Source organism: Haloprofundus sp. MHR1 (genome assembly GCF_005155585.1).
GTDB classification, from domain to species: domain Archaea; phylum Halobacteriota; class Halobacteria; order Halobacteriales; family Haloferacaceae; genus Haloprofundus; species Haloprofundus halophilus.
The window spans coordinates 837,165-893,644 of sequence record NZ_CP039833.1 but is presented as its reverse complement, the minus strand read 5'-3'; the positions used below and the strand labels follow the sequence as shown (position 1 = coordinate 893,644).

Here is a 56,480-nt window from a genome sequence, read left to right as displayed (position 1 = left end):
TATCCTACGTCTCCCAGCGTATTGAGCCTTCTTTCCGAGTCGGCTCCGAAAATTCCGCGTCCCGGTCGTGCTCCGCGATTCCCGTTCGCAACCACGCGCCGCTGTGTCACGAATGAACGGGATTTAAGCGCCAGTCGAACCCTCACACGTACGCATGAAGCTTCACGAGTATCAGGCGAAGGATATCTTCGCCGACGCCGGGATTCCGATTCCGGAGTCGCAGCTCGCGACGAGCGTCGACGAGGCAGTGTCGGCGGCCGAGGAGATCGGCTACCCCGTCGCTATCAAAGCGCAGGTTCACGTCGGCGGCCGCGGGAAGGCCGGCGGCATCAAACTCGCCTCCGACGCCGAGGAGGCCCGGGAGTACGCCGACGACATCCTCGGGATGGACCTGAAAGGCTACACCGTCGAACAGGTGCTCGTCGAGGCCGGCGTCGACTTCACGAACGAACTGTACGTCGGTGTGACGATGGACCGCGGCGAGGGCAAACCCGTCGCCATGGTCTCCACGGAGGGCGGCGTCAACATCGAGGAAGTCGCCGAGGAGAACCCCGACGCCATCGCTCGTGAGCACATCGACCCGGCGTTCGGCCTGCACCCGTACCAGGCGCGGAAGGCCGTCTACGACGCCGGCGTCGACCAGTCGGTCGCGCGCGGCGTCTCCTCGATTCTCACGACGCTGTACGACCTCTACGAGGAGCGCGACGCCTCCGACATCGAGATCAACCCCGTGATGATCACGTCGGACGGCGACGTCGTCGCGGCCGACGCCGTGATGAACATCGACGACGACGCGCTGTTTCGGCAACCGGAACTCGCCGAGATGGAAGAGGAGACGTACGAGGACGACCTCGAACGGAAAGCCGGCGAGTACGGCTTCGACTACGTCCGCCTCGACGGCAACGTCGGCATCATCGGCAACGGCGCGGGGCTCGTCATGACGACGCTCGACCTCGTCGACTACTACGGCGGCGAGCCCGCGAACTTCCTCGACATCGGCGGCGGCGCGAAAGCCGAGCGCGTGACGAACGCGCTCGACATGGTGTTCTCCGACGAGAACGTCGACGCGGTCGTCTTCAACATCTTCGGCGGCATCACCCGCGGCGACGAGGTAGCCAAAGGCATCAACGAGGCGCTCGAATCGTTCGACGAGATTCCGAAGAAGGTCGTCGTCCGCCTCGCCGGCACCAACGCCGAGGAGGGCATGGAGATTCTGAACACCGACCTCGTGGAGGTCGAAGAGACGCTGGAGGAGGCGGTCCAGCGGGCGGTCGAAAACGCACAGGAGGCGAGCCAATGAGCATTCTCGTAGACGACGACACGCGCGTAGTGGTACAGGGCATCACCGGCGGTGAGGGCAAGTTCCACACCGGCCAGATGGAGGCGTACGGGACGAACGTCGTCGCCGGCGCGGTCCCCGGCAAAGGCGGCCAGGAGGTCGACGGCATCCCGGTGTACGACACCGTCGACGAGGCCGTCCGCGAGGAAGACGCCGACGCCTCGGTCATCTTCGTCCCGCCGGCGTTCGCCGCCGACGCCATCTTCGAGGCGCTCGACACCGACCTCGACCTCGCCGTCGCCATCACCGAGGGCATCCCGACCCAGGACATGGCGAAGGTGAACAAGCGCCTCTCGGAGGTCGACACCCGTCTGCTCGGCCCGAACTGCCCCGGCATCATCACGCCCGGCGAGGCGAAACTCGGCATCCTCCCCGGCAACATCTTCGCCGACGGCAACGTGGGTCTCGTCTCCCGCTCGGGGACGCTGACGTACCAGGTCGTCGACAACCTCACCGCCCGCGGCATCGGTCAGACGACCGCCATCGGCATCGGCGGCGACCCCATCATCGGCACCGACTTCGTCGACGCCCTCTCGCTGTTCGAGGAGGACGACGAGACCGAGGCCGTCGTCATGTGCGGCGAGATCGGCGGCGAAGACGAGGAGGAAGCCGCCGCGTTCATCGACGAGCACATGGACACGCCCGTCGCCGGCTTCATCGCCGGCCGGACCGCGCCGCCGGGCAAGCGCATGGGTCACGCCGGCGCTATCGTCTCCGGTAGCGGTACCGGCACCGCCGAGAGCAAGATCGACGCGCTCAACGACGCGAGCGTTCCCGTCGGCGACACGCCCGAGGAAGTCGCCGACAACATCGAGTCGTTCCTCTAATCGGGTCGGACCCGCCGGCGACCGTTCGCACTCTCTTTTCTCGCTACGACTCCGCCTCGATAGTGTTGCGGACGAGCCTGACCGTCCCGCGGCGGAGCCGCTCGGACGCCGCTTGTCCCGAGATACCGAGCTCGTCGGCGAGTTCGTCGAGACTCGCGCGCCGGGGGACGTCGAAGTAGCCGATCCGCACCGCCGACCGGAGCGCCGTTCGCTGCTTCTCGGAGAGCCCGTACCGTTCGGTCGTCTCCGGGCTCTCGGGCGTGTACAGCCGTTTGAGCGTGAACGACACCCCGCGTTCGCGGACGCGGCGGCGGAACTCGGCGAGCGCCTCCCGGTCGGGAAAACGCATCCGCATGTCGAAGCTGTCGTGCGTGGCGGTTATCTCCAACCGGGAGGCGCCGACGGCCGCCGCCATAGGGTAAAGCACCACGTCCGGGTCGATGCGCACTCGGTACAGTTTCTGGGTCTCGAACGTGTCGAGTACGTCGACCGAGAGCACGGTCTCGTCGTCTTCGAGCGCGGCCTCGAACGCCTCGAAGTCGCCGCCGGTCGCCCAGAACAGAAGGTACAACGGCGCCGAGTCGTCCGCCGAGAGTACCTCCTCGACGCGGATGCGCATCGACGGCGCCGCGTCCAGCGTCGACAGTAACGCGAGGTCCGGACTCGATAGCTCGAATTCGGCGATGTGACTCATACGTCATCTACGCGAGTATCGGATAAATGTCAACCGCCGAAGAATCGGGTCGGTCAGACCTGGTCGTCCGAGACGTCGTCGACGATGCCGGGGAGTGCACCGTCGAGGTGGAGGAGAGGCGTCCGCCGGCCGTCGGCGGTGTGGTATCGTTGGATGGCGTCGTTACGCGGCAATCGTCGCCGCCGCGATGAACGACCAGCGGGTGCCGGCGTCGGTCTCTTTCTTCTTTCGCTCTGCGGTCGGTGCGTCGCGTCGGTGTTTCCAGTGCATATTCGATACGAGGATTTACTCACTTATGAGTTTTTCGAGAATCTGATACGTTCGTCACCAACGACCACGACAGATGGACGGGGTGGTTTACCACGCCGTGGAACGCCGTACCGTGGGTCGTGACAGTCCGGGGCGTTCGGTTTCCAAAACAATTTACCACTGGTTGAGAACGTGTAGGCCGAGTTCCAGGTGCGTGCCGGAAACCGACCGTGACGGCCGGACGGCACCGGAACCAGAGACAACGATGAAGCAATCTACAATCCGACGCACCGCGTTGACCGCCGTCGTGGCGTTCACCGTGCTCGCCGCGACGATGGCCCTCCTCGCACCCGCGACGACGGGGACGGTCGCTGCACAGTCTGACGGAACCGCGAACGACTCCGCGAACGGAACCGCGACGCTCGAATACAACGACCAGACCGTCGAGAACCAGAGCGTCGTCGTCGAGGAGACGAACCTCTCGAACGGCGGTTACGTCGCCATCTTCGACGAGGGCGGCAACCTCGTCGGCCACTCCGACTACCTCGAATCGGGCGAGCAGACGAACGTCACGGTGTCGCTCAACGACTCGTTCACCGGCGACCAGGTGACCATCGCGACCGCGTACACCGACGACGGTGACGAGGCGTTCAACGAGTCCGCAGACGCCCCGTACCGAGAGAACGGCGCGCCCATCAGCAGCACGGCGTACGTGACCAGCGACGGTACGAGCGGTGAAACCACCACGTCGGCGGGCGACGAGACGACTACCGAAGACGGTGAGAGCTCCGAGGAGACGACGACCGAATCCTCCGAAACCGCCGAAGACGACGGTGCCGACGAGGCGACCAAAGACGGCGAAACCAGCACCGATGGACCCGGCTTCGGCGTCGTCGTGGCGCTCGTCGGTTTCCTGGGTGCGGTTGCGGTCGCACTCCGTCGCGTCTAAAGACGACTCGAACGGCGACCACCTATCTCTCTTCCGTTCTACGCGGTGTCGAGTTTCGACAGACAGCCGTGACAGAAGCGAACGCCGCGCGGATTCGGTGTCCCGCACGCTCTGCAGGCGACCGCGCCGGAGCGTCGACTGCGGCGCGCCGTCGGCGTCAGAGCGAACAGGCCGCTGCGCCCGAACTCCTCGTCGGTCTCGTCGAGCAGTCGCTCGACGAGGCGGTCGTCTCGGAGCGTGTGGAGGCCGTGCCAGAGACCGAGAAACAGCGCCGACGGCGCGACGATGACGAACCCGGCGACCAGTACCCGAAACAGCAGTTCCATCCGCCCCGAGGATAGTGAACGCCGGATATTGATGGTTTCGCAGGCTGAGACGACCGTCACGGCGGTAGGACGGTTCGACGACGGAGAACGCGAGACGCGGACGCGTCGGTGACGACAGTTGGTCGTCTGTCGGCCGAGGGTCAGTCGTCTGTCGGTTCGGCTTCGACGCTCGGCACGCTCCGGTCCGACGAGATGTTGACGTCGCGCCACGTCCCCCGGCGGTACCAGAGGATGGCGATGACGCCCCCGACGACGTTCGAGACGGCGAATCCGAGCCAGATACCCGACGACCCGAGACCGAGTCCGAAGTCGGCCGCTCCGAAGAAGGCCACCGGGAGGCGGACGAGGCCGAGCATCGACACCGAGATGACGGCGGCGACGACGGTCTTGCCCGCGCCGCGGAAGCTACCGACGAACGACTGGACGATGCCGATGAATCCGAACGTCGGCGCGACGTAGCGGAGGAACTCCGCGCCGATGCTGATGACCTCCTGGTTGTCGGTGAACACGCCGACGATGGGTCGGGCACCGAACCAGGTGAGCACGCCCAACGCCGAGAGAACGACGAACATCGTCAGCGCGGCGCTGTTGGCGGCCTTCTCGGCGCGGTCGGGCTTGTTCGCCCCGATGTTCTGACCGGTCATCGTCTCGACGCCGCGGGCGACGGCGAGCGCCGGCAGGAAGATGACCGACAACACGCGCGTCCCGACGCCGTAGGCGGCGACGACGTTCGTCGAGAACAGCCCGACGACGATGAGCAGCAGGTTGATGGAGATGGCTCGGCCGGAACCCTCGACGGACGCTGGGAGGCCGATGGCGAGCAGCTTCCGCGCGTAGCCGAAGTTCGGAGCCATGTCGCGGAGGTGGATCTCCACGCCGCGGGTGCCGTTGAACATGATAGCCAACCCGACGGCCAGCGCGAGCGCCCGCGAGAAGATGGTGGCGACGGCGGCGCCGGTGATGCCCGACCCGGTGTACCCCGTCGCGGCGAACAGCGTCGTCTGGAGGCTCTCCGCGCCGAGCATCGCGAACAGCGGGTTGTCGTCGAACCCGAAGATGAGAAACGGGTCGAGGAAGATGTTGAGGACGACGGAGCCGAACATGACGAGCATCGGCGTGACGGTGTCGCCGTAGCCGCGCATCAGCGCGACGAAGACGAAGAAGCCGAACATGAACATGAGGCCGAGCGAGATGACCTGCATGTAGCTCGTCGCCATCGGGAGCACCTCGGGGGAGGCCCCGAAGACGCTCAGCAGTTGCTCGACGAAGACGAAGCCGACCAGTCCGAGGACGAGCGCGGCGAGAAGCGAGAACGTCACCGTCTGCGACGCCGCGTACTCCGCTTTCTCCTCGTCGTTCGCGCCGGTGTGCTGGGCGACGAGGACGCTCCCGGCGACGGAGAAGCCCGTCCCGATGGAGATGAGCAGAAACACCATCGGGAACGCGAAACTGATGGCCGCGAGCGCGGCAGTGTCGTACTGACCGAGCCAGAACGTGTCCGCGAGGTTGTACGCCGTCTGCATCAGGTTCGTGAGGACGATGGGCAAAGAGAGGTAGAACAGCGGTTTCACGATGCCGCCGGAGGTGAGGTCGACGTCCTCGGGGCCTTTGAACACGCTGTCGATGCGGTCGAGCAGGCTCACTCGGCGCGCACCTCGGTTCGTCTCGGCGATTCGTCCGCTAACACGGTCGTCTGTACGTAGTCGTATATCATCTGTCTCATCTCGTCTGCGTCGTGACCGACCGCGACCCGCCGGGTCTGCGCGCCGTCGATGGCGGTGAGGAGGAACTCGGCGGTCCGTTCGGGGTCGACGTCGCCGTCGAACGCGCCCGACTCGACGCCGGAGTCGATGACTCCCTCGAACTCCGCGCGAAGGCGGCTCTCGAAGGCGAGCAGTCGCTCTCGGTACTCCTCTTCGTACGGGGCCTGTGCGGTCAGTTCGAGCATCGCCGTCTGAAACTCGCCGGCGTCGTCGCTTTCGGCGGACGGACAGGCGACGTCGAGGAGTGCGAACAGTTCCGCCGTCGGGTCGTCGGCGTCGATGGCCGCGATTTTCCGGGCGAACCGTTCGTCGAGGAACTCCAGAAACGAGACCAGGAGGTCGTGTTTGCCGTCGAAGTGGTAGTGGAGAGTCGCTTTGCTCTTCGAGCACTCGTCGGCGATGTCGCGCATCGTCAACGCGGCGTACCCCCGCTCGCAGAGCGCGCGGTACGTCGCGCGCATCAGTTCGTCCGTAGTGTCCTCGCTCATCTCGGGTCGACTTCCGACTGACTGGTCGGTCAGGTCTTGGTCGTACTAACCGACCGGTCAGTTAAACTGTTTCGCAACCGGTCGGGAGTGCTGGTGTGGTATCGAGAGTCGTGCGCGCAGCGGTGAAATCGGACCCAGAGGCACGTCCGCGTCCGTTTCGTCGGAGGAATGGAGCAGTTCGAGCTTCGGTCGTTCCGCTCGCTCCGTTCGCTTCACTCCCGAGTTCGAATGCCGTCGTCACGTTCGATTCCGCGAACGCTTTGTCCTGCCCGCGCTGCGCCGTTGCTATCACGCGTCGTCGCGAGGAATCAGAAGATGGGTTGGGGCAGATTTGAACTGCCGACTTCCTCCGTGTGAAGGAGGTATCATAACCAGACTAGATCACCAACCCGGCACTCGGTCGTACCCGCGGATAGGACTTAAGGATTTTCTTGTCCGACCGCGGCGTCTTCCGACCGACATCGCCGCCGCCGACTCGATTCTCCGCATATCCGCGCGTTCCGAGGCGTTTTAGGTAAACCTAAATCGTAACGCTTTTTGCCAATCTTAGGCTAACCTAAAACACGGTGTTGTGACCGTGCCTGTCCGGTCTCGTCAGACACCGCATCTGTCCCAACCCCGGCGTCCGTGGGCATCATCTCGGACTCACCGGGTTCTCTCAGTCTCGCTCCGACGAGCGGTCAGTACGTCGGCGACTCCTCCTTCTCGCCGTCGCGGGCGTTGACCGCCCGTCCGAAGACGAACAGCGCGTCCGACAGCCGGTTGAGATACGTCACCGCGTGGTCGTTCACCGGTTCGTCGGTGGCGAGCGCGACGGCGCGGCGTTCGGCCCGGCGGACCACTGCCCGAGCGTGGTGCAGCGCCGCCCCCGACTCGCTCCCGCCCGGCAGGATGAACGACTGCAGCGGTTCGAGCTCCTCGTCTATCTCGTCGATCCACTGTTCTAGCCGTTCGACGTGTTTCTCGCGCACCTGCGGGTCGCCCTCGTCGGGGTCGGGGTTCGCAAAGTCCGCCTGGATGATGTGCAGATGGTTCTGGACGCGTTCGAGTATCTCGTCGATGTCTTCGTAGCCGGTCGGTCGAAGCGTGCCGACGAGCGCGTTCGCCTCGTCGACGGTGCCGTAGGCCTCGATGCGCGGACTCGTCTTCGAGACGCGCGACATGTCCTTGAGGTCGGTCAGTCCCTCGTCACCGCGGCCGGTGTAGATCTTCATCGCGCCAGCGTCTTCTCGATGTACCGGAGGATGTTCTCGCTCTCGCCCATCGTCACTCCGCGGTCGGTGTCGACGAGAACGGGAACGGCACGCTGGCCGCTCACGCGCTTGACTTCGTCCCGGTCGGAGTGCATCGCCTCCGTCCAGTGCGTCTCGTAATCGACGTCGTTCTCCTGCAGCGCGTCGTGGACCTTCTCGCAGTACGGACAGCCGTCCAGCGCGTAGAGTTCGGTGGCCATGCCCGGTCGTAGGTGCGCGCCCGTCAAAGAGGTTCGCCCGCGGGGACAGTCGGTCGAAAATCGGTGCGGCGAATCGAGTCACGGACGGCAGTCGAGCGAAACTCGGTATCGTAGTATACAGTGTATGGGCGGTCCAGCGACTCGGTACGCGCCGCTCGACGCCGCCGCGTAATCGACAGTATCCGGGGCTCTCTCCGCACCCCCGCCGATGGCGACCGACGCCGAACCAACATCTTCAACACACCACACGCGCGAGATACCGACATGAGCCTCGAAATGGAACACGACTGCCCGAGTTGCGGCGGGAGCCAGGAGTTCTACCGCTCGGCCAGTACGAACGTCCACCTCGGCGAGAAGACGAAGTGGCGCTGCACCGAGTGCAACTACGGATTCGTCCTCATCGACGGCATCGACAGCACGCAGTAACGACCGCCGAGTAGTTCTCTCGCTCAGTCTGACCGCCGACAGCTCGGACTGTACTTCCGGAGTTCGCCGATTTATCTGCCTGCTCTAGAGGCGTCGTCGGAGACTGACCGGCGACGCATACACTATTTATTGCGATATCGAAAAACCGTCTACGGGGAAGTGTGAAGTCCGCCGAACAGTTTCCCGCGTCGTCGGACACGCGTCGACCGAGAAATGCCTTTGATACTCTGTGACGAACTGCCCGCCGTGTACTCACGAATCAATCTCGCGGACGTCGACGCCCACGAGGCGGATGTAGCCGACGCGCACGTGAAACCGGTCGGCTACCACCTCCGTCCCGCGCAGATGCGGCCGAACGTCTGGACGTTCGAGAGAGGCGAATCGACGCCGTCTCACTACCAGGAGCAACAAGAGGAGCTGTACGCGGTTCTCGACGGTCGATTCGAGTTCCGAATCGAAGACGAGACGCTCGAACTCGTTCCCGACGACTACGTCGTCGTCGAACCGCAGGCGAGGCGGCGGTTGACCGCCGTCGAGAGCGGGACGGTGCTCGTCGTCGGCGCGCCGAACGTCAAAGACGACGGCGTCGTGCTCGACGAGGAGTAACTGCGTTACTCGTCGCCGTCGAGCGCCTGCCACGACAGTCGCGGATTGCGCGCGGCGCTCACCTGGTCGATGCGTCGGGCGGTCGTCCGCGACGGCGCGTCGGCCAGCGTCTCCTCGTCGTCGCCGGCGGCGGCGTTGAACGCCGCGGCGAGGTCGTCGAGCGACTTCTTCGTCTCTATCTCGGTCGGTTCCGTCAGCATCGCCTCCGGCACCATCTCGGGCCACTTCGTCGTCGGCGGGTGGACGCCGTAGTCGAGCATCCGCTTCGCCACGTCGGCGGCGTCCTTCTCGCCGGCGGTGGCCGCGAACTCGTGGTGGAACGGGCCGTACGGGATGTCGAACTCCACCTGCGAACCGAGGTAGTTCGCGTTCAGCACGGCCTTGGCGCTCGCGTCGAGCAGCCCCTCGTCGCCGAGGCGCGCGATGTAGGCGTACGCCTTGACGAGCACGAGCCAGTTACCTTGGAAGCCGTGGACTTTCCCGACCGACCGCTCGGGGTCGAACAGCTCGTAGCCGGAGCCGGACGACCGCTCGCGCACCCGCGGCGCGGGGAGGAACTCGGCGAGTTCGTCGACGACGCCGACCGGACCGGCGCCGGGACCGCCGCCGCCGTGCGGCGTCGCGAACGTCTTGTGGACGTTGTAGTGCATGATGTCGAACCCCATGTCGCCCGGCCGAGCGCGGCCGAGCAACGCGTTGAGGTTCGCACCGTCGTAGTAGAGCAACCCGCCCGCGTCGTGGACCGTCTCCGCGATCCGCTCGATGTCGCGCTCGAACAGTCCGACGGTGTTCGGGTTCGTCAGCATCAGCGCCGCGGTGTCGTCGCCGACGGCGGCTTCGAGCGCCTCGACGTCGACGCGGCCGTCCTCGGCGGAGGGGAGTTCGACCACGTCGTAGCCGGCCATCGCCGCGCTGGCGAAGTTCGTGCCGTGGGCGCTGGCGGGGATGATAACCTCGTCTCTGTCCTCGCCGTTGGCCTCGTGGTACGCCTTCGCGACGAGGATGCCCGCGAACTCGCCGGCGGCCCCGGCGGGCGGTTGGAGCGTGACGGCGTCCATGCCGCCGATTCTGGCGAGGTACTCCTGCAAGCCGTGGAGCAGTCCGAGGCTCCCCTGCACGCTCCGCGCCGAGCGGTCGGGATGCACCGCGCCCTTGGGGTCGGCGGCGACCTCCTCGGTGAACTTGGGGTTGTACTTCATCGTACAGGAGCCGAGCGGGTACGGTCCGCTGTCGATGCTCCAGTTCATCTGCGAGAGCCGCGTGTAGTGACGGGCCAACTCGGGTTCCGAGAGCGCCGGGAGCTCGACGGAGTCGCGCGTCAGGTCGTCGGGAAGCGGCGAGTCGTCGCCGCCGACGTCGACCTCGCTCGTCCCTTTCTCCGACAGCAGCGGTTCGTACTGACCGTTCTCGACGTATCTCGCCTGGTCGTGAATCATCAGAGCACCCCCTCGAAGGCCGCGACGAGTTCGTCCGCCTTGTGCGCGTTCGCGTCGGTGATACACACCTGTAGGAGGTGTTCGCCGACGACGTGGACCGCGTATCCCTCGGTTTCGAGGTCCCCGGCGATGGCCGCCGCCGGCTGGTCGCAGCGGACGACGAACTCGCGGAAGTGGTGGCGGTCGTGCACCGGCGCTTTGAGCCCCACGAGCGCGTCGAGGCGCTCTGCGAGGGCGGCCGCGTCGCGGACGCAGTCCTCCGCGAGGTCGACGAGTTCCGAGGGGCCGAGCCACGCGAGGTGGATGGCTGCGCGGAGCGCCACCCACGCCTGATTCGTGCAGATGTTACTCGTGGCACGCTCGCGGCGGATGTGCTGCTCGCGCGTCTGCAGCGTCAGCGTGTACGCGCGCCTGTCGGCAGCGTCTTCGCTCACGCCGACGAGGCGGCCGGGAACCTGCCGGAGATACTCCTCGCGCGTGGCGAACAGACCGAGGCCCATGCCGTACGCGTTCGGAAGGCCGAGCACGCCGGCTTCGCCGACGACGACGTCAGCGCCGACGCTCGCGGGTTCTTCGAGGAGCGCGAGCGCGACGAGGTCCGTGCCGAGGCAGAACAGCGCGTCGTTCTCCGAGGCGAGCTCGCCGATGTCGGCGAGTCGTTCCTCGATGGTGCCGCGGACCGTCGGGTTCTCCGCGTAGACCATCGCCGTCTCGTCGTCGACGAGTTCGGCGAGCGCCTCGACGTCGACGTTGCCGTCGTCCATCGGGTACGTCTCGACGGTCATCTCCGTGCCGGCGAGGTAGTTGTCGAGGACGCCGCGCTTGCCCGAGCGCAGGAACTCGGGGACGAGTACCCGCGTGCCGCTGGCCTGTCGAACTCGGTCCGCGAGACGAGCGGCCTCGGCGAGCGCCGTCGCCGAGTCGTACATCGAGCAGTTCGCCACCGGAAGCCCGGTGAGTTCGACCAACATCGACTGGTACTCGAACAGCGCCTGCAGGAACCCCTGCGTGATCTCGGGCTGGTACTGGGTGTAGCTCGTCAGGAACTCCGCGCGCTGCGAGAGGTTGTCGACGATGGAGGGGACGTAGTGGTCGTAGTGCCCGCGTCCCATGAACTCCGTGAGGTCGTCGTTTCTCCCGAGCAGCGCCGTCAGTTCGCGCCGAAGCGCCTGCTCGCTTCGCGGTTCGATGCCGAACTCGCCGTCGAAGCGAACGCCTTCGGGGATGTCGAACAGCGCCTCCTCGTCGTCGACGCCGACGGCGTCGAGCATCGCGGCGGTCTCGCCCTCCGCGTGCGGTGCGTACGGACTGCCTCGTTCTCGCGTCATTCGGTCTGCTCGCGGTACTCCTCTGCCGTCAGTAGCTCGTCGAACTCTCCGTCGTCCGCCGGTTCGACTTCGAGCATCCACCCCTCCGCGTACGGGTCGTCGTTGACGAGTTCGGGCTGGTCGAACAGCGCCTCGTTGACGCCGACGACGGTGCCCGAGATGGGCGCGTAGAGGTCCGACACCGCCTTGATGCTCTCGACGACGCCGAACTCGTCGCCCTTGGTGAGTTCGCTCCCCTCGTCGGGCAGTTCCACGAACACCACGTCGCCGAGTTCGTCCTGGGCGAAGTCGGTGATACCGATTCGCGCCACGTCGTCGGTGCTGGTCCACTCGTGCGATTCCATGTACCGCAGGTCGTCAGGTACTTCGAACATCTATTTATCCTCCAGAAACGGTGTGTTCACGATCTGTGCGCGCTTTTCGTCGCCGCGAACGACGACCCGGACGCGCGTGTCCGGTTCCGCGTGGTCGGTTCGAACGTAGCCCAGCGCGATAGCTTCTCCGAGCGTCGGACTCATCGTCCCGCTGGTCACGTGACCGATTTTCTCCCCGCTTTCGTCGCGGAGTTCGTAGCCGTGGCGGGCGATGCCGCGTTCGGCGAGTTTCAGGCCGACGAACCGCTCGTCGACGCCGTCTTCTTTCGCCCGTTCGAGCGCGTCGCGCCCGACGAACTCGGTGTCGAGGTCGACGGTGAACGCGATGCCCGCCTCGTAGGGGTTCCGCGGCTCCTCCTCGGGGTCGAAATCCTCTCCGGACAGCAGGAACCCCATCTCGATTCGGAGCGTGTCGCGCGCGCCGAGGCCGCAGGGCTGGCAGTCGAACTCGCTCCAGACGGACTCGGCGGCGTCCCACGGACAGAGCACCTCGAAACCGTCTTCGCCGGTGTAGCCCGTGCGTGCGACGAGACAGTCCGCGCCCGCAATCTCGGCGTACGTCGCCTCGAACCGCGAGCAGTCGAGAACGTCGGAGCCCGCCGCGTCGGCGACGAGGCCGGGCGCGTCCGGCCCCTGGACGGCGAACATCGCCCACTCCTCGGTCTGGTCGTCGACGGCGGCGTCGAGACCCCACTCGTCGCGGTGGCTGGTCCACCGCTCGTACATCTGCTCGTCGTGGCCCGCGTTCGGGATGAACAGATACGTCGGGTCCGCCGAGTCGGAGTTGTCCAACTCGTCGGGCAGCGCGTAGACGACGGTGTCGTCGAGGATGACGCCCGACTCGTCGGTGATGCAGGAGTACTGCGAGTCGCCCGGGTCGAGCGCCGTCACGTCGTTGGTCGTGAGTCGCTGCATCAACTCGGTCGCGTCCGGCCCGGACACCTCGATCTCGCTCATGTGCGAGACGTCGAAGATGCCCGCCGAATCGCGGACCGCGGCGTGTTCGGTGCGGATGGAGTCGAACTCCACCGGCATCTCCCACCCGCCGAACCCGGTGAACTTCGCCCCGCGGTCGGCGTGGACCTCCCGCAGTGGCGGCTTCCGATGGGCCATATCAGTGGCTTGGTTCGGGGTAAGTAATGCTTTGGTATCTCCTCCCGCGTGACTACCGACGATATGCGCGTCTGTGCATCGGGAGTACGAGAGAGACGAGTTCGTCGGCCTCGAACCCGGAATTCACCGGTTCTCTATGCACGAACGTGTGAAACGACGCGAGTTGGACGCGCTCCGAACCGACGTGTCGGACGAAGGTTTATATACCTGCTCGTGGTGGTATTTACTATGATTGTAGCAAAGATTTCTGAGCAGACTCAGACCGAGGTCGCCACTACTACCGAACGCCGCACTGCAACTTTTGCCGAGATGAGTCGCGCGATGAGAATCTTCTGAGTTCCCCCATCCCTGCTGTTTCTCCGTCTCTATTGTTTCTCCGTCTCTTCCGCTTTCACGCCCACTGACGGGTCGTCGAGGCTGTTCGCGTCGCTCGACGACGTTCGGAGTCCCCGTCGTAACAGTCCACGTAAACCAAATGTGGAGATACGAAAACGGCGTGGTCGCGATGTTCACAGTTTCGGAGGATGGCCTATTTTCAGGACAAATTTGCTTTTCATCGGGATACCACAGGGCGCACTAAGAGAAGAAGTGACGGAGACCTCGGTCACTGTTGGATGGTTGTCAGAAAACGAACGACTTCTTCCACATCTCTCGAGCGTTGCCACTCACAAAAGGCTGACCGAGTCTTTCTGCCTGCTTAGTCTGGCGGAATCAGCGCTGAAGCAACCAGTTCGATGCATTCACCCGCAGTCAACACAGGCGCGTTGTCCATCTCCTCACCGACACCGGCCCTCAACAGGAGATCGGTGAGTCGCCAGATATTGTACAACAGACCGGCGAAGACGAAGTAGAACAGTCGAACACGGTAATCTCTCGACGAGGTTTTCGCCAGGAAATCGTGCTTGATCGATTTGTACTTACTCTCGATCCACCACCTGCTACTGTAGCGTCGGCAGAACGACTCTGCGTTTTCCGGTCCCACGGCGACGTTGGTTGCAAAGACCGCTGTACTCTCGCTGTTCGTAGTCGGAACGTACAGGAACTGCATCGCGTGCGACCCCGATTCGACGTGGACTGTTGCTGGCTCAACGGCGACGTTCTGCCCGTCTTTCTCCATCTGCACCAACGCAGCTCGCTCGGTGCTGGTGATTCGCTTGGGGATGAGATAGTTAACATTGAGGTTCGACAGTGTCTGGAACACGTCCATCGAGTCAAACTCGCGGTCGCATAGCACTGTCTCGATAGGAACGAGTTCCTTCGCTCGCCGTACAAGTCGACGAACGACTCGGTGAATTCGGTTTGGCGGGTTGTCGTCCCACGGCGAGCTCTCTCGTACTGGCTCGATAGCTAGTAAGAACGGGGCGTTCTGCCCGACAATCGAGAGCGTCGCGTATTTGAACGCTCGTTCGGGATGGTTCTTGGTCCCGCTGACCATTGGCATCTCCTCGACATCACCATAGTACGGAAGAATCGTAATGTCGATCGCTACGGTCACTGGACGACGAAACAGCGCTTCAGAATGAACCGTAGAGATGAGTCGTTCAGTTGCCTCGTGGAATCCGTCGATCAACTGCTCGCGAGAGAATTTTTTGACCGCTCGGAGATGGGTGTCGCCGTGTGGACCGTATTCGATTCCGCGACGAAATTTGAATCGCGCTGCTCCCTGAGCGGTTCCACAGCCGACCATTCCCATGAACGTCTGTAACTCGAAAAATCGCGTATCGTCGTAAGAAGCATTCCCAGCTCTTCCCGAGTCGAATGAGCTAAAGCAACTTTCACGAGCGAGCCGTGTCGCCCGGAAGATCTCTTCATCAGTGAACTCAATCTTCTCTGTGCCTTCCGCTACAGAATCTTCTGGGTAGCTTTCTTCTGAATCAACCACCTCGTGTTTAGGTCGTATCCCAGCTACTGGTGGGTCATAGTCGTGAACTTCTTTGACGAGTAAATGCGCACCCCTTCTGACAAACTCGCGTGTCGCTCGGTCGAAGCGCTTGCGCCATGTTCGTGAGAGGACCGATTCGTCGGGAATACGCCTGAGTCCGAAGGCTGACGCGAGTTCTTGATACTGTGTGAGTTCACGATAGCTACAGCCGGTGATTTCGCGGTAGAAGAAGAGCTTGAGCATTCCTTCGAATGGGTACGGGGCAGGGTGCCATTCGGGATATCCATCTTTGAGGATGCCAAACCTGTTATCGAGTTTTCTGAATGCATCGGGAAGAGAGTTGCCGTCTCGGAGTTTCTCTCGCAAATCAAGTCCAACAAGGAATGCATCAGTCAGTTGCTCATTAGTGCAGCTATTCATCCTCGTGATTCTACTTTCCGACGAAATTGAACCTGACTGTTGATTATCCAATCCTTTTTGAATTCTCTAAACCTATGTGTAGAATATGAAAATGGTGTGCACAGAAATTATTCTTGAATACATGGACCGCGACAGTACAGGTATTAAGTACACGAATGTACGACGCTAACACCTTCTGGATATCTAGTGACTTTGAGACCAATTAAAGGAAGGTCGTCACAATTTGCAGTAACGTACGAGATAATCTCGTTCTTGTCTCTGTGAACAGTTACCACAATAGCGAAACCGCGTGGAAGGTCTCCAATTGAACTGTTGACCGATTCGTTGGCACCAAGAGTGAAGTTTCCATGTAGCCGTGCTGACTCTGGTACTTCTACCTTTGTATAAGTCCTATTGTCTCCCGGACTGGATGGACCTACTCCTTCTCCAATCGCAAAGGTTCCTTGTCTGCCGTCGCTAAGATGAAGTGTGAGATTTGCAGGCAAGTCCACCACATACACCTTAAAGAAGGTCGTGTCATTTACAAGATTCTCAGCAACAAACTCTACTGGCTCCTCTTGATCTACTGGTGCGTCAATTACTGAGTCGAGACATCCTGCAGTAAGAACCAGCAAAATAATTACACATACTCGGGATTTCACCATGTAAAAAATAAACAGTCAGACTATTTGTATGTTTCCACTTAGATAGGGTTGTCGATATTCGCTGGGAATAGTGGGTCGGGTAACGCCTCCTCAATGCCTTCAGATAGGAGTACATCTCCAGTGTCACGTCCAAAAGCAACTGGATGTGATCCAGCACCGAGACGGAATCCATTCCTGTAACCGAAGGATCCAGCTGCATCAAACGGAGTTAGGCCCACAGTGTTCCCTTCTCGCGCGAAATTTTCAAAGGCGATATGGCCTAGATACTGATCAGTTGTCCACTGGATTCCCTCCTCAAATACACTTTGGTCCTCTTTTCTTCCGCCCATGTACAGTGCGTGTGCGGGATACCGGCTTGCGTCCCACATCCGAGCTAACTTCGTACCATCAGCCATGAAAACGAAGTCAGTGAAGGTGTAGAACGTGGTGATTTGATACTTGTATGATATGTACCATGCTGGTAGAGCCAAGCCCGTTCCGGAAATAATTGCTGCCAACTCTCCCTCGGATTTTGCCCGGTCCAGATAGTAGTCACTTCCTCCATATATTATCGACCCACGGATGCCGTCAACTCCGTCGATAGTTACTCTGTCAATAGCCGTGTGTGGTCCTTTTACAATAGAGGGATGGTAGTCACCAGGCTGGTTAGAGTCATAGTAGTCGAGTTCATTACGGAATGGATTCCCTTCCCCTTCCAGTGTAATAGACGCTTGATTACTTTCGTCAAACACGACCTCCCAAGCGTCGTCGCTATCAGGTATTGTGAGTCCATCTGGGGTGTTGAACCCAATTTCGATGACAGAGTTCATCCGGTATCTGGGGAACGGCCGGTCATACTCATCCAGTGATGGATTTTTGTCGCCGAGAGCTTCATCAAGGCTAGCCGGTCGATCAGTGGAGAAATCTCCGTGGAACCAGTCATCAAAGAGCCACGGGATAGCACTGTCCGTTGGATCAATGTTCTCATTATATCCTGGGATCGTTGTAACCGAATTTACTTGCTCGGTTTGGTCCCATCCAGGCTGAAGTGTCATTGGGCACCTCCTTTCCAAAGGAAGGTATCACCATCAACTGTTTCCTCTATATCTCCGTTTCCAAGTTTCTCAATTCTGTAGGTTACTTCTGCAGCGTTTGAGTACTTGTATCTTCCAGTCTGGACTGTACTAGATTGAGTGTCAATTATCTCGTCGACTCTCATTCCGTGCGCTCGTTCGAGATCTTGGTGTTTACAGACATTTCTCGCATAGGTCACATCATTTTTTACAGCTGTCATGTAGACATTGTCGATATACACTGTACCGTTGTAGGCGAAGCCGTCTGCTGGTGGATGGTCAGTCGGGTACCATACGATTTCAATGCGTTCTGGTGTCGCTAGGGCCGTATCGCTGACACTACTCATGTCCCAAGCAATTTGCATACTACATCCTTGGTCGACAATCATCTCTGGTGATTCTTCGACACCACCTGTATCGCCATGGTGATACCTGAATCGGAAACTTACAGGAGAGTCAGAACCTTCGACTGACATCGGGAGAACGTGAGCGAGCACGTGCGGGTGATTCGAACAATTCACTTGCTGGAGTCGTAGTTCATTTTGTATCGAAGGCTCAGAGTCACCGTTGACAGACACCTCAAGTGTATGACTGTCCCGAGCGACCCCGGCTATGTCTCCATTGACTCGGGATATGGAATTCCCATTGCTCGTTTCCCATCCGTCCATCTCTGACTCGAATCGACCGAGTGCAGTCGTCTCGTCAATTACGACATTGTCATAGTATGCAGACCCACCAGAAGCGATGTATGCGTAATAACCGATGCCGCCATCACGCCACGTCCAATCTTCTGCAGAGATTGTTGTAATGGCAGTATTTGACTCATCGTACACTGTCACTTTGTGCTCTCCTTCACCTCCCCATTTTATTTTGACCTGATACCATACATCCTCAGAGAGTGAGAATCCGGACGTAGAGACCGCGAGGAGATCATTCCCACCACCTGCACTCTCCTTGTAGAGGAAGAGATTGTCATTCGGGAAGTGTAACTTCACGTAATATTTTCCCATATCCCCCTGAACTCCGTAACCAAAGTTCAGTGAGTCGGCACCTCCTGTCGCACGAACGCGGTACGAGAAAATGTCGCCCGGGCAGGGGTAATTTTCGAGACCGCTTTCGCTGTAAAGCTCAGTGTTTGTTCCGTCGATTTCGAGAGCATTCGATCCCTCAAAAACGGGCTGAGAGACAATACTTGCACCAGACTCCCCATAAGAGAAGGTATACTCGCTGAGGTTTCCATCTTCAAAATCATCGATAACTGGAATACTCGGTGGGGTAGGTGTTCCGCCAGTATCTGACTGAGCAACGTAGTCAAAGTACGCTCTTCCTCCAGACGCAATATATGCGTAGAAACCAATTCCTCCGTCGCTCCAAGTCGAATCATTACCACTGAAGGTTGTTATTGTCGAGCCGCTATCGTCAAGAACGGTCACAGTATGATCGCCGTTAGTTGACCAGTCGACTTCGACCTCATACCATGAGTCTTCTGAGAGCGAGAATCCAGTAGTTGCAGACCCTAACAACGTTGATCCCGAATCTTCCTTATAGAGAAAGACATTACTATTCGGGAAATGGATTTTGACAAGATATTGCTTATTGTCGTTGGTGACACCATATCCAAAGTTCACGGTATCGGCTCCTCCGGTAGCGCGCACTCTATAAGAGAATGTATCTCCAGCTTGTGGATAATCATCTAGTCCAGAGACACTATAAAGCTCAGTATCTGTGTTATCAATCTCTAGCGCGTATGAGCCGCTGTACGTCGGTGATGTAACGGTGGTTGCACCAGACTGACCTGATGCGAAAGTATAATTTCCAAGGTCGTTTTCGAAGTCTTCGAAGACGGTAGTTACTGCTTGAACTGATTCAACCCCGAGTGTTCCAACACTAGCTCCACCCAGTGACATCCCGGCTCCAGCGCCCAATCACCCGAAGAAGTGAGCGTCTTCCTAAGTTGATCCTCGATTTATTGTCTACTTTCGTGACTTTATTTTCTTGCACACATTCAGGCTATATTGGATATACATAAGTATTTGTGCAGCATTCAATGTGTGAGAATACTATCTCTTCGTACCGTGTGGTAATCAGTGGAAGTGTTCCCGCTCCGGAGGACTTCTGCGAAAAGAAAATCAGAATCGATAGGGAATACCGTTTCCAGTCATATAGGGTTGAAAGAAAGACACGCATCGAAATCATCCTCCGAGACTGTGCGATGTTGCGGACCGCCGGCTCGAACCTTCTGCAGTTTCCGGGTGCGTAATCAGTCGACGGTGCCGACTTCCGGACGTTCGTCCAGCGCGGCGACGACCCGGTCGAGGTGGTCGGGACCGCTGCCCTCGACGGCCACGGAGAGTTCCGTCTGCGCCGGGTCGACGCCCGAGCGCGGCGGCAGACGCGATATCTCGTCGACGGTCGCACCCGCCCCTTCGACGGCTTCGGCCACGGCACCCAGCGACCCCGGCCAGTCGTCGACGGTCAGCCGAAGCGTCCGGTACCGCCCCAGTTCGGCGAGGCCGGCTTTGGCGTAGTCGGCGAACTGCGTGAGGTCGATGTTCGCGCCGCAGACCGGCACCGCCACCGTCTCGCCGGTCACGTCGAGGTAGTCGCCGACCAGCGCCGCGAGGGCGACGGCTCCGGCCGATTCGGTGACGAGTTTCGAACGCTCGGCGAGGAGCGCCATCGCCGCGGTTACGTCGGCGTCGGTGACGTCGACGACTTCGTCGACGCGTTCGCGGACGTGCCGGAACGTGTACTCTTCCGTCTTGCTGGCCGCGATGCCCTCGGTGATGGTGTCGATGGAGTCACGCTCGTACACCTCGCCCCGTTCGAGGGACTCGCTCATGTGCGCGCAGCCCTCGGTCTGGACACCGACGACCCGTGCGTCGGTGTGCGCTTTCACTGCCGTTGCGATACCCGAGATGAGCCCCCCGCCGCCGATGGCGACGATGACGGTGTCGACGTCGGGCACGTCCTCGACTATTTCGAGCCCGACGGTTCCCTGTCCGGCGATGACCGCGCGGTCGTCGAACGGGTGGACGAACGTCGCGCCCCGCTCCTCGGCGATAGCCATCGCCCGCGCGTACGACTCCTGGTACACGTCGCCGTGGACGACGACCTCCGCGCCGTAGCCCCGTGTCGCCTCTATCTTCGCCATCGGCGTCACCTCGGGCATCACGATGGTCGCGTCCGCGCCGTGGGCCGCCGCCGCCGACGCGACGCCCTGCGCGTGGTTGCCGCCGCTGGCCGCGACGATGCCGCCGTCGAGTTCGGATTCGCTCAACTGAGCGATGCGGTTCGACGCGCCGCGGATCTTGAACGATCCCGTTCGCTGGAGCGATTCGAGTTTGAGGTGGACGCTGTCGGCTCCACAGCGCTCGGCGAACGTACGGGAGCTATCGACGGGCGTGCGCTTGACGACGCCGTCGAGGCGTTCCGCGGCCGCTTCGACGTCGCCTCGCGTCACGAGTTCTTCGGTCATACGGGAGCGTGACGGTCGGGTCGCTTAACGCCGTCGTCGTCGGAAATCGACGCGGAGAACAGCTTGTCAGCGGGTTTTTCCGGCGTCGACGGGGCTATACGCGCTCCGCGAGAGCGGGAGCCGTGAAGATCATCGAGTCGGCAGTCGTCGAGTTGACCCGGACGCTCGTCGAACGCCCCAGTCCGAACCCGCCGGGCGGCGAGGGCCCCGTCGTCGACGCGCTGGTCGAGTATCTCGAAGCCAGTCCCGTCGAGTGGACGCTCGAGCGCGAGGAACTCGAACCGGGGCGACCGAATCTCGTCGCACGCGCAGGAAACCCCGAACACGGCCGATTGCTCCTGACCGGCCACACCGACGTCGTTCCCGCCAACGCCGACGACTGGACGGGCGACCCGTACGAACTCCGGCGCGAGAGCGACGGGCCCGACGGCGACCGTCTCGTCGGTCGCGGCGTCGCGGACATGAAGGGTGCTCTCGCCGCCAAAGTCGTCGCTGCCGAGGCGTTTCTGACCGGCGACGACGCCGACAGCTCCGCCGACCCCGGCGAAGTCGTCCTGGGCTTCGCCATCGACGAGGAACGCGGCGGTCCGGGCACCGAGCGAATCGCGGAGGCAGTCGGCGACGTCGACGCCGCGGTCGTCGGCGAACCGACGGACCTCCACGTCGCCATCGCGCAGTACGGCGCGCTCGACTGGGAGCTGGTCGTGTGCGGCCGCGAGAGCCACTCGGGCCGACCCGACCGCGGCATCAACGCCATCGACGGGATTCGCTGCGCGCTGAACGGCGTCGCCGACCTCGCCGAGGAAGTCGCCGCCGAGGACCACCCGATTCTCGAACCCGGCCCGACCATCACCGTCACGGAAATCGAAGGCGGGTCCGCCCCGCACGTCGTCCCCGGCGAGGCCCGAGCGACCGTCTCGTGGCGGACGCTCCCCGAGGGACCGGACCCCGAGAACTACGACGAACGGATGCGAGCGGCCGTCGAGTCGGGTCTCGTCGACGCGCCGCCCGTCGAGTTCGAACTCCGCCGGACGCTCACCGTCGACGCCGCGGGTATCGACGCCGACCACCCGCTGGTTCGGCAAACGGTCGACGCCGCCGGCGACGCCGGCGTCGAGAGCGACGTCGTCGGGTTCAACGCCGGCAGCGACACCCGTCATCTCATCCCCCGCGGCATCCCCGCCGTGCTGTTCGGTCCGGGAACGATAGAGGACGACGCCCACACCGTCGACGAGTCCGTCGCCGTCTCCGACCTGATCGCGACCGCCCGCGTCTACGAGCGGTTGCTGGAGCGGTATCTGCTAGCGACCGACGACTGAGACGAGTCGTCCGGTCGTCGGCCGTCGCCCGTCGCCCCCTTCCAATCGGTACGAAGCGAACGTCGTCTGAACACCCTGCACACTATGGAACTCTCGAAAATTGTGGGATTTGTCCGCGGCGACCCGCCTGCAGGCCGTCTCGGCCGCCCCCGACCCGCCGCGCAAATACAGGCCCTACGGTTACCACGGTCAGTGTGGGGCTAGTAGATGCTATGCCAGTTGGTGACCTCGCAACCGAAGACGTCGTCACGGTCGACCCGAGCACGACAATCAAGGAGATCGCGCAGCAGTTCTCGTCGGAGGGCGTCGGTTCCGTCGTCGTCGTCGAAGACGGCGAACCGCGCGGTATCGTCACCGACAGGGAGATCGCGCTCGCTGTCGGCGAACACGACGACATCTCGGAGATGACCGCCGAAGACGTCATGGCGGAGAACCCCGAGACCATCAACCAGAACGAGGAAGGGTTCGCCGTGGCGAAGAAACTCGGCGAGGCGAAGGTACGCCGACTCCCCGTCGTCGACGACGACGGCAAACTCGTCGGCATCGTCACGCTCGACGACGTGGTGGCCACCGTCGGCGAGGAGATGACGAGCATCGCCGACGTCATCGAGTCGCAGTCGCCGGGCTACTCGGCGTAGACCACGCCTCCCGACGCCCTCGGCGCTCACGGACTCCTTATATTTCGACGACACTCTGTCGATGCCGAGTATCGTTCGTTCCGTATAGTGTCAACGGTAAGTGTGTTCAACCGACGTACTGGAGGCAACCGTTTTGCTCTCGTACAACATAAACCACCTGACAGGCGCGCGGCGCCTGCGTTACCATGTCACAGGACAAACCACACCAGAACTTAGCTATCATCGGTCACGTCGACCACGGCAAGAGCACGCTCGTCGGGCGTCTGCTGTTCGAGACGGGGTCGGTACCGGAGCACGTCATCGAGCAGCACCGAGAGGAGGCCGCCGAGAAAGGGAAAGGCGGCTTCGAGTTCGCCTACGTGATGGACAACTTGGCCGAAGAGCGAGAGCGCGGCGTCACCATCGACATCGCCCACCAGCGCTTCGACACGGACAAGTACTACTTCACCATCGTCGACACGCCCGGTCACCGCGACTTCGTCAAGAACATGATTACGGGCGCGTCGCAGGCCGACCACGCCGTGTTGGTCGTCGCCGCCGACGACGGCGTCGCGCCGCAGACGCGCGAACACGTGTTCCTCTCGCGGACGCTCGGTATCGAGACGCTCATCGTCGCGGTGAACAAGATGGACACCGTCGACTACGAGGAGGACCGTTACCGCGAGGTCGTCGACGACGTGAAGCAGCTGCTCACCCAGGTCCGCTTCGACACCGACGACGCGCGCTTCATCCCCATCTCGGCGTTCGAGGGCGACAACATCGCCGAGCACTCCGAGAACATGACGTGGTTCGACGGGCCCACGGTACTGGAGGCGCTGAACAACCTGCCCGAGATGTCGCCGCCGACGGACGCGCCGCTGCGCCTCCCCATCCAGGACGTCTACACGATTTCGGGTATCGGGACCGTCCCGGTCGGCCGCGTCGAGACCGGTATCCTCGAGACGGGCGCACAGGTCTCGTTCCAGCCGTCGGACGTCTCGGGTGAAGTGAAGACCATCGAGATGCACCACGAGGAGGTCGACCGCGCCGAACCCGGCGACAACGTCGGCTTCAACGTGCGCGGCGTCGGCAAGGACGACATCCGCCGCGGCGACGTCTGCGGTCCCGCCGACGACCCGCCGAAAGTCGCCGAGACGTTCCAGGCGCAGATCGTCGTGATGCAGCACCCCTCGGTCGTCACCGCGGGCTACACGCCGGTCGTCCACGCCCACACGGCGCAGGTCGCCTGCACCATCGAGTCCATCGACCAGAAACTCGACCCCGCCTCGGGCGAGGTCGCCGAGGAGAACCCGGACTTCATCAAAGCCGGCGACGCCGCCATCGTCACCCTGCGCCCGCAGAAACCGCTCAGCATCGAGCCGTCGAGCGAGATTCCGGAACTCGGCTCGTTCGCCATCCGCGACATGGGTCAGACCATCGCCGCGGGCAAGGTGCTGAAGGTCAACGAGCGGTAACCCGGTCCGCTTTTTATGCCGAACCTCTCCGATACCGTCGCCGTCGTCACCGGTGCGAGCAGGGGCGTCGGCCGCGGTATCGCCCTCTCGCTCGGTGACGCGGGTGCGACCGTCTACGTGACCGGCCGGAGCGTCGTCGACGACACGACCGAGAACCTGCCGGGGACGGTCACCGAGACGGCCGAACTCGTCGCCGACGACACGACCGAGAACCTGCCGGGGACGGTCACCGAGACGGCCGAACTCGTCGCCGACCGGGGCGGCGAGGGTATCGCCGTCCGGTGCGACCACACCGTCGACGCCGACGTGGAGGCGCTGTTCGCGCGAGTCGACGACGAACAGGGCCGCGTCGACCTGCTCGTCAACAACGTCTGGGGCGGCTACGAGGGCTACGACGAGACGTTCGACGACCCGTTCTGGACGCAGTCGATGGACCGCTGGTCCGGGATGTTCGACGCCGGCGTCCGCGCGCACTACGCCGCGAGTCGACTCGCCGCCCGACGGATGGTCGACCGGGGAGAGGGTCTCGTCGTCAACGTCTCCTCGGGTGACGGCGACAAGTATCGGGGCAGCGTGATGTACGACGTCGCCAAGACGGCCGTCGACCGGATGGCGAAGGCGATGGCCCACGAACTCCGCGACCGCGGCGCCGCGGCAGTCTCGCTGTATCCAGGGTTCGTCCGAACCGAGCGCGTCGTCCGCGCGTTCGAGGAGACGGGCGAGGAAGTGCCCGAAGAGACGCACTCTCCGGAGTACGTCGGCCGCGCCGTCACCGCGCTCGCCGCCGACCCCGACGTGATGGGGAAGTCGGGGCAGGTACTCGTCACCGGCGCGCTCGCGCGCGAGTACGGCTTCACCGACACGGACGGCACGCAACCGCCGCCGTTCGAGTTAGACACCGAACCGCTCTGAGGCGAGGCCGGGGGGTAGCGGGGCGTCCGACGAGCCGTCGAGGTAGGACGCGCCGCCGACGTCCAGAAGTCGAACAACACGCGTACGGGACCGAGGCGGTGCGAACTAGCGCGCGTACAAATTTTAGAAATTGTACAAGTTTTGGAGACTGAGCGACGTGTAGCGATGCCCGGACCGGCGGGTCGACGACGGATGCGGCGCGGCGAGAACAGGGACCGGAGTCGATGGCTGACGATTCTATCGCTACCGAGTTACTGGTACTCGGTGATGGTGAGGGTGTAGTCGCCGCTCCCGCTGTAGGAGTCGACGAGCACCGTCAGGTCCGCGGAGTCGTCGGGGTCGTCGATGGTGATGGTCTCTTGACTGTCGGTCGTCCACGAGCGGTAGTCGTAGTCGCCGGTCGTCGGACAGGAGCCGGAGCCCTCGTCGACGTAGAGGTCGAAGTCGGCGTCCGACGGACCGGAGAGTTCGACGACGACCTTCGAGGGACCGTCGTACTCGAAGCCGTAGCTCCAGCACTTCGAGTCCCAGTAGCCGCTGAGCGAGCCGTCGACCGAGGCCGACGTGGAGTCGTCGCCGCCGCCGTCGCCACCGTCGTCGCCGCCGTCGTCGCCGCCACCGCCGCTGCCGGGTTCGGTCGTGACGGCGTTGCCGGCGTCGACGCGGCCGCTGCCCTGTTCGTCGCTGGAGAGGCCGACGTCGACGGCCGTGTTCTTGAGGTGGGTGCGGAGTTCCTCGTTCGTGAGACTGTAGGCGGCGAGCGTCAGCCCGGCGACGCCGGAGACGACGGGCGTCGCCATCGACGTGCCGGAGATGCTGTCGTACTCGGTGCTCGTCGTCCACGTCGAGAGGACGTTCGAACCGGGTGCGGCGAGTTCAATCTCGGGACCGACGTTCGAGTAACTCGCCAGCGACTCGTTCTCGTCGAGCGCGGAGACGGCGAGACACTCGCTGTACGCCGCTGGGTACGAGACCGACGACCCGTAGTCGTTGCCCGCGGCCGCGACGACGAGCGACCCCGCGTCGTAGGCGTACGAGACGGCGTTCTTCATCGTGTCCGTGTAGCCGCCGCCGCCGAGCGAGAGGTTGATGACGTCCGCGCCCTGGTCTGCGGCCCACTGGACGGCGTCGGCGATGTCGGCGGTCGAACCGCTGCCCTCCTCGGAGAGCGCGCGACCCGACAGCAGCGTGGAGTTGCTGATGCCGGAGATGCCCTCGCCGTTGTCCGTCGTCGCCGCCGCGATGCCGGCGACGTGCGTGCCGTGATACTCGTTTTCGAGGTCGTCCGGATAGGGGTCGGAGTCGTCGTCGACGAAGTCGTAGCCCTCGCTCGATCCGAACTGGTCGGCGAGGTCCGGGTGGTCGTACATGACGCCCTGGTCGATGACGGCGATGGTGACGTCGGAACTGCCGAGCGTCGTATCCCACGCCACGTCGGCGTTGACCTGCTGGGGCGCGTACTGGTCGGAGTAGCGCTCGTCCGACGGCGTGTACAGTGCTTCGAGCGTCTCGTTCTTCTCGGCGTACTTGACTTTCTCGCGCTTCGTGACCGCCTCGACGAAGTTCTCGCGGGCGGTTTCGGACGCCTCCGACGGGAACTTCACGGCGACGTAGCCGAGTTGCTTGTTCTCGTGGACGACGCGGGCGTTGCCCGGTACGGCTTTCTCGACTTCCGCCTTCGGACTGTCCGCGGTCTTCGAGACGCCGACGAGAATCTCGTCCTCCTTCGGACCGGGGCTGCGTCCCGGCGTCGCCGCCCCGACGCCGCTCAGGCCGACGAGGCCGAGCGCACCGGTCGTCTTCAGAAATCCACGACGCTTCCACGACGGTGTGTCTTCGTTTGGCATGGCTGCGCCTGACTTTCACACACTCGGTATATAATTATTTTCATACTTTATTAGTAATATCTTATAAAAGGATGGCAAAACATTCTTAGCTCATAGCTTAGAACTAACCTCTTCGACCGAATCACCACGCACTTCGGCCGAATCAGCACGCATATAGTTTCCCGGCAAAGTTCGGGAGTATGGAGTTGCTCGGACGGCTCACGGACGAATCGGGGCGCGACAGAGGCGTCGCGCTGTTCGTCGACGGGCCGAACATTCTGCGCGACGAGTTCGACGTCGACCTCGACGACGTGCGGGAGGCCGCCGAGGGGGCGGGTCGACTCGTGACGATTCGTCTGTACCTCGACGAGCACGCGACGCCGGGACTGATTCAGGCCGCCGAGGCCCGCGGATTCGAGGTAGTCGTCACCAGCGGCGACGTGGACGTGAAGCTCGCCGTCGACGCGACGCGGTTCGCGGTCGAGGAGAGCGCGGGGACGCTGGCTATCGCCTCGCGCGACACGGATTTCAAACCGGTCTTGGAGATGGCCAACGCCAGAGGGATTCGAACGCTGGCTATCGCGCCGGGCGCGCACGGACGCTCGGACGCGCTTCGGAACTCGGCCACCGAAAGCATCACCTTAGGCGAGTAAACGCTGCCGGAAGCGTCGGAACCGACGGGCGAATCCGTCGGTCGACTCGGCCAGATTTTTCTCTCTCTCGCTCCGACGACGCCCATGGACGAACTCGACACGCCGGTGTTGGACAACCACCTCCACCTCGACCCGCGGCACGGCCGGGACATCGAGGCCGTCGAGGAGTTCGCGCGCCTCGGCGGCACGCACCTGCTCGTCGTCAACAAGCCGTCGTGGCATCTCGGCGTCGAAGCCGAGACGGGCGAGGAGTTTCGCGCCGTCTTCGAGGAGACGCTCGGCGCAGTCGCCGAGGCGAACGAGGTACTCGACGGGCGCGCGTGGCCGGTGCTCGGCGTCCACCCCGGCCTCGTCACCCGTCTGACCGACGAGCGCGGTTTCGCGCCCGAAGACGCCCGCGACCTGATGTGCGCCGGGCTCGACGTCGCCGCCGAGTTCGTCGCCGAGGGACGCGCGCTGGCGTTGAAGTCGGGCCGCCCCCACTACGAGGTGTCCGACGAGGTGTGGGACGCCTCCAACGACGTGCTGAAGCACGCGCTCTCGCTCGGCGCGGAGCGCGACTGCGCGGTGCAACTGCACACCGAAGCGAGCGAGGACCTCACCGACATCGCGGAGTGGGCCGAAGCGCGGGGCCTCCCGGCCGAGAACGTCGTCAAACACTACGCGGCCGGGAGACTCCGCGGCCCGACGCCGAGCGTGATGAGCGAGAAGGACCGACTCCGCGTCGCCGTCGAAGCGAACGAACCGTTCCTGATGGAGACGGACTTCGTCGACGACCCGGACCGACCGGGCGCCGTACTGGGGCCGAAGACGGTGCCGCGTCGCGTCCGCTGGCTGCTGGAGGAGGGGTACGAGGACGCGATGCGGAACGCGCACGTCGAGACGCCGAAGCGCGTCTACGGTATCGACACGGAGGCGACGCTCGACGGGTGACGGGCGCGCGACCGAAACCGCGGTGAGACCTCTGTGCACCGAAAACTGTCACTTATTTTGACTTTCTTCGGCGAGGACGTTGCGTCAGACGCCGTTCGGTCGGCGAAATTCGCCCCCGAGTCGCCACCGAGTGAGGCGTTCACACGTTGTGTCCGCTGAGAAGAAAGGCATTTGAGTACTGCAGCGTTCGGGTGAGATATGGTTGACCCCGAGGAAACGTTCTACACAGAGGAACGGTGGCAAAACTGGCTGACCCGCGTCGAAGAAGAGGAGCTGGACCCCGAGAACGAGGACTCCGCCCGACTGCTGTTGAACCTGCAGGACGACGCGGCCATCGCCGTCGCCAAAATCGTCTCCGCGTACGAGGACGACTCGCTCGACGAGGGACGAGCGCTCGACGAGATCGCGAAGATTCGCGACATCGTCCTCTCGGAACCCTCGCTCGAAGACGAGGAGAAACTGATGCTCATCGACGGCGTCCAGACGAGTCTCGTCTGCGTCTTCTACGCCGCCGAGGAGTACGTCAACAGCGGCACCGTCGGCGACGCGCCCGTCGAGGAGTACGTCTACGCCGCCGCCGACGCCGAGGCGGAGGACGACCTCGACGCCGCGCTGGGCTATCTCGTCCAGGCCGGCACGCACATCATCGACGGGTCGGAACTGGACATGTCGGTCGCCGAGGAACTGGAGTACGGTCTCGTTTCCGAGTGGGTCAACGGTCTCGACAGCCTCCAGAGCGCGATGAGCGACCCCGAAGTCGTCGAAGACGACGAGTGACGTGTTCGACGGCCGGACAGTCGCCGGAGCAGTAACTTTTACTGCCCCGACGACTTGTCCCGTCCATGAACTTTCGGGACGACCGACGTGCTGTCACCGTCCAGGTGGGTTTCGTCCTCCTGTTCGGTGTGCTGATACTCTCGCTGTCGATGTATCAGGTCCAGGTCGTCCCGGCGGACAACGAGCGGGTCGAGTTCGACCACAACCAGCGCGTCCAATCGGACCTGCTGGACGCCAGAAACGCGATTCTACGGAGTGCGGGCACCGGAACGACGCACCCGGTCTCGGTCTCTCTCGGGGCGCAGTATCCGAACCGGGTGCTCTTCGTCAACCCGCCGCCGGCGAGCGGACGGCTCTCGACGACAGAGAGCGTCGCCGACGGCATCGTCATCGAGAACGCGAGAGCCGTCGACGCGGAGACGGCCGACTACTGGACGGGCGACGACGTTCGGACGTTCGAGACGCGGTCGCTGGAGTACACGCCCGACTACGCCCAGTACCAGAACCCCCCGACGACGGTGTACGAGAACTCCGTCGTCTACAACCGCTTCGACGACGGCGCGGCGCTGCCGCAGAGCGACCAGACGCTCGTCGACGGACGGCGCATCTCGCTCGTCGCACTCGGCGGTGAGCTGTCGAGAGAGCGAACTGGAGTAGAACCGCTCGACGTGCGGTCGGTGAGCGCATCGGCGCGAACGACGACGGTGACGAGCGACGGGGAGCCGATTCGAATATCGCTGGCGACGGAACTCTCGGAGGAGAAGTGGCAGGAGTTGCTCGAAGGCGAGGAGTACGTCGCGGACGTTACCGTCGAAGGTGGCGTCCTGACGATGACACTCGAAGCCGACGAGACGTACTCGCTCCGAACGGCGAAGGTCGGCGTGGGGTCGAACGTCGGCGAGACGGAGGCGGCGTACGTCACCGACGTGGAGGGCGACGGTTCGACGGTACGAGCCGGAACGACTCGGACGCTCGTCGCGGAGGTGCGCGACGGGTTCGGTAACCCAGTTATCGGCGAAGACGTGACCGCCGAGGTGACCGACGGTGGCGGTAGCGTGACGTTCCCGGAAGGTGCGAAAACCGACGGCGAGGGGCAGGTGCGCGTCGTCTACGAGCCACCGGAGGGCTCGTCGCAGAGCGAGAGCGTCGAAGTCGAGGTCGGGTTCGGCGACGCCGACACCGAGGCGGAGCGCGCGACGTTCGACCTGACGGTATCGGGGACCGCCAGCGGCGGCGACGGTGACGGCGGGAACGGCGGAACGGCCGCGAGCGACGTGCGCTACAACGACGACGCGGAGCCGTTCAGCGGGTCGTCCACCGTTCGATTCAGCGTCTCGAACGACGGTCCCGGGCCGGCGGTCGTCGAGGCGATAACCGTCGACACCGCCGCGGCGGGTAAACTGCGCGAGAGGAACGGCGGACAGGGCGCCGGACAGCACGAGATGCACCTCGAAACCGACGATTCGGGCTACTACGAAGCGGGCGACGGCGGTAACAGCCGGTACACTCTCGGAGACCGAGTGACGCTGATTCGGCGAGCGACTGCGGAGTCGGGTAGCGATATCACGTTCTCGTTGCTCCGTTTCTACGAGAGCGGGTCCGGGAACTCCGGCGACTCCGTGGACATGCAGAACGAGCGACTCACCGTCACGCTCTACTTCGCCGACGGGTCCGCAAAGTCGATGACGTTCACCGTCGGCTCGTTCTGAGTTCGACACCTGACGAACCACCCATCGACAGGCCCATATACCGACGTTCATTATCACTCACACATGACTGCAGTCGGTATCGACGCCGTCGAAATCTGGACGGGAAAGCTCGTCCTCGACCTCCCCGGAACGTTCGCACCGGTGAAAGGGGAGGACCCCGAGAAGTACACGAAGGGAATCGGTCTCGAAGCCTCCTCGTTCCCCGACGTGTACGAGGACATCGTCACGATGGGCGCGAACGCGGCCAAGCGACTGATGGAACGCCGCGGCCTGACGCCCGACGACATCGGCCGCATCGACGTGGCCACCGAGAGCTCCTTCGACAACTCCAAGCCCGTCTCGACGTACATCGCCGGCTGTCTCGAACAGCTGTACGACGAGGACTTCCACCACGCGAACAAGGGCGAGCGGAAGTTCGCCTGCATCGCGGGAACCCAGAGCTTAGACGACGCGTACAACTGGATACAGGCGGGTCGCAACCGCGGTCGGTCGGCGCTCGTCATCGCCACCGACACCGCGCTGTACGAGCGCGGCGACCCCGGCGAGGCGACGCAGGGTGCGGGCGCGGTGGCGATGCTCATCTCCGAGGACCCCGACCTCGTCGAACTCTCGACCGAACAGGGGTACGGCTCCGCCGACGAGACGGACTTCCTCAAGCCGAACCAGCAGTTCCCGAGCGTCGACGGCAAGCGCTCGGTGCAGGTGTACCTCGCCCGCATGCGCGAGGCGCTCGAAGATTACGAGAGCGTCGCGGGCGACACCCACCCCGACGACTTCGAGTACATCCCCTTCCACACGCCGTTCCCCGGGATGGTCCGGAAGGCGGCGCTGCTGGGGTATCGGCACATGACCCGCGGTACCGACGTCGAGGCCGCGATGGCCGACGAGATCGGTCGCCAGCCCCGCGAGGCCGACTTCGGCTCCTGGGAGGAGTACGAGGCGGCTATCCGCGACTACATGGACGCGCTGAAGCAGACCGACAACTACAGCGAGTGGTACGCTCGCGCCATCGAACCGACGCTCGCCATCTCCGAGCAGGTCGGCAACTGGTACACCGGGTCGGTCCACATCGCCCGCATCAGCGCGCTGAAGAACGCCGCCGAGGCGGGTCGGTCGCTCTCGGGCGAACGGCTGCTCGTCGGTTCCTACGGCTCCGGCGCGCAGGCGGAGATACACGCCGAGACAGTCTGCGATAACTGGCTCGACGAGATTCACGCGCTCAACGTCGACGAGCAGCTCGAACGCCGCTACGAACTCAGCTACAGCGAGTACGAGCAGGTCCACGACGTCCACAACCACCAGAAGGAGACGGAAGTCGAGGAGTTCACCGCGCCCGTGGACGAGTTCGTCTTCACCGGGTGGGGCCGGATGAACGAGCGCAAGTACGAGTACGTCGAGTAGCTTCGGCCTCCACTTCAACGGCTTTTGTATTCCTGCCTTCTCCCTTTGAGAGTCGACACCGTACTGTCAAGTGGTGAGAACGGATGTCTGTTCGCAACGATACGGAGGTCGAAACCGGCACGGACGGAGCCAACACGGACGGAACCGATACGGACACCGAAACCGGGGAGGAGGCCATTCGAGCCGACTCGGGTACCGGGAGACTGGAAGAAGAGCGGTCGAACGGCACCGGCTTCGGAAGGCGACTCCTCGGCAAGTGGCGTATCTGGCTCCTCGTCCTCCTCAGCCTCGCCATCTTCGCGTGGTCGCTGTTGCCGAATCCGACACCGCCGGGGTACACCGAAGTGTTCCTCGGCGTGGCGATTCTGGGGGCGGCGTACGCGATTCAGGACGCCCGAAACAAGTCGCTGTTCGGGTGAGCGCACGGCAACCGTGCGACCCGGCGGCCGAACCGCGCAACCACTTTTAACGCAGAGCGAGTACCGTGAGCCGTGACCGCAGACGCCGCCGACACCGACGCCGACGCACAGCGACGCAAACCGATTCGGCTCTCCTCGGGCGAGGAACTCGACGACCTCGTCGCCGAGGACGACCTCGTACTCGTCGACCTCTACACGAAAGGCTGCACGCTCTGTCAGTCCATCGAACCCGTCGTCGGCAACGTCGCCCGCGCGACCGACGTCACCGTGGCGATGCTGAACCCCCGCGACGACCCCGACCTCATCGAGCGATTCGACGTTCGGAGCGTCCCGACGCTCCTGCTGTTCGAGGACGGCGAACTCGTCGGCCGGCTCGCAGAGGGGTTCCAGGGGACGGACGCGATAGTCGGGTTCGTGGAGGAACACAGCAGTCGGGCGATTGCGGCCGAGTGACGGCGATTTCACGCCGTCGACGGAACGACCGACGCTACGCTTTTAATCAGTCAACGTGACATTCTGGCATGGTGCCGACAGCTTCGCTCTGGGAGATGTTCTCTGATCTGTTCGAGCGGGAGTACCGCGACGCCGTCGTCTACGGCGACTTCGAACAGGAGACGGTGCTGCACGAAGGGCGGATTCGCGTGCTGGCGACAGGGTGGGTCGAACTCCCGAGCGGTCGATTGCTCTCGCCGAAGGCGGTACACCACATCGACACCGGCCCGGGAGAGTCGACACTTCGACGATAGAGTCGGTCGGAACGCCGACTACGGCAGCTCGCGCAGGTCGTCGAGCATCTCGTCCAAGTCTCGGTTGGAGACGGCGAGCGAGAAGCCGTCGATGCGCGCCAGCGCCGGGGCGTGTTCCCAGAGGTCGTCTTCCTCGACGCCGTGGAGGACGACGGCGTTCGGCGTCGGGTTGACGACGCGCATCGCCACCAGCGGCGACTCCCCGCGGGTGACGCCGGTGAAGACGAGCGCTCGGTTCGTGCTCTGGCCGTACAGCCGGTAGAACTCGTCGGAGGAGAGCCGCGTTATCGCCTGAATGCTGTCGATGACGGTGTGTCCGCTGACCCTGTCCTCGTCGCCGCGGACGAGTTCGGTCGCGTCCATCGCGTCGTAGAGTCGGTCCAGCGGAACCGTCGTGGAGTACTCCCGGAGGTCGTGGACGATGTCGCTCTCGAACCCCGCCGAGAGCACCCGGGCGTACTGACGAATCCGCCCGCCGCCGCGCTGTTCGTCGATGTCGAGCAGCGAGTCGACCATCCGCCGGATGACGCCGATGCCCGGGCTCTCGCGGCGGCCGCTCTCGTAGTCGGAGATAACCGACGAGGAGACGTCCAACTGCGCCGCGAGCTCGGTCTGAGAGATGTCGAAGTCGGTACGCCACTTCCGGAGCGTCGCTCCGGGTTCGTCGCTGAGCGTCACTTCGCCGGCGATTCGGCGCGCGAGGTCCTCTCTCGGCGTTTCGGTCATCGGCGAAGCCCTCCGCGGACGGACTGCCACATAGGCGGTGTGGGTCGGCGACCGGACAAAAGGGTATCGAAAGGGGGGTTCGACGAATGACGATTTCTCCGACGGACTCGAAACAGCCCCCGAAGCGGCGCAACGTACATACGCTCGCTCTGCTATCTCCGGACGTGCCGTCGACCGTCGTCCACCTCGCTCTCGGCGCGCTCGTCGGGGTTGCGCTTCTCGGCGACGAGTTCGACCGCCGCGCGCTCGCCGTCGTCCTCGTCGCCGCCGCGACTCCCGACCTCGACACGTTCTTCGGGTTCGTCCTCGTGGGCGCGCATCGTTCGCTGCTCCACACGCTGCTGTTGCCGACGCTTCTGGGCGGTGGACTCGTCTACGATACTCGTCTCCGTGGAGGCTCTCGGCTCCGCGACCGGTTCGGCGGCCGCGGCGTTCGCCTCGGATGGGCCGCGCTCGCGGCGCTCGCGTTCGGCGGCATCTTCCCCGACCTGTTCACGAACGGTATCAACGCGTTCTACCCGCTGTACGACGGCTTCTACTCGATAAACGGCCACCTGTACCTCTCGAACCAGCGCGGCGTCGTGCAGACGTTCGTCGAGTTCGCACCCGAGGAGCCGCGGGCGACGACGGAGACGCGCCACTACCGGACGGGCGTCGACCCCTCGCCCGGCGCGGAACCCGAGAACGTCGAGCGCGTCTTCCCCGTCGTCTCCTCGGGCACGCAGTTGATGCTCGTGCTCGTGAGCGCCGTCGTCGTCGGGGCGCGGTTGCGAGAGAACGGCCGGGTCCGGGCGTCCGACGAACCGCCGGCTTCGAACCACTGATACCGTCGGTGGACGACCCCTCGGCATGGAGATTCGACCGTACGCGACCGAGGAGTACAGCGAGCTTTGGAGCTTGAAACGCGCCTTCGAACTCGGACTCGGCGACGGGACCGGCGGCGACGACAAACGCGAGAAGTACGAGGCGAAACTCACCGACGACTACCGCGAGCGCTACCGCGAGTGGGTCGACCGCTGCGTCGCGGAGGACGAGCGGGCGGTCCACGTCGCCGAGAGCGACGGGGGCGAACTGGTCGGCTACGCGTTCGTCCTGCCGGCGTCGCTGTCGATGATCTGGGACGCCGCCGTGCTCAACGAGATCTACGTCGCGCCCGACCACCGCGGGACGGGCGTCGCCGACGAGCTACTGGAGGCAGCGCTCGACGCGGCGCGGGCGCAGGAGCTCCCGCTCGACCGGATAGTGCTCGACGTCGACGGCGAGAACGAGCGGGCGCGGGCGTTCTACGAACGGTTCGGCTTCGCTCACTGGGGCGAGATGGTCGCCCGCGAGCTCTGAACCGTCCCGGCGACGACGCCGCCCAACGTTCCGAAGACGGCGGGGTAGACGACGCCGGCGACGAGTACGGCCGCGACGAAGTCCGGTTCGGCCGTCGCCGTCTGACCGACCGGGACGGCGAAGGCGAACGCACCGGCGACCGAGAGCGCGAAGTAGCCGAGGAGCACCGCCGCGCCCGCTTTCGCTCCGCCCGTCGGGTCGGTGACGCCGGCCGTCCGCGCGACGGCGGCTCCCGCGAGCAGGAGCAGCACCGGCGGGAGGACGTACAGCATCGTGGGGAACGCCTCGACCTCCGCCACGAAGTTTACCGCGCGCGACGCGCCGAACAGTCCGGGTATATCGGTGTCGACGAAGTGAGCGTTGTAGAACACCCAGCCGACGGCTTTCCACGTCGCCGATTCGCCGGTCAACACCTCCAGGAGCTGCTGCGCACCGGAGTTTTGAATCTCCGAACTCGCGACCACGTACGTCATCGCGTAGCCGAACGCGTACGCGATACCCCCGACGAGGGCCCCGCCCGCAGCGGCGAGCGCACCGAACCGGCCGCTGTTCGTCTCTGTCATATCCACTCGGAACTAGCGTGGTGAAAAGTACTTTCTGGCCACGTGACACGTGGACGAGATATGTCGTATGGAAACACACACCGTAGAAAGACACGTTCAAGCCTCCGCCGACAGTAGGGAGCGACGATGATTCTTCGAGACGTGCTGTTGTTCGACCGAGGAGAGACCCGTGAAGGGTCGATTCGCGTCGACGCAGATACGGGGCAGATACTCGCCGTCGGCGACGTGGAAGCCGACGCCGACGCGGACGAATCGGTCGTCTCGCTGCCCGGTCGTACGGTGCTGCCGGGGCTCGTCGACGCGCACGTTCACTTCTCGCTCTCCGGAGAGGTGAGCGTCGAGGAAGTCGTCGGCATGAGCGACGCGGAGCTCGCGCTGGTCGAGGCGCGAAACGCCCGCCGAACACTCGAATCGGGCGTGACGGGCGTCCGAGCGATGGGCGCGCGCGACATCGACCCCGTCCTGAAGCGCGCCGTCGACAGCGGCGACGTGCCGGGGCCGCGGATGGTCGCCAACTGCCGTTCCATCACCATCACCGGCGGTCACGGCCACCACCTCGGCCGGGAGATAGACGGCCCCGACGACGCCCGAAAGGCGGTCCGCGAGCAGAAAAAGCAGGGCGCGGAGTTCATCAAGTTCATGACCACCGGCGGGGTGACGACGCCCGGTAGCGACCCCGACGCGGTGGCGATGACCGACGAGGAACTGCACGCCATCGTCGACGAAGCGCACCGCCGCGGCGTCCACGCGGCGACGCACGCCCACGGCGGCGAGGGCGTCAAAGCCGCCGTCGCGGCGGGCGTCGACACGGTCGAACACGGGACGTTCCTCGACGACGAGGCCATCGAGATGCTCGTCGCCGAGGACGTGACGCTCGTCCCGACGCTCTGCGCGCCGTACCACATCATCCGCAACACCGAGATGGCGACCGAGGAGAGCGCGAGGAAGACGCGCGACGTGTACGAACGTCACATCGACTCGTTCCGCCGGGCCGTCGAAGCGGGCGTGAGAATCGCCGGCGGCACCGACGCCGGGACGCCGTTCAACGCCCACGGCTCGAACGCGACCGAGGTGTCGTTCATGGCCGAGTACGGCATGAGCGAGGCGGAGGCGATCCGGGCGATGACCGAGACGGCCGCCGACGCGATCGGTCTGGAAGGGGCGGGGACGCTCGAAACCGGGACCCACGCCGACCTCGTGGTCGTCGACGGCGACCCCACCGACGACGTGACGCTGCTCAACAACCCCGAGGCGGTGCTGAAGGGCGGCGAACTCGTTGCCGGGTCGTTGCCGGACGCGGAGTGAGCGGAGTCAGTCGTCGTCCCACCGCATTCGAACCGTCTGCTCGGCGTCGCCACAGGCCTCGCGCCACTGTCTCTGCGTTACCGTGTAGTGCGTCTGGTCGACGACTTCGCCGTCGACAGTCGCCGCCGCGTTGCGGAACGTGCCGTCGCACTGGCCGCCGAATCTGTCGACGTACTTCTCGATGGCGCGTCGGGAGTTCTCGTTCTTCGGGTCGTGGGCCACGCGGACGAGTTCGAGGTCCAGACGCTCGAACGCGAGTTCGAAAAGTGCCGCCGCGCGCTCGCCGGAGTAGCCGCGACCCCAGAAGCGCTTGCGAAGCCAGAGACCGAGTCCGGCGCTGCGGCGGTCCCACTGGAGGTTCAACCCGCCGAATCCGGCGATCTCCCCAGCACCGTCCTCCTTCTCTCGTGGTCTGATGACGTAGTCGACCGTCTCGTGGTTCTCGCGGTGCTGTCGTCCCCGACGCAGGAACTCGTACGTCTCCTTCGGCGTCTCGTGCGGCGACCACGGGAGATACCGAGTGATTTCGTCCATCTCCGGCGACGACGAACAGATGCGGTACAGTTCGTGCACGTCGACGTAGTCGGGCGTTCGGGGTTCGAATCGGAGGCGCTCCGTCTCGATGACCGTCGGAAAGAGGTCACTACTCATAGCTGACTCGCACCTCCGGCGTCTCGATAGCCTCGTCGTCGACGGCGGCGCGCCACTCGTCTTGGGAGATGGAGTAGCGATGGAGGTTCCACGGCTCTCCCGTAGTCGTCATCTCGGCGGGCACCCAGTTTCTGAGGATTCCTTCGTACTGACCGCCGAACCTCTCAACGTACTTCTCGATAGCGCGCTTGGACTGTTCGTTCTCTGGCGTGTGCGCGGGCGACGCGAGTTCGAGGTCCAGTTCGGCGAAGGCGACGTGTAACAGCGCCGCCGCGCGCTCGCCGGAGTAGCCGCGACCCCAGAACCGCTTGCGGAGCCACAGCCCCATGACGGCGCTCTGTTTGTCCCACTGGAACCCGAGACCGGTGACGCCCGCGAACTCGCCCGCGCCGTCTTCGCCCTCGCGCGGACGGACGACGTACTGCGCGCCCTCGCCGCTCTCCCACTTTTCGGCCTTCTCGTCGAGGTAGTCGGCGCTCTCCTTCGGCGTCTCGTGTCGCGTCTGCGTGGAGTGACGAGTCACCTCGTCCATCTCCGTCGACGACGTGATCGCGTAGAACTCGTAGACGTCGACCGTGTCGGGACCGAGGCGCTCCAAGCGGAGACGTTCGGTCTCGACCGTCTCGGGGAACATGGTCGCTCGTCTCGCGGTATGTGAAAAAGAGTTGTCACGGTGAGTTAGTGAGTAGCACGGCGTCGGCGTCCGGAAGTACGGTCGAATAGCCGGGAGAACGGCCGAATAACCGGGAGAACGGCCGAATAACCGAGAGCGAATCAGACGACGCCGTCTTCGGCGAATCGCTCTATCTCGTCGTCCGGATAACCGAACTCGCGGAGTATCTCGACGGTGTGCTCGCCGAGAAGCGGCGGATGTCGGCGGATGGAGGTCGGCGTCTTCGAGAGGTGCATCGGACTGCCCGACAGCTCCACCTCGCCGGCGGTCGGATGCGTCACCGACTGTCGCATCCCTCGGGCGCGAACTTGCGGGTTCTCGAACACGTCTTCCATATCCTTCACGTCGCTGGCGGGGACGCCAAACTCGTCGAACAGCGCCAGCAGTTCCTCGGTGGTGTACGTCTCGAACTCGGCTTCCAGTATCGCGTCGAGTTCGTCGCGGTGTTCGACCCGCGCGGCGTTGTCGGCAAAGCGCTCGTCGTCGACGAGTTCCTCGTAGCCGATGGCCGTGCAGAACTTCGGCCAGAGGGTGGGCGAGGGGACGGCGACGACGACGTAGCCGTCTTCGGTGGGGAACGCTCGATAGGGGGCGATAGTCGGGTGTTTGCTCCCCATCCGCCCCGGTGAGACCCCCGTTGCGAAGTAGTACGAGGCCATGTAGCTCATCCACGCCACCTGCCCGTCGAGCAGCGAGACGTCCACCTTCTGGCCGGTGCCGTCGCCGAGTTCGCGCTCGAACAGCGCGGCGAGGATGGCCTGCGTCGCGTACATCCCCGCGCCGATGTCGGCGATAGCGACGCCGACGCGTACCGGCGCGCCGTCCTCCTCGCCGGTGATGCTCATCAGACCGCCTTCGGCCTGCATGATGAGGTCGTACGCCGGCCGGTCGCGGTCGGGGCCCCACTCGCCGTAGCCCGATAGCGCGCAGTAGACGAGGCCGGGATTGTCCCGCTTCAGCGTCCGGTAGTCGAGACCGTACTCGGCCATCTTCCCGACGCGGAAGTTCGAGACGACGACGTCCGCTTCGCCGGCGAGGGTGCGAAACACGTCGCGTCCCTCGTCGCAGGCGAGGTCGAGCGTCAACGAGCGTTTGTTGCGGTTGACGCTCAGGTAGTACGCGCTCTCCTCGGAGTCGCCGTGCGTCGGCGGGTGCCACCCGCGGGTCTGGTCGCCGCTGCCGGGGAGCTCTATCTTGATGACGTCCGCGCCGAGGTCGCCCAACTGCATCGTACAGAACGGTCCGACGAGAACGCGAGAGGCGTCGAGAACGGTCACGCCGTCGAGGGGACCGGTGTCGGTGTCGGGACGTCGAGCCTCGCCGGTCATCAGGGACGAGCGCGTGGCCGTCGTAAGTCAGCTGCGATATCCATCGTGTTCGTACCTGACGTTTTGAAAGTTGCTGGCTAAACGGTTTCGGTGGCAGAGGCGACCGTACTCGGGCGTCAGCCGACATCCCGCCTCGGAGGTCGGTTAGCTCTCCGCCTGCGCCTCCTTTCGGGCGCTCACCGAGTCCGCGACGAGTCGGTAGAACTCGAACTCCAACTCCCGCGGGTGGCGCTCGAAGACGTCGACGAGCGGGATGTGGACGCGTCGAATCGCCTGCACGACGTCCGAGTCGATAGCCGCTTCGGTCACTCTCTCCAGTCTGCCGGAGGCGACGACGCTCTGCCAGCCCTCGTCTCCCCGGTCGTGCACCACGAAGGTGACCGGAGCGCTCGCGCCGACGACTTCGCGTTTCTCGCTCTCGGGACCGAACGCGAGTCTGAAGAAGAACGTCGTATCCGACGGGTCGTAGCCGTACGAAACCGGCCTGGCGTACGGCGCGTCGTCGCTCTCGGCGGCGTTGAACGAGATAACACCCGTCCCGCCGTTGCCGAGGAACTCGTCGCGCGCTTCGTCGCTCACCTCGACGGACCGTGAACTCACCATACGAGTACATATGTCACACTCGTGCAAAAACTGTCTGGCTCCTCGGGGTCGCTCTCGCGTCCGCCCTACTCGCTCTCGCGTCCGCCCTACTCGCTCTCGCGTCCGCCCTACTCGCTCTCGCGTCCGCCCTACTCGCTCTCGCGTCCGCCCTACTCGCTCGACTCCGCTCGGGAGCCGTCGGATGCGTCGGTTCCGGGCGGGACGACGCCGAGCCGACCTTCGGCGAACGCCGCGAAATCGGCGGCGAACGCGTCGACCTCCGCCCAGTCGGTGAACTCCACGTCCCGGGAGGTGTCGACGTCGGGAAGCGTGCGTTTGGCGATCTGCTTCATCATCAACCGTTTGAGGAAGCCGTACTCCGAGTAGCGGAGCGCGCCACCGAACAGTCCGATGCGGTCCGGATGCCAGTCGGTTTCGGAGACGAACGAGTCGACGTACCCCGCCGCCTGCGCCTCCCCCTCTTCGTCCGCCGAGGACAGCGACACCTGAAAGAACCCCGTCGGTTTGGTCGCCATCGCGTCACGGTTCGCTTCGACGAACTCCACGACGGCGGGTTGGTGCTTTCCGGCGTGTATCGACGCGCCGACGAGGACGGCGTCGAACGCGGCCACCGAGCGGTCACCCGACCGGTCTCCCACGTTCACCGCCGTCGCCTCGTGTCCCCGCTCGTCGAGTCGCTCCGCGAGTCGCTCGGCGACTTTCGCCGTCTGTCCCTCACCGGTGCCGTAGCACACCAGAAATTTAGCCACGCGATTTCACCGTGAGAGTACTCCGCGAAGGTCGGCATAAGAGCCCCTATCGACGTGAATCGGTGACAATAACGTGGAGACGAACGTCGAGTCAGGATGCGAGTCGACGCGTCGACGACTACTGACGGACGCGAACGTCGAAGGCTGTCGTCACCAGTTCGCCCTCAGGCCTCGTCTGGAGGAACAGTCGATACCGCCCCGATGTCGGAAACCGCGCCTGGAACGCGACCTGGCCACTGTCGGGGTCAGTCCCCTCCGGATGAACGTGCAGGTACGCGAGGTCGCCTTCGCGGAGCGCGACGAGGTGACCGAGCGCGCCGAGGTACTCATCCAGCTTCGAGACGGGGTCGCCGTCGCGCCGAACCTCGAACGTCAGCCGACACGATTCTCGGGCCACAACCCCGTCTGTGAGCAGTTCGATGTCGTACCCGTCTGCGGTCGCCCGGCGCGACGAGTCGGGTCGCTCGGCGACCGTTTCCGTTCCCGTTCCCGCCCCCGACGCGAAGAGGTCGAACCCGAGCGTCGTCGGCCGCCCGTCCACGACGACGTCGACGAACGCCCGATACACTCCCGAGTCGGAGAGTGCGAAATCGTCGACGCGCCACGTGCCGTCCGACGTCAGTTCCGGGTGGAGATGCTGGAACCGAGTCAGGTCCCGTCGGACGACGACGAGGTGGCTTCGCTCGCCGTGTGCCTCCTCGAAGTCGGTGACGACCTTCCCGTCGTCGTCGACGATACGGAACGTCCACTCGGCGCTCGTTCCCGGGGTGAAGCGGGTCTCTGCGGGGTCGAGTCGGAGTCCGTTCGCCGCGACGGCCAACCCGCCCGGTGCGGCGTGTCCGTTCGGCGCGTAGCCTCGGACGGGGTCGGCCGTCTCCGGCGACGATTCACCGTGGTCGTGTGTCGAGTGGTCCTCCATGTGAGGGTAGTCCAGAGAGGGCGCCATACCGCTTCGTACTCCCGTACGGCACAGTCGGGCCGTCGAACCGTTCGAGGCCGAAACGCCGTCACCGGCGGAGAGCGAAACGCGCCGACCGACGCTCCGGAACCACTAAACGCGGCACTCGCCTCTGTCCGAGTAATGGATTGGACGGAGAAGTATCGCCCTCGGTCGCTGTCGGCGATACGCGGCAACAACAAAGCCCGCGACCAGTTCCGCGAGTGGGCCGAGACGTGGGACGACCACGGCGACGCGGTCATCGTCTACGGCAGTCCCGGCGTCGGCAAGACCTCCGCGGCGCACGCGCTGGCCAACGACATGGGCTGGGAGACCGTCGAGTTGAACGCCTCCGACCAGCGGACCGCCGCCGTCATCGAACGGTTCGCCGGCCGCGCGGCGATGAACGCGACGCTCGGCGGGTCGAGTTCCGGCGGCTCTGGCCGACAGCTCATCGTCCTCGACGAGGCGGACAACATCCACGGCAACTACGACCGCGGCGGCGCGCGCGCCATCACGAAGCTCGTCAAGGAGGCGGGACAGCCGATGGTGCTCATCGCCAACGAGTTCTACGAGATGAGCCGCGGGCTGCGCAACGCCTGCGAGTCCATCGAGTTCCGCGACGTGAGCGCGCGCTCCATCGTTCCCGTCCTCCGAGATATCTGCCGACAGGAGGGCGTCGAGTACGAGTCCGCGGCGCTCGAACGAATCGCCGACGTCAACAGCGGCGACCTCCGCGGCGCGGTGAACGACCTGCAGGCCGCCGCCGAGGGCCGCGACGCGATCACCGAGGAGTCCGTTGCGACGAGCGACCGCGACCGCTCCGTGGGCATCTTCGAATTTTTGGACCAGGTGCTGAAAGAGGAATCCCCGCAGGAGGCACTGTACACCTCCTACGACGTCGACGAGACGCCCGACGACCTCACGAAGTGGGTCGAGGACAACATGCTCGACGTGTACGAGGGCGAGGAGGTCGCCCGCGCCTACGAGTTCCTCGCCAACGCCGACCGGTGGTTAGGTCGCGTGCGCGCGAGTCAGGATTACAGCTACTGGCGCTACGCGGGTGACAACCTCGCCGCGGGCGTCGCCGCCGCCCGCGACGAAACCAAAGGCGGGTGGACGCGCTACGGTCGCCCGCAGTTCTGGCGCTCGAAGGACAAGACCGGCGACGAGGTGGCCCGCCGCGTCGCCGAGTCCAGCGGGACGAGCATGAGCATCGCGCGGCAACGCATCGTACCGTACCTCTCGGTGATGACCCACCACTGCAAGCCGCGCGATCTCACCGTCGCGATGGCGGCGTACTACGAGTTCGAGGAGAAACACGTCGCCCACGTCACCGGCAGCGGCGAGTCGACGAAGAAGGTGCAGTCCATCGTCGAGGACGCCCGAGAGCTCCGCGAGGAGGCGATGGAGGAACACTCCGGCGGCGCGTTCGCCGGTTCGACGGGCGGAACCGCCGGCGACGGAAGCGACGACGGAGCGCGGGGCGACGACGCACGAGACGACGAAACGGGCGCCGGTACCGAGACGACCGAAGACGACGGAGCGGCCGAATCGGCGGCCGACGGCGGCGACGAGAGCGATGCGAGCGACAGCGACGACGGCGACGGCGGCGACGACGGCCAAGCGGGCCTCACCGACTTCTTCTGACCCGGTTTCCGCTATCTACTCGTCGGGCCGCTGGACTCCACGGGCAGGTCGAAGTACCGGTTCTCGTCGACGGTCCCGAGGTCCGGGTCCGACGCCAGCGCTTCGAGCGTCCGCCGGAACGCCGTCCGCGAGACGGCGACCTTTCGGGCGTAGTCGACGCTGTCGCGTTCGTCGGACTGCCCGGCGACTTCGTACAGCATCCCGGCCGCGTTCGTCTTCGGCGTGAGCGCGTCGAGATACGACCCCCAGAGCGGTTCGTAACCGTAGCGCGTCACGGTTCCGAACTCGCCCAGCGACGTGAGTTGACGAGCGACGAACGAGTTGAGACGGAGCGAGCGCCGACTCATCTCGGCGTCGACGAACGGGTTGACGATGGTCTCGGGGGGGTCGTCCCGCTCGTACGAGGGCGCTCGTTCGAGGTACGCCGGTCCGAACGGGGCCATGACGCTCAGAAGCGACGGAGCCTCGCCGCCGCGCCCCCGCGTCTCGACGCTCTTGTGGTGGTGCGTTATCGCCACGTCGGGGTCCGCGCGCCGGTACGAGTCGGCGACGGCGGCGGTTTCCGGCGTGAGTCCGAGGCCGCATCCCCGGAGGGTGGCGCCTCGGTACTGCCGGTCGTGTCGCCACTGCGTCTCGCCGTCTTCTTCGTACCGGGTCCACTCGCCGGACGAACGGGTGTCCGACGACCGGTCCGCGCCCGAAAACTCGACTGTCGGGTCGAAGTCGCGGTTCAAGTCGTACCCCGGCGGTTCGTCCGCACTGTGGTAGTCGGGTTCGCGTCGGGAGTCGCGCCGTCGCCACGGTTGGACGTTCTCGCGCCGGGTGACGCGCTCGTCGGCACCGTCGGCGTCCTCGTCGCGGGCGAACATCGCACCGTCCGGATTCGCGCGGGGGACGACGGTGAGCGTGAGTCGAGAGAGGAGGTCCAGGTTGGCCTCGGGGTTCGAGGTCACGTCGCGGACGAGCGCGAGTATCGCCTCGGTTCCGGCGGGTTCGTCGCCGTGTAACTGCGTCACGAGGTGGACGTTCGTCTCTCCCCGTCCGACCCGCAGCTCCCAGATGGGGTCGTCACGACCGGCGGAGCGGCCGATTCGACGGAGCGCGGCGTGCGGAGAGCCCTCGGCGAGGGCGTGGAGTTCCTTCGCGAGTTGCTGGTTGGTGAGCGATGCGCGCGGGTCCGACAGTCCAGCGCGTCGGGCCTCCGTCGTGTCGATTGCCGACTCGACGGCGCTGGGCGCCGAGAGCGCGCCCAGCCCGACCGTCGCCAGATACTGTCGTCGGGTCGTCTTCGGAGGACTGTCTTTGGAGGTGATACTCCACCCAAGGAACGGGCCGGTGCTAAACGTTTTTCGGCCTGGGGTAGAACGTACGGCTTACCGGAGTGTCGGTGGTGGCGACTCGTCGCCACAGCGAAGGACACCGGCACTCCGGGACGTGTACGCGCGGCTTTTTGTGACGGCTTCGCATACCGGAGCGTGATGCGTGCCGCAGTCCTGCACGAGTACGGAGAACCGCTCGTCGTCGAAGACGTAGACGCACCCGACCCCGCGCCGCACGGCGTCGTCGTCGACGTGGAAGCCTGCGGTATCTGCCGGAGCGACTGGCACGCGTGGCAAGGCCACGGCGAGTGGGCCGACGACCAGGTGCCGAAGGGACAGATTCTCGGCCACGAACCCGCGGGTCGCGTCGTCGCCGTCGGCGAGCGCGTCGATCACCTCCGCGAGGGCGACCGAATCGCCGTCCCGTTCAACCTCGGCGACGGCACCTGCCCGTACTGCCGCAACGGTCACGGGAACGTCTGTGCGGACGGTCTCTCGCTCGGCTTTCAGGCCGAGGCGCCGGGCGCGTTCGCCGAGCAGGTCCACGTCCCTTACGCCGACTACAACGCGATGCCCCTGCCGGAGAGCGTCGCCGCCCGCGACGTGGCCGCGCTCGGCTGTCGGTTCATGACGGCGTTCCACGGACTCGCGCACCGCGCCGACGTCCGCACGGGCGACTGGGTCGCCGTCCACGGCTGCGGCGGCGTCGGGCTCTCGGCAGTGCAGGTCGCCAACGCAGTCGGCGCGCGAGTCGTCGCCGTCGACATCGACGCCGGGAAACTGGACCTCGCGCGCGAGGTCGGCGCGGACGCCGTCGTCGACTCCTCGGAACTCGACGGCCGCGGCGTCACGGGCGCGATTCGCGCCGAGACTGACGGCGGCGCGCACGTCTCCGTCGACGCGCTCGGCCTCGAAGAGACGTGTCGTAACTCGATTTTCTGCCTTCGCAAGCGCGGCACGCACGTCCAACTCGGGCTGACGACCGAGAAGGAACGCGGCGAGGTGTCGCTGCCGACGGACCGGATGACGATGCAGGAAATCTCCTTTTTGGGCTCTCGGGGGATGCCCCCGACTCGGTACGAGGAACTGCTGGGACTGATGGCGACCGGCGACGTCGACCCCGGCGCGCTCGTGAGCCGAGAGGTGCCGCTGTCGGACGTGCCGGAGCGACTGGCGGCGATGACGAACTACGAGACAGAAGGAATCGAGGTCGTGACCGAGTTCTGAACGCGCGCTACCGCCCGCTCCCCGAACCGAGTCCCGGAATCGACGTCCGGTCCTCGACGTAGTTCATCAGCCGAGACGCCGTGATGACGAGCGCCAGATACAGCACCGCGGTGATGGTGAACATCGCCGTGTAGCGGAAGTTCGAGGAGGCGATGTCGTTGGCGCGCTTGAACAGCTCCGGGACGGTGATGAACGCCGCCAGCGAGGAGTACTTGATGAGGTAGATGAGCTCGTTCGTCCAGCCGGGGATGGCGAATCTGAGTCCCTGCGGGAGGACGACATACCGAATCGCGTCCACCTTCGAGAGGCCGATGGCGCGACCGGCGGTGAGTTGCCCCGTGTCGACGCTCTGCAGCGCCGAGCGGATGTACTCCGCCTGGTAGGCGGCGCTGTTGAGTACGAACCCGACGAGCGCGGCCCACGCGGCGTTGTTGGCGAACACGCCGTCGAGAAAGCCGGGGACGTACCCCGAGATGTCCAGTCCGAAGTAGAGCACGAACAACTGCGCCAGAAGCGGCGTCCCTCGAAGGAGTTCGGTGTAGAGGAGCGAGACGTACTTCGAGAGGTTGCCGTAGACGCGGGCGACGCTCAGCGGCACGGCGATGAAGAAGCCGAAGAAGATGCCGAGAACCGTCAACACGAGCGTGAGCCACAGCCCCTCCGAGAGAGTCGGCAGATACTCGACGGCGAACGCGAGCGCGTCGAACGCGCCCGCGAGACCCGGAACCTCGGCTCCGAACGACTCGATGGTCTCGGGTGCGACGAACGGCTGGCCGACCGGGACCAGCAGGCCGCCGAGCCAGTCGTTGGCCCACCGGAGCAGCAGCCACCCCCAGAACAGGACGCCGGCGGCGACGAGCAGCGCCCGTCCGACCGCGCCGGTCGAGATTCGAGGCTCGCTCGACTTCTCTTGCTCTTGAGCCGCGTCGACGACTGGTTCGCTCATGAGTGCATCTCGGTGATGCGCCGGAGGAACGACGCCGTGCGGTCCTGTTCGGGACGGTCGAACAGCTGTTCGGGCGGGCCGCGCTCGACGATCTTCCCGCCGTCGAGAAACAGCATCTCGGAGGCGACCTCCCGCGCGAAGCTCATCTCGTGGGTGACGACGAGCATCGTCATCCCGCGGTCTGCGAGGTCGCGCATCACCTCCAGCACCTCACCGATGAGTTCGGGGTCGAGCGCGCTCGTCGGCTCGTCGAACAGCATCAGTTTCGGCTCCATCGCGAGCGCGCGGGCGATGCCGACGCGCTGCTGCTGGCCGCCGGAGAGCTCGCCGGGGTAGGAGTCGGCCTGCGGCGTGAGCCCGACCATCTCCAGATGCTCGTCGGCGCGCTTTCCGGCCTCTTCCTTGCTGAGGCCGAGCACGCGACGCGGCCCGAGCATGATGTTCTGTCGCGCCGTGAGGTGCGCGAAGAGGTTGAAGTCCTGAAACACCATGCCAACCTCCTTGCGGAGTTCGTTCACGTCGACGTCGGGGCCGGTGACGCGCTCGCCGTCGAGGTAGATGTTCCCGCTGTCTATCTCGGTGAGTCGGTTGACGCAGCGGAGCATCGTCGACTTGCCCGACCCGCTCGGGCCGACGAGCACCGTCACGTCGCCGCGGTCCATCTCGAAACTGACGTCGCGCAGCACTTTCTCGGTCCCGTAGCTCTGGGAGACGCGGTCCACCTCGAGTAGATGTGTGTGATCGCTATCGCTCATGTGCGTCGACCTCCTTCGTAACTGCGCCGACTCCGACCGCTCGAAACCGCCGTCACGCCTGTTCACCGCCCGGTATCTCGTAGTACGAGCCGACGAAGTCGAGTCCCCGATTGGTGACGAACGTCAGCACGAAGTAGATGGCGCTGACGAACAACACCACCTCCAGCACCGCGGTCGTCTGTCGGACGAACAGGTCGTAGCTCCGCGTCAGCAACTCGGCGAGACCGATGGCGAAGACGACGCTCGTGTCCTTGAGGACGATGGTGACTTCGTTCTGGAAGCCCGGAATCGACCGACGGAGCGCCTGCGGCACGACGACGTGGCGGATGGCTTCGAGTTTGCTCATCCCGACAGAGCGCGCCGCCTCCAACTGTCCTTCGTCGACGCTCTGCAGCGCCCCGCGGAAAATCTGGGACTGGTACGCCGCGCTTCGGAACCCCAACCCGAGGACGCTGGCGATGAACGCGTCCGAGAGCGTCACCGTCACGTCGAACAGCCCGAGGGTGAGACTCGGCGTCGAGAACACGAAGTACATGAAGATGAGGATGACGACGATGGGTGTCCCTCTGAGCACGATACCGACCGTCTCGACGAGGAACGTGCTCACCCGGCCGCCGTACACCTCGACGATGCCCGCCGGGAAGCCGACGAGAAAGCCGAGCAGCATGCTGACGACGGTGAGAACGACCGTCAGCACCGCGCCGACGAGAAGGTAGGGGGCGTTGTCGAGGACGAACGCCCAGTCGCCCGTGGTCTGTGCGACGACAGTCGGGTCCATCCGTTACTCCCCGACTGCGGACGAGTTCGAGCTGTTTCCGGACTCGTTACCCGAGGACTCGTTGCCCGACGTCTCCCCGCCGGAGCCGCCGAACCACTCGTTGCGAATCTCCTCGTACTGGCCGCTGTCGCGGACCGCTTGCAGCCCCTCGTTGAGCGCCGACTGCACGTCGCTCTCGTTCTGCCGGAGGCCGAAGCCGTAGCGCTCGCCCGTCTCGTAGACGAACGCGATCTCGACGTCGCGCTGGTCGGCGAACGTCTGCGCGACGGGTTGGTCGATGACGAGCGCGTCGACGTTGCCGTTTTCGAGGTCCTGCACGGCGAGGACGTAGTTGCCGTACGTCCGGAAGTTCGACTGGTCGACGTCGCCGGGTTCGACGAGTTCGCTCTCGACGACGCCCGCGCCCGTCGTACCCTCCTGTGCGCCGACGGTCTGGCCGGCGAGGTCGTCGAGCGACTGCGGGTCGAAGTCGCTTCCGCCGGCGACGAGAATCGACTGGTCGGCGTTGTAGTAGGGGTCCGAGAAGGCGATGGTCTCCTGACGGTCCTCGGTGATGGTCATCGCCGCGGCGATGACGTCGATGCGGTCGTTCTGCAGCGCCGGGATGAGCGAGTCGAACTCGAACTCCTCCCAGTCGGCGAGCGTGTAGTCGGTCTCCTCGACGACGGCCTCCAGCAGGTCGATGTCGAAGCCGACCAGTTCGCCCTGCTCGTCTTTGAACTCGAACGGTGGGAACCCGGGCGCGGTGCCGGGGACGATCTCCGTGTTGCCGCCGTCGCCCCCGTCGGTCCCGGTGTCGTTGCCGGACCCGTCGTCGCCGCCGTCGCTGCCCCCGCCGTTTTCACCGTCTCCGCCGGTGTCGACGGTACATCCTGCGGTCACGGTGAGGCCTGCGACGCTGCTCGCTCCGGCTAACTTCAGATACGTCCGACGACTGACGCCAGACTGACGGTTTGACTTCATACCGATAGACGAGGCCAAGCAGACGCTTCAACTTTTCTTCCTGACCGGAAACAACCACTGGGTCTGACGTGTTTATTCGTTGACTAAGGTTCGACCGGAAGGAAAGCGACGAACCCGAACGGTCGCCTCAATCGCCGCTGACGCCGTGAGTCGTCGCCTGTTCGCTGGTTTCGACGCGTCGGGCGAGCCACGTCGCGGCGACGATACAGAGCGCCGCGAGACCGAACAGCAGCGCGTTGAGGTCGCGGACGAGCGGCGTGTAGACGACGAGGTCGCGACCGAGCAGCGCCACGACCACGAGCAGACCGGCGGCGGTGAGGACGAGTGGACGGAGGCGCGTCAGCGGCGCCTGCGAGTGCGACGCCCGCGTCACCCAGACCGCCGTCGCGACGAGCGCCGCGATGGCGACGAGCGTCGACCCGACGAACAGCGGTTGCGCCGTCGACCCGTACGGGAGGAGCCCCCAGACCCGACTCGTCAGCGCCGCGAAGGCGACGAGCACCAACGTCGCCGGAAGCGCGAGGTTCACCCGTTCGAGCGCCGAGCGCCGGAAGTGGCCGTCGTACGCGCGGAGCGTGCCGAACGTCAGCGCGGTGAAGATGGTCAGCGCGACGACGAAGTGCGCCGCCTGCGTCGGCACCGAGTAGCCGTTCGGAATCAGTCCCGACAGCGTCACCGTCACCGCGCCGATGCTCACCTGCAGGGGGAGGACGACGAGCGCGAGCGTCGTCGAGAGTTTGACGCTCCGCTTCGCGCCGCGCTTCCACGCCCAGGCGGCCGTTCCGAGGATTTGGAAGCCGACGACCATCGCGACGAGCCGGTGGAACCACTCGATGAAACTCGGAATCGTCTGCGGCAGCAGTCCGTTGTCGCACAGCGGCCACTGCGCCGAACAGGCGAGTCCGGACCCGGTCGCGGCGGTGTAGACGCCCAACATCATGAGCAGCGCCGTCGACGCGGTGGTGACGGCCGCAAAGCGCCGGAACGAGAGCCAGTTCGGGCGGGTGCGTGTTCTCAGCATAATCCCTATCGCAGACTCGGGAGCGGGCGTACTTAGACCTGTCCGAACGCCCGTCTGGTCCACTCATCGAACGTGAGACCGCCGAATCGGGTCGAACCGGTTCGACCCGCGTCGAAACGAACCGCTTCGAACCGCGCTGAGACGGCGGAGTCGGCGTCCTCGCTGACCGCCTTCGACCGGTTGAAGTGCGTTCCGCCGGTGCACTCGAACGTGACCGACCACACCGACGACACCGGGGGTAGCGACAGCGGAGTCACGGAGACGGCCGATTCCGACCGACTCGCCGACCGGCGACGCCGGCTCGGCGAGTATCTCGACGACGCCGGTCTCGACGCCGTCTGGTTCGCCCGCCCGAACTCCTTCGCGTGGCTCACCGGCGGCGACAACGTCGTCAGCGCGACGGCCGACCTCGGCGTCGCCGCCGCGGGCTACGTCGCCGAGGACGGAGACGCCGACGCCGGCGAGTTCCGCGTCGTCACCGACAACATCGAAGCGTCGCGGCTCGTCGACGAGGAGCTTCCCGGCGAGTTTACCGTCGAGGCGGGCCGGTGGTACGAGTCGTCGCTCGCGGAGTCGGTCGCCGACCACTCGCCGGAGAACGCGGCCGCGGACTTCGACGTTCCGGGGTTCGGGGAGGTCGACGCCTCGACGCTCCGACAGCCGCTCTCGGAGGGCGATATCGAGGCATACCGGGAACTCGGCCGCGACACCGCCGCTGCCGTCGAGCAGGTCTGCCGTCAACTGGAATCCGGCGACACCGAACACGAGGCGGCGTCGGCGCTGCGCGTGACGCTGTCGGCGCGCGGAATCAACGCGCCCGTCGCCCTCGTCGGTGGCTCCGAACGCGCGCAGTCGTATCGGCATTACACCCCGAAGCTCGCCGAACTCGGCGACTATGCGCTCGTCTCGGTGACGGCGGAGCGGGGCGGCCTCCACGCCAGCACGACCAGAACCGTCGCGTTCGACCCGCCGGAGTGGCTGGCGGAGCGACACGAGAAGGCGACGCGAGTCGAGGCGACGGCGCTGGCGGCGACGCGCGCGGTCGGGCGCGAGAGGGGACCGGCGTCCGAGGTGTTCGGCGCGGTTCAGGCGGCGTACGACGACGTCGGTTTCCCCGACGAGTGGCAGAACCACCACCAGGGCGGCGCGGCGGGCTACGCCGGCCGCGAGTGGTTCGCGACGCCGACGGCCGACGACGAGGTACGTCTCCCGATGGGATACGCCTGGAACCCGACGATTCAGGGCGCGAAGAGCGAGGACACCGTACTCGTCACCGACGACGGGTTCGAGGTGCTCACGAGCACCGGCGAGTGGCCGACTCGGGAGGCCGACGCCGTGGGGTACGACGCGACGGTGGAACGCCACGACGTGCTCTCCTTGTAGTCTGAAAGTAAAACAAGGAGACTGCGCCGCCGATCCGGGAGGGCTTTTTAGGGCAACGTATTTGTCGTGTGAGTGAAACCATGCGACCGTGCCCTGGTACGCAATCGATGCAATCGACGACGCGATAGATTCGACTCGTCGGTTCCTGTTCCCGTTCAGTCTCGGTCGGTGGCTCCGACTCGCAGTGATCGTCTTCTTCCTCGGTGCGCTGAGCACCGGGGGTTCCCCGCCGAGTTTCGGCAACTTCGGCGGGAGCGGCGACGTGCCGACCCAGCCGCAGCCGACGCCCTCGCCGTCTCCGTCGCCGGACCCGACGGGCGGCGTCGACCCCGGGACGCTCACTAACATCGCCCTCCTCGTCGCGGGCCTCGTGGTGTTCGTCATCGTCCTCTCGCTCCTGTTCGGCCTCGTCGGCGACGTGATGCGCTTCGTCTTCCTCGACGCCCTCCGCACCGGCGACGTGCGCATCCGTACTCCGTTCCGTCGCCGACTCGGGAAGGGCGTTCGGCTGTTCGTGTTCAAACTCGTCCTCTCGCTCGCGGTGAACATCCCGATTGTCGCCGGCGCGGCCCTCTTCGTCCTCGCGTTCGCCGCACCCGAGATCCTATCTGGATTCGGCATCGCCCCCGGCGTCGTCACCGGCCTCGGCGCCATCGGTTTCGTCGCGGTCTTCGCCCTCCTCGCAGTCGTCAGTATCGTTCTCGGTCTCGTCGTCGGTCTGACGAACACGTTCGTCACCGCGGTGATGCTCGTCGACGACACCGGTGTCGTCGAGGGCTGGCGACGCTTCTGGACGACGCTGCGCGGCGAGTGGAAGCAGTACCTCGTCTACCTCGTCATGCGTGCCATCCTCGGAATCGGTGTCGGCATCGTCACCAGCATCGTCGTCGCAATCCCCGCGCTCGTCATCGGGGCGATAGCCGTCATCGTCGTCATCGCAATCGTGAGCGCGTTCGGTGCGGCGCTCTCTCCGGCCACGGTCGTTCTGGGCGGTCTGACGCTTCTGGTGGCGTTTCTGGCGTTCCTGCTCGTCGCGCTCCCGGTCGGAATCGTCGTCCAGACGTACTTCCGGACGTACGAACTGATGGTGCTCGGTCGCTCGAACCCGCGGTTCGCCCTCGTCCCGATTCCGGACGACGACGGCGACGAGAACGCCGGAGTCGAACCGGGCGACGGGGACGAGTCCGACGACGGAGACGGACCCGGTGGCGCCGGCGGCTCCGGGGGATTCGGTGACGACCGAACCGACGACGGGCAGTCCGTCGACGGCCCCGACGACGAGCCCACAGGTCGCTCCGGCGCCGACTCCGCCGACTCCGCCGACTCCGCCGACGACTCGCCGTCGTGGCAGTCGACCACCGACGAGACAGCGCCCCCGAGCGGCGGCGAATCCGGCGGCGACGGGGAGAGCGACGACGACGATTCGGGCTTCAAATTCGGTCCCGACAAACGCTGATATTCGTCGTTCGTCGAACCACGATATCGACGCTATCCATAGTTTTTTGCTGACGGAGGGAGTCGCCGCAGCCATGGGGCTGGATGACGACGCACGGGAGTACCACCGGCAATCACCTCCCGGCAAAATCGAGATTTCGACGACGAAACCGACGAACACCCAACGCGACCTGAGCCTGGCGTACTCGCCGGGGGTCGCCGCACCGTGTCTGGACATCGCCGACGACGCAGACGAGGCGTACAACTACACGGCGAAGGGCAACCTCGTCGGCGTCGTCTCGAACGGGTCCGCGGTGCTCGGTCTCGGCAACATCGGCGCACAGGCGTCGAAACCCGTCATGGAGGGGAAGGGCGTGCTGTTCAAGCGCTTCGCCGACATCGACGTGTTCGACATCGAGTTGGACCGCGCCGACGCCGACGAGATTATCGAGTGCGTCTCCGCGATGGAACCGACGTTCGGCGGGGTCAACCTCGAAGACATCAAAGCGCCCGAGTGTTTCGAAATCGAGGAACGGCTCCGCGAAGAGATGTCGATTCCCGTCTTCCACGACGACCAGCACGGGACGGCTATCATCTCCGGCTCGGCGCTTCTGAACGCCGCCGAAATCGTCGACAAGGAGCTCGAAGAGCTCGACATCGTCTTCTCCGGCGCGGGCGCGAGCGCCATCGCCACGGCCCGGTTCTACGTCTCGCTCGGCGCGAAGCGGGAGAACATCACGATGTGCGACTCCTCGGGAATCATCACCGTCGACCGCTCTGACGAGGTCAACGAGTTCAAGCGCGAGTTCGCCGCCGACCGCCCGAACGGCGACCTCGCCGACGCGATGGAGGGCGCGGACGTGTTCGTCGGCCTCTCGGTCGCCGACATCGTCTCCCAGGAGATGGTGCGGTCGATGGCCGACAACCCCGTCATCTTCGCGATGGCGAACCCCGACCCCGAGATAACGTACGAGGCGGCCAAAGACGCCCGCGACGACACGGTCATCATGGCGACGGGTCGCTCGGACTACCCGAACCAGGTGAACAACGTGCTCGGCTTCCCGTTCATCTTCCGCGGCGCGCTCGACGTGCGCGCGACCGAAATCAACGAGGCGATGAAAGTCGCCGCCGCGGAGGCGCTCGCCGAACTGGCCCGTCAGGACGTCCCCGACGCCGTCGTGAAGGCCTACGGCGACCAGCCGCTGCAGTTCGGCTCGGAGTACATCATCCCGAAACCGCTCGACCCGCGCGTGCTGTTCGAGGTCGCGCCCGCCGTCGCGCAGGCCGCGATGACCAGCGGCGCGGCTCGCAAGGACCTCGACGTGGCCGATTACGAGGAGCGCCTCGAAGCCCGTCTCGGCAAGTCCCGCGAGATGATGCGCGTCGTGCTCAACAAGGCGAAGTCGGACCCCAAGCGCGTCGCGCTGGCGGAGGGCACCGACGAGAAGATGATTCGCGCCGCCTACCAGATTCAAGAACAGGGTATCGCCGACCCGATTCTCCTCGGCGACGCGGACACCATCCGCGCCACCGCCGCCGACCTCGGGCTGGAGTTCGACGCCAACATCGTCGACCCGGCGGGCGAAGACCACGAGGGCTACGCCGACAGGCTCCACGAGCTCCGCCGCCGCAAAGGCATCACCCGGAGCGAGGCGGGCGAGCTCATCAGCCGCGACAGCAACTACTTCGGTAGCGTGATGGTCGAACAGGGCGACGCAGACGCGCTCCTCACCGGTCTCACCCACCACTACCCGAGCGCGCTGCGGCCGCCGCTGCAGGTCATCGGCACCGCCGAAGACGCCGACTACGCCGCGGGCGTGTACATGCTGACGTTCAAGAACCGCGTCATCTTCGCCGCCGACACGACGGTGAACCTCGACCCCGACGACGAGGTGCTCGCCGAGATCACGAAACACACCGCCGAACTCGCGCGGCGGTTCAACGTCGAACCGCGCGCGGCGATGCTGTCGTACTCGAACTTCGGCAGCGTTGAGAACGAGGGCACCCGAAAGCCGCGGCAGGCGGTCGACATCCTGCACGACGACCCCGAGGTCGACTTCCCCGTCGACGGCGAGATGCAGGCCGACACCGCCGTCGTCGAGGATATCCTCGAAGGTACCTACGACTTCACGGAGCTCGACGAACCGGCGAACGTGCTCATCTTCCCGAACCTCGAAGCGGGCAACATCGGCTACAAACTGCTGCAGCGCCTCGGCGGCGCGGAGGCAATCGGTCCGATGCTCGTCGGCATGGACAAACCCGTTCACGTGCTCCAGCGCGGCGACGAAGTGAAGGACATCGTGAATCTGGCGGGTGTGGCGGTCGTGGACGCCCAGGAAGAGTAACACGCGAGCGGAGTTCTCGTGAGCCACCGGCGAACGAGAGTTCGGGAGAGCGTCGCTCTCCCGGTTCGAGCGTTTTTTGGTCCGGATTTTTGCGCGAGCGGGTCGCGGAGCGACCCCGAGCGGAAAAAGGTGGAAGCGACATCGTGAACCTG

Annotated in this window: 55 protein-coding genes and 1 tRNA gene; 25 read left to right on the top strand and 31 right to left on the bottom strand. The window is 64.8% G+C overall.

All coding sequences use genetic code 11. The features are described 5' to 3' along the window. The first annotated feature begins 154 nt into the window (after positions 1-154). Positions 155-1,300 carry an ADP-forming succinate--CoA ligase subunit beta gene (sucC, locus tag FCF25_RS04445; RefSeq protein WP_137047459.1) on the top strand — a complete coding sequence of 382 codons (1,146 nt, stop codon included), beginning with the start codon at positions 155-157 and terminating at the stop codon, positions 1,298-1,300. Continuing rightward, entirely contained in the window at positions 1,297-2,166 is an 870-nt protein-coding gene (sucD, locus tag FCF25_RS04440) for a succinate--CoA ligase subunit alpha (RefSeq protein ID WP_137047458.1), read from the top strand. Before sucC ends, sucD begins: the two co-directional genes overlap by 4 nt. Positions 2,167-2,209: 43 nt before the next feature. Here sucD and FCF25_RS04435 read toward each other — a convergent pair whose 3' ends face one another. Next, on the bottom strand, positions 2,210-2,860 hold the full coding sequence (locus tag FCF25_RS04435) for a helix-turn-helix domain-containing protein (protein WP_117594962.1): 651 nt from the start codon (positions 2,858-2,860) through the stop codon (positions 2,210-2,212). A gap of 514 nt (positions 2,861-3,374) precedes the next feature. Here FCF25_RS04435 and FCF25_RS04430 point away from each other — a divergent pair. Continuing rightward, positions 3,375-4,058: a PGF-CTERM sorting domain-containing protein gene (locus FCF25_RS04430; protein ID WP_137047457.1), complete on the top strand. Its 684-nt coding sequence runs from the start codon at positions 3,375-3,377 to the stop codon at positions 4,056-4,058. Between the two features lie 38 nt (positions 4,059-4,096). On the opposite strand, the gene FCF25_RS04425 is transcribed toward FCF25_RS04430, so the two are convergent. The 6 genes from FCF25_RS04425 to FCF25_RS04400 all read right to left on the bottom strand — a co-directional run bounded on the left by FCF25_RS04425 (position 4,097) and on the right by FCF25_RS04400 (position 8,088). Continuing rightward, positions 4,097-4,384, bottom strand: a complete 288-nt coding sequence (locus tag FCF25_RS04425) for a zinc ribbon domain-containing protein (RefSeq protein ID WP_117594960.1) — start codon at positions 4,382-4,384, stop codon at positions 4,097-4,099. Positions 4,385-4,524: 140 nt separating this feature from the next. Beyond that, positions 4,525-6,027 carry an MATE family efflux transporter gene (locus tag FCF25_RS04420; RefSeq protein ID WP_137047456.1) on the bottom strand — a complete coding sequence of 501 codons (1,503 nt, stop codon included), beginning with the start codon at positions 6,025-6,027 and terminating at the stop codon, positions 4,525-4,527. Continuing rightward, on the bottom strand, positions 6,024-6,635 hold the full coding sequence (locus tag FCF25_RS04415) for a TetR/AcrR family transcriptional regulator (RefSeq protein WP_137047455.1): 612 nt from the start codon (positions 6,633-6,635) through the stop codon (positions 6,024-6,026). The genes FCF25_RS04420 and FCF25_RS04415 overlap by 4 nt, the downstream gene beginning before the upstream one ends. A 316-nt stretch (positions 6,636-6,951) precedes the next feature. Beyond that, positions 6,952-7,026 (bottom strand) — tRNA-Val (locus tag FCF25_RS04410). A 289-nt stretch (positions 7,027-7,315) separates the two neighbouring features. Then, positions 7,316-7,849, bottom strand: coding sequence for a cob(I)yrinic acid a,c-diamide adenosyltransferase (locus FCF25_RS04405; protein ID WP_137047454.1), 534 nt, complete (start codon positions 7,847-7,849; stop codon positions 7,316-7,318). Beyond that, positions 7,846-8,088 (bottom strand): glutathione S-transferase N-terminal domain-containing protein, encoded by a 243-nt coding sequence (locus tag FCF25_RS04400; RefSeq protein WP_137047453.1) that lies wholly within the window; start codon positions 8,086-8,088, stop codon positions 7,846-7,848. Before FCF25_RS04400 ends, FCF25_RS04405 begins: the two co-directional genes overlap by 4 nt. 264 nt (positions 8,089-8,352) lie before the next feature. On the opposite strand from FCF25_RS04400, the gene FCF25_RS15500 reads away from it, so the two are divergent. Together FCF25_RS15500 and FCF25_RS04395 are read left to right on the top strand one after the other, a co-directional pair. Continuing rightward, entirely contained in the window at positions 8,353-8,514 is a 162-nt protein-coding gene (locus FCF25_RS15500; protein WP_168191204.1) for a hypothetical protein, read from the top strand. Positions 8,515-8,760: 246 nt separating this feature from the next. Next, positions 8,761-9,120 carry a cupin domain-containing protein gene (locus FCF25_RS04395; protein WP_137047452.1) on the top strand — a complete coding sequence of 120 codons (360 nt, stop codon included), beginning with the start codon at positions 8,761-8,763 and terminating at the stop codon, positions 9,118-9,120. 5 nt (positions 9,121-9,125) lie between these two features. Here the strand turns inward: FCF25_RS04395 and gcvPB are convergent, their stop codons facing one another. The 9 genes from gcvPB to ilvA all read right to left on the bottom strand — a co-directional run bounded on the left by gcvPB (position 9,126) and on the right by ilvA (position 20,847). Then, positions 9,126-10,556: an aminomethyl-transferring glycine dehydrogenase subunit GcvPB gene (gcvPB, locus tag FCF25_RS04390; RefSeq protein ID WP_117594954.1), complete on the bottom strand. Its 1,431-nt coding sequence runs from the start codon at positions 10,554-10,556 to the stop codon at positions 9,126-9,128. Further along, positions 10,556-11,884, bottom strand: coding sequence for an aminomethyl-transferring glycine dehydrogenase subunit GcvPA (gene gcvPA, locus FCF25_RS04385; protein WP_137047451.1), 1,329 nt, complete (start codon positions 11,882-11,884; stop codon positions 10,556-10,558). The genes gcvPB and gcvPA overlap by 1 nt, the downstream gene beginning before the upstream one ends. Then, the gene (gcvH, locus tag FCF25_RS04380) at positions 11,881-12,258 is read right to left on the bottom strand and encodes a glycine cleavage system protein GcvH (protein WP_117594952.1); all 378 of its coding nucleotides are present in this window, start codon (positions 12,256-12,258) and stop codon (positions 11,881-11,883) included. The genes gcvPA and gcvH overlap by 4 nt, the downstream gene beginning before the upstream one ends. Continuing rightward, entirely contained in the window at positions 12,259-13,371 is a 1,113-nt protein-coding gene (gene gcvT, locus FCF25_RS04375; protein WP_137047450.1) for a glycine cleavage system aminomethyltransferase GcvT, read from the bottom strand. Between the two features lie 697 nt (positions 13,372-14,068). Next, positions 14,069-15,673: a transposase gene (locus FCF25_RS04370; RefSeq protein WP_137047449.1), complete on the bottom strand. Its 1,605-nt coding sequence runs from the start codon at positions 15,671-15,673 to the stop codon at positions 14,069-14,071. A 143-nt stretch (positions 15,674-15,816) separates the two neighbouring features. Beyond that, on the bottom strand, positions 15,817-16,317 hold the full coding sequence (locus tag FCF25_RS04365) for a hypothetical protein (RefSeq protein WP_137047448.1): 501 nt from the start codon (positions 16,315-16,317) through the stop codon (positions 15,817-15,819). 38 nt (positions 16,318-16,355) lie between these two features. Next, a complete protein-coding gene (locus tag FCF25_RS04360; RefSeq protein ID WP_137047447.1) occupies positions 16,356-17,351 on the bottom strand; it encodes a hypothetical protein in 996 nt (331 codons plus the stop codon). After that, a complete protein-coding gene (locus FCF25_RS04355; RefSeq protein WP_137047446.1) occupies positions 17,348-19,276 on the bottom strand; it encodes a hypothetical protein in 1,929 nt (642 codons plus the stop codon). Before FCF25_RS04355 ends, FCF25_RS04360 begins: the two co-directional genes overlap by 4 nt. Before the next feature lie 353 nt (positions 19,277-19,629). Further along, on the bottom strand, positions 19,630-20,847 hold the full coding sequence (gene ilvA, locus FCF25_RS04350) for a threonine ammonia-lyase (protein ID WP_137047445.1): 1,218 nt from the start codon (positions 20,845-20,847) through the stop codon (positions 19,630-19,632). A 122-nt stretch (positions 20,848-20,969) separates the two neighbouring features. Between ilvA and FCF25_RS04345 the strand changes: the two genes are divergently transcribed. The 4 genes from FCF25_RS04345 to FCF25_RS04330 all read left to right on the top strand — a co-directional run bounded on the left by FCF25_RS04345 (position 20,970) and on the right by FCF25_RS04330 (position 25,170). Then, positions 20,970-22,166, top strand: a complete 1,197-nt coding sequence (locus FCF25_RS04345; protein WP_168191203.1) for a M20 family metallopeptidase — start codon at positions 20,970-20,972, stop codon at positions 22,164-22,166. Positions 22,167-22,378: 212 nt separating this feature from the next. Further along, positions 22,379-22,804, top strand: a complete 426-nt coding sequence (locus tag FCF25_RS04340; RefSeq protein WP_137047443.1) for a CBS domain-containing protein — start codon at positions 22,379-22,381, stop codon at positions 22,802-22,804. Between the two features lie 185 nt (positions 22,805-22,989). Further along, positions 22,990-24,258 carry a translation elongation factor EF-1 subunit alpha gene (tuf, locus tag FCF25_RS04335; protein ID WP_117594947.1) on the top strand — a complete coding sequence of 423 codons (1,269 nt, stop codon included), beginning with the start codon at positions 22,990-22,992 and terminating at the stop codon, positions 24,256-24,258. A 15-nt stretch (positions 24,259-24,273) separates the two neighbouring features. Further along, a complete protein-coding gene (locus FCF25_RS04330) occupies positions 24,274-25,170 on the top strand; it encodes an SDR family NAD(P)-dependent oxidoreductase (protein WP_137047442.1) in 897 nt (298 codons plus the stop codon). A gap of 251 nt (positions 25,171-25,421) precedes the next feature. Here FCF25_RS04330 and FCF25_RS04325 read toward each other — a convergent pair whose 3' ends face one another. After that, positions 25,422-27,017 carry a S8 family serine peptidase gene (locus FCF25_RS04325; RefSeq protein WP_137047441.1) on the bottom strand — a complete coding sequence of 532 codons (1,596 nt, stop codon included), beginning with the start codon at positions 27,015-27,017 and terminating at the stop codon, positions 25,422-25,424. 179 nt (positions 27,018-27,196) lie between these two features. Between FCF25_RS04325 and FCF25_RS04320 the strand changes: the two genes are divergently transcribed. The 8 genes from FCF25_RS04320 (at position 27,197) to FCF25_RS04285 (ending at position 33,634) form a co-directional block, all read left to right on the top strand. Further along, on the top strand, positions 27,197-27,649 hold the full coding sequence (locus FCF25_RS04320; RefSeq protein WP_137047440.1) for an NYN domain-containing protein: 453 nt from the start codon (positions 27,197-27,199) through the stop codon (positions 27,647-27,649). An 84-nt stretch (positions 27,650-27,733) separates the two neighbouring features. Continuing rightward, positions 27,734-28,582, top strand: coding sequence for a TatD family hydrolase (locus tag FCF25_RS04315; RefSeq protein ID WP_137047439.1), 849 nt, complete (start codon positions 27,734-27,736; stop codon positions 28,580-28,582). 198 nt (positions 28,583-28,780) lie between these two features. After that, complete coding sequence (locus FCF25_RS04310; RefSeq protein WP_117594942.1) at positions 28,781-29,359, top strand: DUF2150 family protein; 579 nt, start codon at positions 28,781-28,783, stop codon at positions 29,357-29,359. 65 nt (positions 29,360-29,424) lie between these two features. Further along, entirely contained in the window at positions 29,425-31,068 is a 1,644-nt protein-coding gene (locus FCF25_RS04305; protein ID WP_137047438.1) for a hypothetical protein, read from the top strand. 63 nt (positions 31,069-31,131) lie between these two features. After that, positions 31,132-32,469 (top strand): hydroxymethylglutaryl-CoA synthase, encoded by a 1,338-nt coding sequence (gene hmgB / locus FCF25_RS04300; protein ID WP_117594940.1) that lies wholly within the window; start codon positions 31,132-31,134, stop codon positions 32,467-32,469. 83 nt (positions 32,470-32,552) lie between these two features. Then, positions 32,553-32,888, top strand: coding sequence for a hypothetical protein (locus tag FCF25_RS04295; RefSeq protein ID WP_137047437.1), 336 nt, complete (start codon positions 32,553-32,555; stop codon positions 32,886-32,888). Between the two features lie 72 nt (positions 32,889-32,960). Next, on the top strand, positions 32,961-33,341 hold the full coding sequence (locus FCF25_RS04290) for a co-chaperone YbbN (RefSeq protein WP_137047436.1): 381 nt from the start codon (positions 32,961-32,963) through the stop codon (positions 33,339-33,341). 95 nt (positions 33,342-33,436) lie between these two features. Continuing rightward, entirely contained in the window at positions 33,437-33,634 is a 198-nt protein-coding gene (locus FCF25_RS04285; protein ID WP_198665738.1) for a hypothetical protein, read from the top strand. A gap of 18 nt (positions 33,635-33,652) precedes the next feature. Here FCF25_RS04285 and FCF25_RS04280 read toward each other — a convergent pair whose 3' ends face one another. Further along, complete coding sequence (locus FCF25_RS04280; protein WP_117594936.1) at positions 33,653-34,360, bottom strand: helix-turn-helix domain-containing protein; 708 nt, start codon at positions 34,358-34,360, stop codon at positions 33,653-33,655. Positions 34,361-34,524: 164 nt separating this feature from the next. Here FCF25_RS04280 and FCF25_RS04275 point away from each other — a divergent pair, with 164 nt between their 5' ends. Both FCF25_RS04275 and FCF25_RS04270 read left to right on the top strand, forming a co-directional pair. Beyond that, positions 34,525-35,184, top strand: a complete 660-nt coding sequence (locus FCF25_RS04275) for a metal-dependent hydrolase (protein WP_117594935.1) — start codon at positions 34,525-34,527, stop codon at positions 35,182-35,184. Between the two features lie 25 nt (positions 35,185-35,209). Then, entirely contained in the window at positions 35,210-35,698 is a 489-nt protein-coding gene (locus FCF25_RS04270) for a GNAT family N-acetyltransferase (RefSeq protein ID WP_137047435.1), read from the top strand. Here FCF25_RS04270 and FCF25_RS04265 read toward each other — a convergent pair. Further along, positions 35,665-36,261, bottom strand: coding sequence for a transporter (locus FCF25_RS04265; protein WP_117594933.1), 597 nt, complete (start codon positions 36,259-36,261; stop codon positions 35,665-35,667). The genes FCF25_RS04270 and FCF25_RS04265 overlap by 34 nt on opposite strands. Before the next feature lie 126 nt (positions 36,262-36,387). Here FCF25_RS04265 and FCF25_RS04260 point away from each other — a divergent pair, with 126 nt between their 5' ends. Then, entirely contained in the window at positions 36,388-37,566 is a 1,179-nt protein-coding gene (locus FCF25_RS04260) for an amidohydrolase family protein (protein WP_137047434.1), read from the top strand. A gap of 6 nt (positions 37,567-37,572) precedes the next feature. Here the strand turns inward: FCF25_RS04260 and FCF25_RS04255 are convergent, their stop codons facing one another. The 6 genes from FCF25_RS04255 to FCF25_RS04230 form a co-directional block, all read right to left on the bottom strand. Beyond that, entirely contained in the window at positions 37,573-38,217 is a 645-nt protein-coding gene (locus tag FCF25_RS04255) for a GNAT family N-acetyltransferase (protein ID WP_137047433.1), read from the bottom strand. Then, entirely contained in the window at positions 38,210-38,851 is a 642-nt protein-coding gene (locus FCF25_RS04250) for a GNAT family N-acetyltransferase (RefSeq protein WP_137047432.1), read from the bottom strand. The genes FCF25_RS04255 and FCF25_RS04250 overlap by 8 nt, the downstream gene beginning before the upstream one ends. Before the next feature lie 140 nt (positions 38,852-38,991). Continuing rightward, on the bottom strand, positions 38,992-40,218 hold the full coding sequence (locus FCF25_RS04245) for a CaiB/BaiF CoA-transferase family protein (protein WP_137047431.1): 1,227 nt from the start codon (positions 40,216-40,218) through the stop codon (positions 38,992-38,994). Between the two features lie 144 nt (positions 40,219-40,362). Then, the gene (locus FCF25_RS04240; RefSeq protein ID WP_117594928.1) at positions 40,363-40,821 is read right to left on the bottom strand and encodes a pyridoxamine 5'-phosphate oxidase family protein; all 459 of its coding nucleotides are present in this window, start codon (positions 40,819-40,821) and stop codon (positions 40,363-40,365) included. A gap of 149 nt (positions 40,822-40,970) precedes the next feature. Continuing rightward, positions 40,971-41,570: a flavodoxin domain-containing protein gene (locus tag FCF25_RS04235; protein WP_137047430.1), complete on the bottom strand. Its 600-nt coding sequence runs from the start codon at positions 41,568-41,570 to the stop codon at positions 40,971-40,973. Between the two features lie 118 nt (positions 41,571-41,688). After that, on the bottom strand, positions 41,689-42,516 hold the full coding sequence (locus tag FCF25_RS04230; protein WP_254425885.1) for a FixH family protein: 828 nt from the start codon (positions 42,514-42,516) through the stop codon (positions 41,689-41,691). Positions 42,517-42,651: 135 nt separating this feature from the next. Between FCF25_RS04230 and FCF25_RS04225 the strand changes: the two genes are divergently transcribed. Next, positions 42,652-44,157, top strand: a complete 1,506-nt coding sequence (locus FCF25_RS04225; RefSeq protein WP_137047429.1) for a replication factor C large subunit — start codon at positions 42,652-42,654, stop codon at positions 44,155-44,157. 11 nt (positions 44,158-44,168) lie between these two features. Here the strand turns inward: FCF25_RS04225 and FCF25_RS04220 are convergent, their stop codons facing one another. Then, positions 44,169-45,248: a M14 family zinc carboxypeptidase gene (locus FCF25_RS04220; RefSeq protein ID WP_254425900.1), complete on the bottom strand. Its 1,080-nt coding sequence runs from the start codon at positions 45,246-45,248 to the stop codon at positions 44,169-44,171. 387 nt (positions 45,249-45,635) lie between these two features. On the opposite strand from FCF25_RS04220, the gene FCF25_RS04215 reads away from it, so the two are divergent. After that, positions 45,636-46,703 (top strand): zinc-dependent alcohol dehydrogenase family protein, encoded by a 1,068-nt coding sequence (locus FCF25_RS04215; RefSeq protein ID WP_137047427.1) that lies wholly within the window; start codon positions 45,636-45,638, stop codon positions 46,701-46,703. Between the two features lie 7 nt (positions 46,704-46,710). On the opposite strand, the gene FCF25_RS04210 is transcribed toward FCF25_RS04215, so the two are convergent. The 5 genes from FCF25_RS04210 to FCF25_RS04190 all read right to left on the bottom strand — a co-directional run bounded on the left by FCF25_RS04210 (position 46,711) and on the right by FCF25_RS04190 (position 51,166). Beyond that, the gene (locus tag FCF25_RS04210; RefSeq protein WP_137047426.1) at positions 46,711-47,649 is read right to left on the bottom strand and encodes an amino acid ABC transporter permease; all 939 of its coding nucleotides are present in this window, start codon (positions 47,647-47,649) and stop codon (positions 46,711-46,713) included. After that, positions 47,646-48,404, bottom strand: coding sequence for an amino acid ABC transporter ATP-binding protein (locus FCF25_RS04205; protein ID WP_137047425.1), 759 nt, complete (start codon positions 48,402-48,404; stop codon positions 47,646-47,648). The genes FCF25_RS04210 and FCF25_RS04205 overlap by 4 nt, the downstream gene beginning before the upstream one ends. Before the next feature lie 52 nt (positions 48,405-48,456). Next, entirely contained in the window at positions 48,457-49,182 is a 726-nt protein-coding gene (locus tag FCF25_RS04200) for an amino acid ABC transporter permease (protein WP_117594920.1), read from the bottom strand. Between the two features lie 3 nt (positions 49,183-49,185). Continuing rightward, on the bottom strand, positions 49,186-50,145 hold the full coding sequence (locus tag FCF25_RS04195; protein WP_137047424.1) for a basic amino acid ABC transporter substrate-binding protein: 960 nt from the start codon (positions 50,143-50,145) through the stop codon (positions 49,186-49,188). 127 nt (positions 50,146-50,272) lie between these two features. Next, a complete protein-coding gene (locus FCF25_RS04190; RefSeq protein WP_137047423.1) occupies positions 50,273-51,166 on the bottom strand; it encodes a heme A synthase in 894 nt (297 codons plus the stop codon). 210 nt (positions 51,167-51,376) lie between these two features. Between FCF25_RS04190 and FCF25_RS04185 the strand changes: the two genes are divergently transcribed. The 3 genes from FCF25_RS04185 (at position 51,377) to FCF25_RS04175 (ending at position 56,328) form a co-directional block, all read left to right on the top strand. Continuing rightward, on the top strand, positions 51,377-52,549 hold the full coding sequence (locus FCF25_RS04185) for a Xaa-Pro peptidase family protein (RefSeq protein WP_137047422.1): 1,173 nt from the start codon (positions 51,377-51,379) through the stop codon (positions 52,547-52,549). A gap of 88 nt (positions 52,550-52,637) precedes the next feature. Further along, positions 52,638-54,005 (top strand): DUF4013 domain-containing protein, encoded by a 1,368-nt coding sequence (locus FCF25_RS04180; RefSeq protein WP_137047421.1) that lies wholly within the window; start codon positions 52,638-52,640, stop codon positions 54,003-54,005. Between the two features lie 73 nt (positions 54,006-54,078). After that, positions 54,079-56,328, top strand: coding sequence for an NADP-dependent malic enzyme (locus tag FCF25_RS04175; RefSeq protein WP_137047420.1), 2,250 nt, complete (start codon positions 54,079-54,081; stop codon positions 56,326-56,328). Positions 56,329-56,480 lie beyond the last annotated feature (152 nt).

Coding starts and splice junctions, on each gene's coding strand:
- gcvH (WP_117594952.1), bottom strand. CDS start 12,258: ATGTTCGAAGTACCTGACGACCTGCGGTACATGGAATCGCACGAGTGG.
- tuf (WP_117594947.1), top strand. CDS start 22,990: ATGTCACAGGACAAACCACACCAGAACTTAGCTATCATCGGTCACGTC.
- FCF25_RS04325 (WP_137047441.1), bottom strand. CDS start 27,017: ATGCCAAACGAAGACACACCGTCGTGGAAGCGTCGTGGATTTCTGAAG.
- FCF25_RS04315 (WP_137047439.1), top strand. CDS start 27,734: ATGGACGAACTCGACACGCCGGTGTTGGACAACCACCTCCACCTCGAC.
- ilvA (WP_137047445.1), bottom strand. CDS start 20,847: ATGACCGAAGAACTCGTGACGCGAGGCGACGTCGAAGCGGCCGCGGAA.
- FCF25_RS04260 (WP_137047434.1), top strand. CDS start 36,388: ATGATTCTTCGAGACGTGCTGTTGTTCGACCGAGGAGAGACCCGTGAA.
- FCF25_RS04190 (WP_137047423.1), bottom strand. CDS start 51,166: ATGCTGAGAACACGCACCCGCCCGAACTGGCTCTCGTTCCGGCGCTTT.
- FCF25_RS04415 (WP_137047455.1), bottom strand. CDS start 6,635: ATGAGCGAGGACACTACGGACGAACTGATGCGCGCGACGTACCGCGCG.
- FCF25_RS04405 (WP_137047454.1), bottom strand. CDS start 7,849: ATGAAGATCTACACCGGCCGCGGTGACGAGGGACTGACCGACCTCAAG.
- gcvPB (WP_117594954.1), bottom strand. CDS start 10,556: ATGATTCACGACCAGGCGAGATACGTCGAGAACGGTCAGTACGAACCG.
- FCF25_RS04435 (WP_117594962.1), bottom strand. CDS start 2,860: ATGAGTCACATCGCCGAATTCGAGCTATCGAGTCCGGACCTCGCGTTA.
- FCF25_RS04255 (WP_137047433.1), bottom strand. CDS start 38,217: ATGAGTAGTGACCTCTTTCCGACGGTCATCGAGACGGAGCGCCTCCGA.
- FCF25_RS04270 (WP_137047435.1), top strand. CDS start 35,210: ATGGAGATTCGACCGTACGCGACCGAGGAGTACAGCGAGCTTTGGAGC.
- sucD (WP_137047458.1), top strand. CDS start 1,297: ATGAGCATTCTCGTAGACGACGACACGCGCGTAGTGGTACAGGGCATC.
- FCF25_RS04245 (WP_137047431.1), bottom strand. CDS start 40,218: ATGACCGGCGAGGCTCGACGTCCCGACACCGACACCGGTCCCCTCGAC.
- FCF25_RS04430 (WP_137047457.1), top strand. CDS start 3,375: ATGAAGCAATCTACAATCCGACGCACCGCGTTGACCGCCGTCGTGGCG.
- hmgB (WP_117594940.1), top strand. CDS start 31,132: ATGACTGCAGTCGGTATCGACGCCGTCGAAATCTGGACGGGAAAGCTC.
- gcvPA (WP_137047451.1), bottom strand. CDS start 11,884: ATGACGCGAGAACGAGGCAGTCCGTACGCACCGCACGCGGAGGGCGAG.
- gcvT (WP_137047450.1), bottom strand. CDS start 13,371: ATGGCCCATCGGAAGCCGCCACTGCGGGAGGTCCACGCCGACCGCGGG.
- FCF25_RS04200 (WP_117594920.1), bottom strand. CDS start 49,182: ATGGACCCGACTGTCGTCGCACAGACCACGGGCGACTGGGCGTTCGTC.
- FCF25_RS04295 (WP_137047437.1), top strand. CDS start 32,553: ATGTCTGTTCGCAACGATACGGAGGTCGAAACCGGCACGGACGGAGCC.
- FCF25_RS04280 (WP_117594936.1), bottom strand. CDS start 34,360: ATGACCGAAACGCCGAGAGAGGACCTCGCGCGCCGAATCGCCGGCGAA.
- FCF25_RS04250 (WP_137047432.1), bottom strand. CDS start 38,851: ATGTTCCCCGAGACGGTCGAGACCGAACGTCTCCGCTTGGAGCGCCTC.
- FCF25_RS04265 (WP_117594933.1), bottom strand. CDS start 36,261: ATGACAGAGACGAACAGCGGCCGGTTCGGTGCGCTCGCCGCTGCGGGC.
- FCF25_RS04215 (WP_137047427.1), top strand. CDS start 45,636: ATGCGTGCCGCAGTCCTGCACGAGTACGGAGAACCGCTCGTCGTCGAA.
- FCF25_RS04305 (WP_137047438.1), top strand. CDS start 29,425: ATGAACTTTCGGGACGACCGACGTGCTGTCACCGTCCAGGTGGGTTTC.
- FCF25_RS15500 (WP_168191204.1), top strand. CDS start 8,353: ATGAGCCTCGAAATGGAACACGACTGCCCGAGTTGCGGCGGGAGCCAG.
- FCF25_RS04210 (WP_137047426.1), bottom strand. CDS start 47,649: ATGAGCGAACCAGTCGTCGACGCGGCTCAAGAGCAAGAGAAGTCGAGC.
- FCF25_RS04365 (WP_137047448.1), bottom strand. CDS start 16,317: ATGGTGAAATCCCGAGTATGTGTAATTATTTTGCTGGTTCTTACTGCA.
- FCF25_RS04175 (WP_137047420.1), top strand. CDS start 54,079: ATGGGGCTGGATGACGACGCACGGGAGTACCACCGGCAATCACCTCCC.
- FCF25_RS04240 (WP_117594928.1), bottom strand. CDS start 40,821: ATGGTGAGTTCACGGTCCGTCGAGGTGAGCGACGAAGCGCGCGACGAG.
- FCF25_RS04425 (WP_117594960.1), bottom strand. CDS start 4,384: ATGGAACTGCTGTTTCGGGTACTGGTCGCCGGGTTCGTCATCGTCGCG.
- FCF25_RS04320 (WP_137047440.1), top strand. CDS start 27,197: ATGGAGTTGCTCGGACGGCTCACGGACGAATCGGGGCGCGACAGAGGC.
- FCF25_RS04360 (WP_137047447.1), bottom strand. CDS start 17,351: ATGACACTTCAGCCTGGATGGGACCAAACCGAGCAAGTAAATTCGGTT.
- FCF25_RS04310 (WP_117594942.1), top strand. CDS start 28,781: ATGGTTGACCCCGAGGAAACGTTCTACACAGAGGAACGGTGGCAAAAC.
- FCF25_RS04355 (WP_137047446.1), bottom strand. CDS start 19,276: ATGTCACTGGGTGGAGCTAGTGTTGGAACACTCGGGGTTGAATCAGTT.
- FCF25_RS04330 (WP_137047442.1), top strand. CDS start 24,274: ATGCCGAACCTCTCCGATACCGTCGCCGTCGTCACCGGTGCGAGCAGG.
- FCF25_RS04225 (WP_137047429.1), top strand. CDS start 42,652: ATGGATTGGACGGAGAAGTATCGCCCTCGGTCGCTGTCGGCGATACGC.
- FCF25_RS04195 (WP_137047424.1), bottom strand. CDS start 50,145: ATGAAGTCAAACCGTCAGTCTGGCGTCAGTCGTCGGACGTATCTGAAG.
- FCF25_RS04205 (WP_137047425.1), bottom strand. CDS start 48,404: ATGAGCGATAGCGATCACACACATCTACTCGAGGTGGACCGCGTCTCC.
- FCF25_RS04400 (WP_137047453.1), bottom strand. CDS start 8,088: ATGGCCACCGAACTCTACGCGCTGGACGGCTGTCCGTACTGCGAGAAG.
- FCF25_RS04230 (WP_254425885.1), bottom strand. CDS start 42,516: ATGGCGCCCTCTCTGGACTACCCTCACATGGAGGACCACTCGACACAC.
- FCF25_RS04285 (WP_198665738.1), top strand. CDS start 33,437: ATGTTCTCTGATCTGTTCGAGCGGGAGTACCGCGACGCCGTCGTCTAC.
- FCF25_RS04370 (WP_137047449.1), bottom strand. CDS start 15,673: ATGAATAGCTGCACTAATGAGCAACTGACTGATGCATTCCTTGTTGGA.
- FCF25_RS04340 (WP_137047443.1), top strand. CDS start 22,379: ATGCCAGTTGGTGACCTCGCAACCGAAGACGTCGTCACGGTCGACCCG.
- sucC (WP_137047459.1), top strand. CDS start 155: ATGAAGCTTCACGAGTATCAGGCGAAGGATATCTTCGCCGACGCCGGG.